Source organism: Melaminivora jejuensis (assembly GCF_017811175.1).
Taxonomy (GTDB): Bacteria; Pseudomonadota; Gammaproteobacteria; order Burkholderiales; family Burkholderiaceae_C; genus Melaminivora; species Melaminivora jejuensis.
In genome coordinates this window covers 3,340,172-3,396,008 of sequence record NZ_JACWIJ010000002.1, presented here as the reverse complement: position 1 = coordinate 3,396,008, position 55,837 = coordinate 3,340,172, and the positions used below count along the sequence as shown (strand labels likewise).

Genomic DNA, 55,837 nt, shown 5'->3' with positions numbered 1-55,837 from the left:
TGCATGATGCGGGCCTTTTCCTGGCGATGCTCGGGCGCCAGCTCCTGCTGGTTGGCCTGGAAGCGCAGCTGCTCGATCAGGATGGCGCAGGCGCCCTCGCAGCGCATCACCTCGTCCCAGTCCTTGAGCTTGGCCGCTTCGAGCATACGGTCGCTGCTTTGCTCGATGGCCTTGTAGTAGTCGATCAACATTTCTGGCATGGCTCAGGCCTCCGCGTAGCTGTGCCGCTGCATGTCGTTGGCAGCAGCGACGGGAGCGACTGGGGCCGGATGGTTCTTGATTTCGTTCCAGCTCTGGGCGATAGGCTCGAACAGGCGTGCCACCTGTCCCAGCAGGGCGTCATCGTTGCGCGCATTGGCCAGGATCAACTGCTGCAGCGCATAGTCATAGACCGCGCCCAGATTGGCCGCCAGCTCGCCGCCGGCCTCGCGGTCGAGCGCCGTCATCAGGCCTTCCTCCAGGATGCGCAGCGCCTTGGCCACGGCGGCGCACTTGGCCGCGATATCGCCGCGTGCCAGGGCACCGCGCGCGGTGGCGATGGACTGCAGGATTCCCTCGAACAGCAGGCTGACCAGCTGGTGCTGGTCGATCGTGTGCATGCTGGTCTCGACGTTGATCCGCTGGTAGGCGGATGCGGTGCGGGCGCTGAACGGAGTGAACATGGTGACTATCCTCGGCTGGCTGCTCTCTGTTGATTTATCGGCATGTCACCGAAAAACTGAAGGCCGGCGCGACGGTATTCAATTCTTGCTGTTGTTCCAGGTCGTGACCTGCTGCGCGATATAAGCGTTGAGCGCGTTCAGGCGGCTCATCTGGGTGTCCAGCGCCACATAGCGCGCGGTCAGCAGCGCCTCGGTGCTGTCGGCCCGTGCGTTGATGCGCTCGATCTCCTTGGCATTGCGCTTGAGGGCATCCTTGAACTGCGTGTCCTTGCTGGCGAAGAAGCCATCCGGGTCGAGCATCTTGGAGGTCGCCGCCTTGATCTTTTCCGCCACGCCATCCTGCGTCGTGGCCAGGCCATCGGCACCGATGAACAGCGCCTTGACGGCATCCGGGTTCTTCAAGGCCTCGCTGAGCTTGGTGCTGTCGATGGACAGATCGCCGCCCTGGATGTGGCCCAGCCCGATGTCGGACAGAGACTTGAAAGGCCCGGTGCTGCTCGACAGCGACTGCATCACGTTGCGCAGCTGGTTCTGCAGGCCCACGGTGGTCGAGTCGCCCTGCAGCAGGCCTGCCTCTTTTGTGGTTTTATCGTATTTGGTCACATCGCTGAGAGCCTGGTTGAGCGCGTTGTAGGCAACCACCAGGTCTTCGATGTTCTTCTGGATGGCCGAGTTGTCCTTGGCCACGGAGATGTTGACCGGGGCCGTGGTGACTTTTTCGGCCTTGAAGGTCACGCCGGCCACGGCGTTCTCGAACGTATTGGTGGCCGAGGTGATGTCATACATGCCGTTGATCTTGGCCTGGGCATTGGCTGCGGCATTGACCCCAGGATCGGAGGACAGGCCGTTGGCCAGGCGCGACAGACCCAGGTTGTCGCCCGTATCGCCATCGGCATCGGCCGTGACGGTCATCTGGAAGCCGAACTCCTCGCCCGTGTTCTTGCTGCGCAGCATCAGGCGCTGGCCCGAGGTGTCGGTCAGGATGGTGGCCGTGACGCCGGCATTGGCGCCGTTGATCTTGCCGGCCACGTCAGCCAGCGTGTCGGAGGCCGAAACTTCGATGTCGATCCCGGCGCCGGAGCCGGCGGTAAAGCTGCCAGCCTCCCACTTGCCCATCTCCAGGCGCAGCGTCCCCGCGCCCACACCAGTGCCGGTGGCAATGGCATCAGAGGTCGAGACCTGCGCCCGGGCCAGCTGCTGCACCTCGACGCTGAAGGTGGTTTCCACCGTGCCGCCGATGGCGGTGGCCGTGATGGCCTTGTCGTCCGAGGACGAGGCCTGCACGGCATTCCAGCCGGAAACGCTGCTCAGCCTGGACACCGCCGTCTGCAGCGTGGACACCAGCGACTTGAGCTGGCCGAAAGTGGAAATCTTGGCCTCGGTGAGCTTGGCCTGATAGTTCAGGCCGTTGGGACGCGAGATGGGCAGCTTCACGGCATCGACGGACGCCTTGATGAGCGCATTGACATCGACGTTGCCGCCCAATCCGACACCAATGGAAGAAAAGCTGGCCATGACCGTCTCCTATCAACAAAGCCCTGAAAGTACACCGGCCATTATCGGCGCAGGTCATCAAGCCATGCTGACGAAAAGCGCCCTGCATACCGGCCAGTTCCCGCCGCCGGGCAATCCTTGCCAGACGGCACAAACGCCAATGCGGCGAGGGTTGCCCCGCCGCATTCGAATCTGCCGAAACCGTAGAGACCGGGAGAGAGCGCCTCTTGTTCCATCAGGAAAGGCGCTCCTCCCTGCCCCTATCGATCAGCGCAGCAGAGCCAGCACGCCCTGCGGCAGCTGGTTGGCCTGCGCCACCATGGCGGTGCCGGCCTGCTGCAGGATTTGCGAGCGCGACAGGTTGGCGGTTTCTGCCGCAAAGTCAGCGTCCAGGATACGGCCACGCGAGGCTGACATGTTCTCGGACGTGACCTGCAGCGCAGCGATGCTGGTCTCGAAGCGCGACTGCAGGGCACCCAGCTTGGCGCGCTCGCCAGCGATGAAGGACAGTGCCGAGTCCACGGTCTTGAGCGAGTGCGTGGCCTTGCTGAAATTGGTCAGATCCAGTTCAGAGACCTTCTTCAGGGAAGAGTTCGCCGCTCCCGGAGTTCCTTGCAGGGCTGTCGTGCCTGTCGATACCACACTGAACGACTTGTCCGAATCCAGCGTGATGTAGCCGCTCACGGACACTGCAAGCTCAGAGCCTGCAGCAACCGATGCTGCAGCCAGAGTCTGTGCGCTACCCGACGTGGTGATTGCGCCCTTGCCATCACCCACCAGTTTCTGCACCGTGACGGCGCCGCCGTTTGCCGCAGTTGTCTTGCCGATGGCGATGGTGTTGCCAGCAGCGTTGGTCAGGATGATGCCGTCGGCTTTCTCGTTCAGCGATGCCACGACACCGGTCTTGGACGACTGCTCGTTGATGGCCGCAATGCCTTTGGCCAAAGCATCAGCTCCGGAGGTCGAAGTTCCTTCGATGGCGAAGCTGATGGTCTTGGCGTCACCTTCGTTGTTGGACTCAAGCGTCAGCGAGTAAGCGCCAGTGGCAGCGAATTTCAACTCCACTTCAGTGCGTGCCGTGGCGGTCACGCCGGTGTATTGGGTTTGCAAGTTGATGGACTCGGCCGTCTTCTTGCTGTGCTCGTTGGCAGCAACATTGATGGACTTGCTGCCCAGGGCGCCATTGATGGCGATGGCGCCAGATGCCACGCCGTTGCTCCCATACGCAGCCGCTGCGCTCGCTGGCGCCGCAGCTGCGGCACCGCCCGCTCCCGAACCTGACACCTGGTTGTTGCCATAGGTGTTGGTGCGCAGGTTGGCGGTGGCGGCCACGATGGTCTGGTTGGCGTTGGCGCCGACCTGGAACTGCTGCGTACCAAAGCTGCCGTCGAGCAGCTTGGCGCCGTTGAACTCGGTGGTCTGCGCCACGCGATCGAGTTCGGCCACCAGCTGGTTGACTTCCTGCTGCAGCGCTTGGCGGTCGGAGGCCGAGTTGGAGGCGTTGGCCGACTGCACGGCCAGTTCGCGCACACGCTGCAGGATGTCGCCGGCGGCCTTCATGGCGCCTTCCGCCGTCTGCGCCAGCGAGATGCCGTCGTTGGCGTTGCGCACGGCCTGGTTCAGGCCCCGGATCTGGCTGGTGAAGCGCTCGGAAATCGCCAAGCCGGCGGCGTCGTCCTTGGCGCTGTTGATGCGCAGGCCCGACGACAGGCGCTGGATGGAGGTGTTGAGCGAGCCCTGGCTGATGCCCAGGTTGCGCTGGGCGGTGAGCGAGGCGACGTTGGTATTGATGGTGGCGGCCATTGCAAATCTCCTGAAAGAAAAACGGCGGTTGCGCTGACGGGGCCGGAACCTCTCCGACCCCAGGGTTCACAGTGCCCGGCCCGGCCCTCTGTTGAACGGCGGATGGTCACTTGGCCTGAAGCCTTGGACAGCCCGTTGAACCTGTTTACGGAAGGTACGCGCAAAACTTTAGGGTGAGCACACACAAGTCCACACAGCTTTTTACCTTGGCCTGCGCGGCGACCGCCCTGACCGCACCGCTGCAAACGATGGGAAAGGCGGGTTTTTGCCGCTTTTATCGGCGCAACGGCGCCAGCCCGGCACTTTGACAATTGCCCCCATCGTTGCCGCCGAGGTCTCCACGGTCGTAACACCCGTCTGCCCCTTCACCCGGTTTTGCCGCCCCGCAGGAGTTTTTCAATGGCCTCCACGATCAATACCAACATCGCTTCGCTCACCGCCCAGCGCAACCTGGGCATCAGCCAGGGCTCGCTCAACACCTCCATCCAGCGCCTGTCGTCGGGCCTGCGCATCAACAGCGCCAAGGACGACGCCGCCGGCATGGCGATTTCCGAGCGCTTCACCAGCCAGATCCGGGGCCTGAACCAGGCCGCGCGCAACGCCAACGACGGCATCTCGCTGGCGCAGACGGCGGAAGGCGCCATGAAGGCCGCTGGCGACATCCTGCAGCGTGTGCGCGAACTGGCCGTGCAGGCAGCCAACGCCTCCAACAGCCCCTCGGATCGCCAAGCGCTGCAGCAGGAAGTGAGCCAACTGGTGGCCGAACTCGATCGCGTGGCGCAGACCACCGAGTTCAACGGCGCCAAGCTGCTCGACGGCACTTTCGGCACGCAGCAGTTCCAGGTCGGCGCCAACGCCAACCAGACCATCGTGGCCGCCACCGCCAACCTGCGCACCAACACCTATGGCAACAACCAGGTGTCAGGTTCGGGAGCGGCTGGGGCCGATGCAGCAACAGCAGGCAATCCTGCTGCCGGGTTCGCATCCAATGGCGTTTCAGGGCCTGGAAACATCGTCATCAATGGCGCCCTGGGCAGCCAGACGATAGCTGTGGATGCCAACGAGCACAGCAAGAAGACGGCCGAGTCCATCAACCTGCAAACCCAATACACCGGCGTGACCGCCACGGCACGCACCGAGGCTGTGCTGTCCTTTGCTTCTGCCGGCGCCTATGGCTTGACTTTGCAATCGGACAACAACCCGGATATCACGATCTCGTTTGCCATCTCCGCTACAGCTGGCTCGGAAGGTCTGTCCAATGCAGTGACCGCGATCAACGAGCAATCCGCCAAAACTGGTGTCGTGGCTTCATTGAACGAAAAAGCCGACGGCATCATCCTGACCAACACAACCGGCAATACCATCGCCGTCGGCAAGACCAACGCTGCCAATGCAGGTGACATCACCGTGCAAAAACTGGTGAGCGATGGCAAGGGCGGAGTGGCGACGGCAGGAACCGCCCAGTCCATTGCCGCAGCATCAGGCGCAACCCCCAACCTGGCGGTCAGCGGCTACGTCACGCTGGATTCGGACAAATCCTTCAGCGCGGTATCGTCAAACACCAATGCGCTGGGTGACCTCACGCTGAACTCCGAGCTGAAAAAAGTTTCCGACCTGGATGTGACGAGCTTTGCCCGGGCCACGCACACGCTCAAGACGGTGGACTCGGCCTTGTCTTACATCGCTGGCGAGCGCGCCAAGCTGGGCGCCCTGCAGTCGCGCTTCGAGACCAGCATCGCCAGCCTGAACATCACGGCAGAGAACATGTCGGCCTCGCGCTCGCGCATCCTGGATGCCGACTTTGCCCAGGAAACGGCCAACTTGGCACGCACCCAGATCCTGCAGCAGGCCGGCACCGCCATGGTGGCGCAGGCCAACCAGATTCCGCAGGGTGTGCTGGCCCTTTTGAAGGGCTGAGGCTTGGGCGCGCGTCAGCGCCCATTCTCGCCATATCGCCACAGAGATCAGAAGCGGGCTTGCCTGTACGCTGGGACGCTTCGGGCACCGCATCGCACAACCCGTGTGAGTCCAGCCCTCAGCCATTCATGAAGCCACCGACTACCTCCATCCAGCCCGAATATCTGTCACCCAAGCTGGAGGCTGCCCAAGCCGCCAGCAATTGGCCTTTGCTGGTGCGGCTGTGCCGCCAAGCCATACGCAAACATGGGCGACACCACAAGGCACATCGATTGCTGGGTTTCGCTCTGCGCCAGGATGGAAAGATCGAAGCAGCCCTGGTGGCCTATGCCAAGGCTGCAGCCCTGTGGCCGCAGGATGCCGAGCTGCTGATCAATTACTCCGATCTTCTGTTGATGCAAGGGCTGAATAACGAAGCTTTGCCGCTGCTGGAAAAAGTGGTCGCCTTGCGTCCCGAACATAGCATCTGCTGGGTAAAACTGTCCCAATGCTGCTATGCCTTGCTGCTGCATGAAAGGGGTTATGAGGCCAGTCAGCAAGCTCTTGCAACAGCCCAGGGGCGCTGCAAAGAGTTGATGCATTGACTCAATCCGCCATACACCGTCGTGAGCTCGGACAGGTGCGCGAGGCTGTGCAGGATTGCCGAGAGGCCATCTCCTTGGTGCCTGATGCAGCGCACCTGTACACCAACTGCCTGCTGTTCATGCTGGCTGATCCAAGCTGCACGGCAAATGATCTGGCGGAAATGGCCAGCAGCTTCAGCGAAAGATTCGAAAAGCCTTTGCAACCCCACTGGCCCAGCTTCGCCGCCAAGGATCGTTCTCCTTGGCGGCGTTTGCGCATTGGTGTGGTGTCGCCCGATTTTCGCAATCATGCCGTAATGTATTTCACCGAAGGGTTACTGGCACAACTCGATAGACAACAGTTTGAAGTCATCGCTTTTTATAACCATCCCGTGGATGATTTAGTCACGACGCGGGTGCAATGCCATGTGGATGAATTCATCCGTATTCATGGCATGTCGGCTGAAAAGCAAGCCCAAACCATCATGGATGCGGATATCGACATCGCCATTGATCTGGCCGGACACACAGGCGGCAATGCCTTATTAGCATTGATGCGAAAGCCTGCCCCGGTTCAAGTATCCACCATAGGATTTCCAGGAACCACCGGCATGAAATCCATGGATTGGTGGATCAGCGATGCCATCCTCGATCCTCATGATGCCCAGCAATGGTATTCCGAGCGCCTGTACAGGCTACCTATACGTGCAGCCTGCTATCGGCCCATGATCCGCAATCCACTCTGGCGCTACCAACCCGCCTATCAGGTGCGCCCCACCCCTGCCCTGGAAAACGGATATATTACTTTTGGCTCCTGCAATAATCTTGGCAAGCTCACCGACGATGTCCTTCGCCTGTGGGGCAGCCTGTTGCAAATCGTCCCTGGATCGCGCCTGCTGATCGAAGGAAAAAATCTAGAGAAAGAAGACATCAGGACGGCTTACACCCAGCGCTGCGCCCTGTTGGGAATTCCTGCTGACCGGCTTGATTTGGTCAACATGAATACCGCCAACCAGTACCTCACCTATCATCGGATAGATATTGCACTGGATCCCTTTCCACTCACAGGCGGAACATCATCCAATGACTTGCTTTGGATGGGAGTTCCGCTGGTGACGCTCAAGGGCGATGGACTGCGCGGTCGCATGAGTTCAAGCATATTAGCTTACATGGGAAGACATGAGTGGATAGCACGCAATCAAGAAGAATACCTCCACATCGCCTCCACCCTAGCAGCAGACATAACGGCATTAAATGATTTAAGACAAAATTTGCGCTTGGAAACCGAGGCCAGTTCGGTCATGCGCGAGGATCTCTACGCATATGAGATAGGTAAAGCCTTGCGTACCATGTGGCTGCACTGGCTGGAGCAGTCTGATCATCCCGAATGGACGCCAGCCCAAGTAGATGAGCGTGTTCTATACCTGATGAATAACATGCCTGCCGCACCGGACACACAGGAATTCCTGATTGGGGTCGCGCCAGGCTCACGCATCCCCTTGTCGCAGACTTATCAAAAGCTACAAAATTTTTTAGATTTGGCTAAAAACGGGCCACCGCCGCTGGCAACCCAGCAAGCTGGCAGTGACGTTCTTTCCAACAAATTTTGGATAAAAGCCACTGAACTAGCAGAAAGCATCCTGTGCGCCAAACCGCATGATCCGGTTGCACTGACAGTTCTCGCAGAAATCGAAAATGCCCACGGCCACCTAGATTTTGGCAGAGTCTACTTGCAAGAAGCTCTACAAGCACTCAATCAAGAAAAGGCACTTGAACCCGCAGTCGAGCAAGCTCAAAAATATGCTCAGGCCGCCTCTGCCTATTGGGGTGAAACTTTTTGCTCATCAGGCACAAAAAATTTCCACCCATCCACGTTTCATCAGGGGAATTAAGCCATCGGGCTCACGCGTCGCAGGAACCCCCAGGAGCAACAGTCACTTGCAAGCGTTGCTCCATCTCTGCATCGACCCGAAAATTAGGGTGATTCTTCAACCAGGCACGTACTGCCGTCTTTGGGTCATTCCCCACATCCCAGGGACGGTCGGCAAAGAAGCCTGCAGGCATATCATTCACAAAGGTATCGAATACTACGCAATAACTGCCTTCAGAGACCAGTGGAGCGTAGGCATTGAGTTCGGCCAGAACATGGTCATGGGTATGCATGGAATCCAGAAAGACCAGCACACTCTCATATCCACGGGCAGCCTCATGGACTTGATGAATCACATCGGGCGCAACTGAAGAGCCCTGAATCATCTGAATGCGGCTGGCCATCGGATGGGCCTCTATTGCCACACGATTGTGCTCTCGGATTTCGATATCCACACCCAGTACCTTGCGCCGTGATTGGCGTGGATCAAGCATCTGCCCACTCTCTACCGCGTCACACAAATCGAGAAGTGCCAGCATAGAAGCGCTGAGAATTAGCGAACCACCATGCGCTATTCCAGTTTCGATCACAAGATCAGGTCGCACACGCCAGACAAGATCCTGCACCGCCCATATATCTTGGGGATATTGAATAATGGGTCGGCCTAGCCAATCAAAATTATAAACATATCTACGGCGCATTGACTCCTGCAACCAATCTTGAGACAGTCCTTGAAAAAATTTATCCTGGGCGTAAGCCTGCAGATGGTCAGATCGCTCCTTGGCAAAAGCAACTTCAGGGTTTGTTGATTTTTTTGACACTTCCATCCTAAAATAAAATAAATTCAAGTTTTTTGCACATCATGCACATAAACAACACGGTCAATGCGACCACCGATTTGCGCCCCTTTATATAGCCCCTCATAAATAAAAGCCTCAAAACCAGCTGACTGCATTGCAAAAGCAGCCGCATCAATATCATAGGAAACACGTCTCAATTCGATGCAATCATCCTTGATAATGGCATAAGCCGCCCTACAATCGCCATCCCTGGGTTGCCCAACAGAACCCGGATTGCAATATATTTTCCCACTCGCCAGCTCCATCAGTACCTGAACATGAGTATGACCCGAGAATAGACGCCCTTTCGAATCAGGAACAGTCCGTTCATCAATCACATAAAGATACTGATCCAACGTATTTTTTGGCCCACCATGAACAAACAAAGAGTTGTCTCGATCAAGAAATGGCAAGGAACTCTCAAGCCAATCCAAATGCCCCCTGTGACAATATTTCTTTGATATTCAATAATCCCAGCAACCACCTTGGAACGAGAGCATTTTTGCCTGCCTATCAGGTAAGAATCGTGATTCCCCAATACATTCACAGCCCCACATTCCCTTAGCAGATCAATGCACTCACCAGGCTGCGCGCCGTAACCCACAACATCACCCAAAGAAATAAATTCATCACAGCCATTATCCTTAGCATCGGTGAGCACTGCCTGCAACGCCGGAAGATTGCTGTGAATATCAGACAGCAGCGCGATCATATACGTAAAAATCCTCACTATAACGCCAAGCCGTCCCTTTGTTTATCTTTGGCATTTGTGGTTTTTTATTGAGCAAAAAATAATCCAAGGACATCAATGATTCGTTATACCCAAAGCCAGTGCGCAAAGAATTGCTACTGGAAAACCTTGGGTTCACCTCCAGCAAATAGGTCGTTTCACCTTCCATGCGGAATTGATAATTTGTGGGCCCAACAGGCTTGAGCAAGAAGTTCAACTCCGCCACTCTCTGCCGAATCAATTCATTTTCAACCACAACGGCTTCCAGCGTGCTCCCCGCACTTGACAATCGCCTGCGCAAAATAATCGGATCCAAGGCAGATCCATCACCAAAGCCGAATACCCCCACAGTGTATTCCTCGTCGTCACTGCCAACAATTCGCTGCAAAATCCAAGGCTGCCTGGATTTCCTTGTCCAGTACTCAAAATCCTCAAGATCATAAAGACGCATTATTCCTCTGGAGCCGCTGCCTCGGCGCGGCTTGAGCAGGATAGGCGCACCTCCCAGGATAGATACCGCCGCATCCCACCCTGAATCAACCATTGTTGGAATCACAGGAAATCCGTGCGACTCCATATATTGATGCATCAGCCATTTATCTTCCGCCAAAGATATCAACCCATGTGAATTCAGAGCAAGGACACAATCACTCCCTTGCACAATGAAAAATCTATTTCTATCAAGGTAATTTACATCCACCTCCAATCCCGGCAGCACGATATTGATTTGATGTTCTTCAATCAAATCACACCAGAATTTCAAATATTGAAGATCGGCCTCGTCACATGCAGGCTTGGGAATAAAAATATCACACCACTCGACAGCAGGAGAGCGATCACTACGGTCAATGCCAACGATTTTTACATCGTATCCGCAAGATCTCAGACTGCGAATAATGCCTTGACCAATGATTGCCCCCACACCCGTCACCAACACATTTATCAGGCGATCCTTCCACTCTACCATTTCTTATTTTCCCTTGAGCCACAATCAATATCACGTCAAGCGGGGACAATCTCCATCAACAACGCCACGCAGAGATCAGGAAATTCAACACCGACCTTCAACATCGCCTCCAAATTTTCCTGCATATCGGGAAGGGTTTTCAAGACACTAAGCGGAAGAGGTTTTAGATAGATGCCTTCCTCGTAGGTCACGCTGTAGCCAGCCCGCTCTATCGCCGCACGCAAGGACTCTCGGCAATATTGGCGCTTATGCCCAAGAGCAAGGTCATTCTGATTCAGATCGTAAATATCCTCGATCAATCCAAGCTCCAGCCCCAACCGACGATTCATGGATTTCGCATTTGGAACAGCCACATATATCCTGCCGTTCCGGGCAAGATATTTTTGATATCGCCGTAAAATTACATCAGGATCGTCAACATGCTCCAAGACAAAGCCCATGACGATCACATCAAAAGCCGCATCGGGTGTGTAATCCTCGAAATATTCCTCCACAATGGATCCCTGAAAGTCCGGATGCTTGTCCAGGAATCTTCTTATGACAACAGAAGCGCCATCGATAATTACATGCTCTCGGCAGATGCCATTGAAAGTTTCGGCAGAAAATCCATGCCCCAAGCCCAGTTCAAGCAAGCGATCGACTTTTCCTGCACGTCGTATGATTCGCTTGGGGTACCACCGCAGCATGAGATCATTTTCAAGCTCCGTGGAGGCGTGCGGCCTGTATTCCGACGCCTCTGCATTCAAGTCCCTCTTCATTTCGAACTCACTCCCAGCTGATCATTTTGAATAAAATCTCGCCACGGGATTAGATATCCTGAAATAACATCCCTCCCTTTTACCCCACAATTAGCGACAAGATCAAGTGCAGACACATAGGGATTGAATCCTCCATGCAACTGTTGATATGGCAAACACTCATAGCCCGCGTAAAATACATCAATGTCGTCAGATTCAAATCCCGCATGATTCAAATAACCTCTCGCACCATGTCCCGTGAGGTAATTTACAGCCCCCAGCGATCGGCATATATCAAGAATTCTCTGACTACCAGAGCCGGATATTTTTAAATCTGATGACCTGCAGAATTTTCCCGCAGAATCAACACTAAAATAATCAACCAATGCACGAACACTGAATTCCGACAACTCAGCCAAATTTTTTGCATTCTTGGTGAAAACCTCATCCATCAAGCCAAGCGCGTCATTCAAAAATCGCGCTCCGCGATATGCTTGCCGGAAAATCTCCATGTGGCTGCGCCGCCAATCGGCACGATCATCAATCTGTATTTCGTTGATCAACTGACCCGAACGCCTGCCTTGCAAGGGCACTGTCATCCAACGACTTCCCTTCTCTACCTTGATTTGGACTCGGTTGAAAAAACCTCTTGCAAACTGAACGTCGTCATAAAAGATAAATTTATCAGCCAGCCTTACCTGCTCCAATTGACCCACCCATGGAAAATACATAGGCTGAGATACAACTACCGTTTTTCTGCCTGCGTCATTATTCTTCTGAAATTCAAGATCCAACATTTTCTTGCACCAAAACCGTTTTCAGGGTGAAATATTTTTGTTTAAAATCGTGCGCATTACAACATTGCATACCCTATCAATCTCAGCCTCTGTCATATCATGGAAGCTGGGTAGATTGACAGCTCTTCGGTACAAGTCTTGAGCCCAAGCTCCATGTGCGCTGCAAGCCATCCATGGCAGGGTGGATAGCGGAGCGAAAAAGGGACGTGCATCAATGTTTGCAAGCTTGAATGCTTGCAACATTTTTTCGGCCGACACCTCTGTTTGAGGCGCCATCACAATCGTGGGCATCCAGGCACCAATGGTGATGCCGGGCGGCTCAGGATTCATAGTCACGCCCTCAATATTGCCAAAGGCTTTCTGGTAACGATGGAAAATTTCGCGTTTGCGAGCCACTAATTCTCCTGTCCGTTGCAATTGCCCTACGCCTAGAGCCGCCTGCAGATTGGACATTTTGTATTTGAAGCCCAGCATTTCGGGCCAGAACTGGCGCTGCTGTCCTGCCACTCGTCCGTGGTTGGACAGGCTGAGCACATGCTTGTACAACGGTGTGTCATCAGTGACAAACATGCCGCCCTCTCCCGTGCTCAGAGTCTTGGAGCCGTGAAAGGAAAAGGCGCCAAACGTCCCCATAGCCCCGGCGCGCTGTCCATGGTAGATCGAACCGATGGCTTCGGCGGCATCCTCGATGAGTGCAATGCCTTTTTCCTCACACAGGCAAAGCAATTCATCCATGGCACACAGGTTGCCATACAAATGCACGGCCATGATGGCCTTGGTGCGCGGAGTCAGGGCAGCGCGCACGGCAGCGGGGTCTAGACACCAGGTGTCTGGCAGCACATCCACCAAGATGGGTTTCGCTCCCAGATACAGGATGGGCGCGACACTGGCCACCCAATTGGTGTCCGCCAATATCACTTCATCACCCGGCCCCACCCCCAGAGCTGCCAACCCCATGTGCAGTGCTCCGGTGCAACTGGACGTGGCGATGGCATGGCGAACCCCGATATGCTGGGCAAATGCCTGCTCGAACTGGTGGATGTAGTCATAGCAGCGCTCGCCCCAACCATGGCGCACGGCATCATTGACCAGAGCAATCTCGCTTTCCGTGATTGACGGGCGGGACAGGGGAATGCGTGCCGGAGCACTCATGAAAAGATCTCCATGTTGGGTACCGCCACCACCAACCGCCCACCCCACTGCCCGATATAGGCAAGCTGTCGCGCCACCTCGTCCTTTAGGTTCCACGGCAGGATCAGCACATAGTCGGGCCGCTCGCGGCGCAGATGCTCCTCATCGACGATGGGGATGCGGCTGCCCGGCAGGTACTGCCCCTGCTTGGCTGGGTTGGCATCGACCACCCAGGGCAGCAGATCCGGGCGCACACCGGCGAAGTTGAGCAAGGTGTTGCCCTTGGCCGCCGCGCCATAAGCTCCTACGCGCTGGCCCGTTGCCTGGCATTGCAGCAAAAAAGTGAGCAGCTCACGCTTGATACGCAAGGCTTCACGCTGAAAATCACGATAAAAATCGGTTTGCAACATGCCAGCCGCCTGCTCGCTCGCCAGCACATCGCGCACGCGCGCCACGCTCTCCTCCGCCGCCTGGAGGTAGTGAGCTGCATCCGTGCGGACAGCCCACACACGCAGGCTGCCGCCGTGCGTGGGCAGCTCCTGCACGTCGATGACCGACAGGCCATTGGCCGCACAAATGCGCGCCACTGCCGTCAGCGACAGGTACGAGTAATGCTCGTGGTAGGCGGTATCGAACTGGCAGCCCTGCACCATGCGCAGCAGATGCGGGAATTCAAACGTCGCCACACCGTGCGGCTTGAGCAAATGCGCAAAGCCGGCCACGAAGTCGTTGATGTCGGGCACGTGGGCCAGCACGTTGTTGGCCACGATCAGGTCGGCCTGGCGGCCCTGGGCGGCAAGCTCGTGCGCCAGGGAGACGCCAAAGAATTGCTCGATCACCTCAATGCCCTTGGCGCGCGCAGCGCGTGCCGTGCTGGCCGTGGGTTCGATGCCGTAGCAGGGGATGCCGGCTTGCTGCATGTACTGCAGCAGATAGCCATCGTTGGCGGCGACTTCGACCACCGTGCTGGCGGCGTTCAGTTGCAGACGCTTGCACGCTGCTCTCACATACTGGCGGGCGTGCTCCAGCCAAGAGGATGAAAACGAGCTGAAATACGCATAGTCCTGGGTGAACAGTGCTTCGCGCCCGGCATGGTCTTCGGTCTGCACCAGCCAGCAGCACGTACACACCAGCAGGCGCAGCGGATACCAGACCTCGGGCGCGCGCAGGGCGGCTTCGCCCAGGTAGGCATTGGACGGTGGCGCGCTGCCCAGGTCGAGAAAGGGCAGCGTCAGGGTGCTGGCACAGTGGCGGCACTTCACGGCACGATTCCTTGAAAAGAGGCGTCCAGCCATGCGTGCTGCATGTCACGCGCCGACATGTCGCTCACCGGCAGGGGCCAGGTGATGCCCAGGCGTGCATCGAGCGGATGCGCGCCGGCCTCCGCCGCCGGGGTGTAGGTGTGGGAGTGGCAGTACAGCAGCTCGGCATCCGCCGTCAGCGCCTGGAAGCCGTGGGCGAAGCCCTCGGGGATCAGCAGGGCGCGGCAGTTGTCCGCCGACAAGACTTCGGCGTGCCAGCGTAGGAAGGTGGGCGAGCCGGCGCGCAGATCGATAGCCACATCCCACACGGCGCCGCGCAGACAGGCGACCAGCTTCATCTCGGCGTGCGGGGGTTGCTGCCAGTGCAGGCCGCGCACGCTGCCCAGGCGGCGCGTGCAGCTGCGATTGATCTGCGCAATGGGCTGCGTCCAGCCGCAGGCGGCCAGTTCGCCAGCACAAAACAGACGCTCGAAGAAGCCGCGCGCATCGTCCAGGGGCTGGCGCTCGACCAGGTACAGGCCGGACAGCGGCAGCGGGGTGCAGCGCAGGCGGCTCATGCGCCAGCCTCCCAGGCGGCGATGTCGGCCAGGCACAGGGCGCGTGCATCAGCCCCCGCCTGCTGGGCGCGGTACCAGCCCAGGGCGCGCTCGACAGCCGCCTGCAGCCCCCAGCGCGGCGCCACCCCCAGAGCCTGGCGGGCATGTGCCGTCTCCAGCGCCAGCCAGCCAGCCTCATGCGGTGCGTGACTTTGATTTTGATAGCTGACAGCGCTTGCTGGATAAGCCTTTGAGGCCATTTTGAGTACATTTTCGACGGTAGCCGTCTCATGCGGCAGCGGCCCGAAGTTGTAGGCGCCGGCCTTGCCGGGGTCATGCCACAGCACTTCAGCCAGGCGCAGATAGGCAGCCAGCGGCTCCAGCACGTGCTGCCAGGGGCGGGTGGCCTGGGGATGGCGGACGAGCAGCTCCCGGGCAGCACTCCAGGCGCGCACGGCGTCGGGGATCAGGCGATCCTGCGCCCAGTCGCCGCCGCCGATGACGTTGCCGGCGCGCGCCGTGGCCACGGCCACGCCCTGCGCGGCCAAAAAGGCATCGCGGTAGCTGGCTGCAACCAGCTCGGCAGCCGCCTTGCTGGCGCTGTAGGGGTCGTGCCCGCCCAGGGCATCGTCCTCGCGGTAGGGGTAGGCCCACTCGCGGTTGCGATAGACCTTGTCGGTGGTGACGACGACGGCCACACGGGCATCGGGCTGGTCGCGCAGGGCGTCCAGCACATGGGCCGTGCCTTGCACATTGGTGGCCCAGGTGCCCAGCGGATCGGCATAGCCGGCGCGCACCAAGGCCTGTGCGGCCAGGTGCAGCACGATCTGCGGGCGTACCTGGCGCACGTACCCGGCAACAGCGGCAGCGCCCCGTATGTCGCACCAGATGCTGGCGTGCAGGCCATCCCCGACGCGAGCCAGGGTGAACAGGGCAGGATCGGTATCCGGCGCTAGTGCCAGACCGGTAACCTCGGCGCCCAGGCGCTGTAGCCACAACGCCAGCCAGGCGCCCTTGAAGCCGCTGTGGCCGGTCAGCAGCACGCGCTTGCCGCGCCAGAAGGCGCTTGCGGGAGCAGGGGTGCAGGCAGGCGCGTCCATGGCGTTCAGGCCTTGCATCACCAGCACTTCCAGGGCGCCCGGCCGCTGGCCCACAGTTCTTCGAGCTGGTTCTTGTCGCGCAGCGTGTCCATGGGCTGCCAAAAGCCCCGGTGCTCGAACGCCTGCAACTGTCCCTGGTGCGCCAGCTCCTCGATCGGCCCCTCCTCCCAGGAAGTGGCATCACCCGCGATCAGTTCGAGCACTTGCGGCTGCAGCACGAAAAAGCCCCCGTTGATCCAGCCGCCATCGCCGCGCGGCTTTTCCTCGAAGCCGCTGACCTGGTCGCCCTGGCGCAGCAGCGCGCCGTAGCGCCCCGGCGGCTGCACCGCCGTGACCGTCGCCAGCCGCCCATGCGCGCGGTGGAAAGCCAGTTGCGCCGTGATGTCCAGGTCGGCCACGCCGTCGCCGTAGGTGAAGCAAAAGGGTTCATCAGGCGCCAGGTACTCGCGCACGCGGCGCAGGCGCCCGCCGGTCAGCGTGTCGGCGCCGGTGTCAACCAGCGTCACGCGCCACGGCTCGGCATGGCGCTGGTGCACTTCCATGCGGTTTTCCACCATATCGAAGGTCACGTCCGACATGTGCAGGAAGTAGTTGGCGAAGTATTCCTTGATGACATAGCCGCGATAGCCCAGGCAGATGATGAAGTCGTTGATGCCGTGGGCGGCGTAGATCTTCATGATGTGCCACAGGATGGGCCGCCCGCCGATCTCGATCATGGGCTTGGGGCGCAGGTGCGACTCCTCGGAAATGCGGGTGCCCAGCCCGCCGGCAAGCAGTACGGCTTTCATGGCCGCCAGCATAGAGCGGTGGCAGTTGCGCCACAGGGCCGAATAAGCCGGTCAAGGCGCGGCTGATCTTCGGTTTGCCTGCGCGTGCGCTCTGACACAATCGCCCGCACCATGCTCGTCATCCTCGGCTACATCATCACCTTCGGCTGCGTGTTCGGCGTCTTCGTCGCCCACGGCGGCAACATGGACGTTCTGCTGGAGGCCCTGCCCTTCGAGATGATCACCATCGGCGGCGCCGCCGTGGGCTCGTTCATCGTGACCAACCAGCCCAAGGTGCTCAAGGCCACGCTGGCCACGCTGCCGCAGGTGCTCAAGGGCAACAAGTACACCAAGGCGCGCTACATGGAGCTGCTGGCCATGCTCTACGCCATCTTGCAAAAGGCGCGCAAGGAAGGCCTGATGGCCATCGAAGGCGACGTGGAGGAGCCGGAAAAGTCCGAGCTGTTCAAGAAATTCCCCACCGTGGGCAGCGACCACCACGTCGTCGAGTTCACCACCGACTACCTGCGCATGATGGTCTCGGGCAACCTGAACGCGCACGAGATCGAGTCGCTGATGGACGCCGAGATCGAGACCCACCACCAGGAGGCGCACGCCCCCGTCAATGCCCTGACGCGACTGGCCGGCGCGCTGCCGGCCTTCGGCATCGTGGCCGCTGTGCTGGGCGTGGTCAACACCATGGGCTCGGTCGGCCAGCCGCCCGCCGTGCTGGGCGGCATGATCGCCTCGGCCCTGGTGGGCACCTTCCTGGGCATCTTGCTGGCCTATGGCGCGGTGGAGCCGCTGGCCGGCCTGCTGGAGCAAAAGGCCGAGGACGCCGCCAAGGAGTTCGTCTGCATCAAGTCCACCCTGCTGGCGAGCATGCAGGGCTACAACCCGGCCACGGCCATCGAGTTCGGGCGCAAGGTGCTGTTTTCCACCGAAAGGCCCGGCTTCCTGGAACTCGAAGCCCACGTCAAGGGCAAGAAGTGACAGTGCCTGCAAGAGTGCCTGCCGCAACGCTGCGCCATGTCTGAGAAAAAGCTCCAACCCATCATCATCAAGCGCGTCAAGAAGGGCGGCCACGGCCACCATGGCGGCGCCTGGAAGATCGCCTATGCCGACTTCGTGACGGCCATGATGGCGTTCTTCCTGCTCATGTGGCTGCTGGGCTCGACGGCCAAGGGCGAGCTGCAGGGCATCGCCGCGTATTTCGCGTCGCCGCTGAAGGTGGCCATGCAGGGGGGCGACGGCTCGGGCAACAGCTCCAGCGTGATCCCGGGCGGCGGCAACGACCTGTCCAAGGTGCATGGCCAGGTGCGCCGCTCCGACTCCGACAACGCCACCAACCGCCGCACCAGCCTGGAGCAGGCCCGCGCCGAGCGCGCCCGGCTGGATGCACAGCGCATCCGCACGCTGCAGGCCAAGATCGACTCCATCATCACCGAGAACCCGCGCCTGAACGAGTACCGCTCGCAGATCCGCATCGACGTGACGCCCGACGGCCTGCAGATCCAGATCGTCGATGACCAGAACCGCCCCATGTTCGACAGCGGCAGCGCGCTGGTCAAACCCTACATGCGCGACATCCTGCGCGAGATCGGCGCGGCACTGGGCAATGTGGAAAACCGCATCAGCCTGGCCGGCCACACCGATGCCACGCCCTATGGCAATGGCGACCGCGGCTACAGCAACTGGGAGCTGTCGGCCGACCGGGCCAACGCCTCGCGCCGCGAGCTGGTGGCCGCCGGGATGCCCGATGGCAAGCTCGGGCGCGTGGTCGGGCTGGCCGCCAGCGACCTGCTGGAGCCGCAAGACCCACGCGCTGCCATCAACCGGCGCATCACCATCACCGTGCTCACGCACGAGGCCGAGGAGCGGCTGCTGGGCAGGCGCAACGTGCCCCTGCCGATCCTGCCCTTGCCGCAGCCGACTGCCGAAACACCCGACAATGCCGCCCCCGGGCCGGCCAGTTAGCCCTTGCTTGCCGCCTGCCTGCGCTATCGTGACAATCCGTGCGGGCAGCCTTGGCGCTGCGATTTTGTATTCAGCCCTGTAATTTCGACCGAAAGGGTCCTTCGTGTCCTCTGCCCTTCGTTTCCTGATCGTTGACGATTTCTCCACCATGCGCCGCATCGTGCGCAACCTGCTCAAGGAAAGCGGCTATGCCGATGCCGAAGAGGCCGAAGACGGCGTGGTTGCGCTCAACAAGCTGCGCAACATGAAGTTCGACTTCGTCATCACCGATATCAACATGCCCAACATGAACGGCTTTCAGTTGCTGGTCGAGATCAAGAAGGACGAAAAACTCAAGCACCTGCCGGTGCTGATGGTCACCGCCGAGGCGCGCAAGGAAGACATCGTGGCCGCCGCCCAGCAGGGCGCCGCCGGCTACATCGTCAAGCCCTTCACCAAGGCCACGCTGGAAGAGAAGATCACCCTGATCATCCAGAAGCTGGGGCTGTGACATGCAGGCGGCCAGCGAGGCAGGGACAGCCGGGGAAGGGACAAGCGTCCACCTGAAGATCGGCCAGCTCACGCGCCAGTTGCACAACGCCCTCAACGAACTGGGCTACGCCCAGCAATTGCGCGGCAGCATGGGCGAGCTGCCCGATGCGCAAAGCCGCCTGTCCTACATCGCCCGGCTGACCGGCGAGGCGGCCGAAAAAGTCCTCTCGCGCGTGGAGCTGGCCAAGGCGCAGCACGACCACATCGCCAGCGAGGCCCGCCGCGTGCGCGCCGCGCTGGTGGCCGACCCGGTGGCCGCCGTGGCCAAGGGCGAGGTCTATAACGCCCTGGGGGACATCGAGGGCGCGACGCAAGAGGCCGACACGCACCTGACCGAAATCATGATGGCGCAGGACTTCCACGACCTCACCGGCCAAGTCATCGCCCGCGTGGTGCGCCTGGCCTCGACACTGGAGGAGCAGCTGGTGCAGCTGCTGATCCAGACTGCGCCGCCGGGCAGCGCAGCGCCGGCCATGCCAGCCCCCGAGCCGCTGCAAGGCCCGGTCGTCAACCCGGAAGCGACGCCCGACGTGGTCACCAGCCAGTCGCAGGTGGACGATTTGCTGGCCAGCCTGGGCTTTTGACGAAAACAGCCGCAAACCCTTGCCCAGCAAGCGCTAATAGCTATCTTTTAAGTAGCGCAAAGAATGTCCTGACAAGCCCGAAATACGGCCTCGCAACCCGTCTATTCGGGCTTTAGCTTTACCGGCGGTTTCCGACAATGGCGTGACCCAGAAGTCACGCCACCATGAGCTCCCAGGACAAGAATCTCCCCGCAACCGAGCGCAAGCTGCAAAAGGCCCGCCAGGACGGCCAGGCCGCGCGCTCGCGCGACCTGTCGCACCTGGCCATCCTGGGCGTGGGCGCGGTGGCCCTGCTGGTGCTGCTGCCGTACTTTGTCGAGCACCTGCAGCGCGCCATGCGCCACAGCCTGGTGTTCGATGCCGTGGCCGTGCGCTCGCCCGGCGACATGGTGCTGCGCCTGAAAACCCTGGTGCTGCTGGGCGTGGCCGGCAGTGCCGGCTTTGCCGCGCTGACCAGCCTGGCCTCGGTACTGGCGGCGCTGGGCGCCGGCGGCCTGATCCTGAGCCTCAAGCCCATCAGCCCGCAGTTCAACCGGCTCAACCCGATCAAGGGTTTTGCCAACCTGTTTTCCAAGCAGCAGCTGGCCAACGTCTCCAAGATGGTCTTGATGACGGCCATCCTGGCCTTCGTGGCCTGGAAGTTCATGGCCAGCGACATCGAGCGCATGGCGCAACTGGTGCTGCAGCCCTCGCCGGTGGCGCTGCGCCAGGCCGGGCAGTGGATCGTCTCGGGCATGGCGCTGCTTCTGCTGGTGGTGTTCCTGTTCGCCGTGGTGGACGTGCCGCTGCAGGCCTTCTTCTTCAAGTCGCGCCTGAAGATGAGCCATGAGGAGGTCAAGCAGGAGCACAAGGACTCCGACGGCAACCCGCAGCTCAAGGGCCGGATGCGCCAGAAGGCGCGCGAGATCGCCGACGGCATGAGCATCGCCGCCGTGCCCAAGGCCGACTTCGTGCTCATGAACCCGACGCACTACGCCGTGGCGCTCAAGTACGACGAGGCCAGCATGGCCGCGCCGCAGGTCATCTCCCGAGGCACAGATCTGCTGGCCTTCAAGATTCGCGACCTGGCGCGCCAGCACGACGTGCCGGTGCTGCAGTCGCCGGTGCTGGCGCGCGCGCTGTACGCCCACGCCGAGCTCGATCAGCCCATCCCGACGCAGCTCTACACCGCCGTCGCTCAGGTGCTGGCTTACGTCTATCGCCTGAAGGCCGCCATGCGCAGCTCCAAGGCGCTGCTGGAGGCCCAGCCCGAGCCGCAGGTGCCGCCCGAGCTCGATCCGCATTCGCCGCAGGCACTGCGCCGCATTCCGACCGCCCGCCGCCAGGGCGCTGCATGACATCCGTTTGAAGCCAAGGCCATGACGTCACCTTCCCTCTCCCCGGCCCCTTCGATGCGCCAGTGGGCCGGCGCCCTGCCCGGGCTGTCGGCGCCGCTGCTGGTGGTTGCCATCCTGGCGCTGATGGTGCTGCCCATGCCGGCGTGGCTGCTGGACACCTTCTTCACGCTCAACATCGCCGTGGCGCTGATGGTCATGATGGTGGCGGCCTACATGCTGCGGCCGCTGGATTTCGCGGCGTTTCCGACCGTGCTGCTGCTCACCACGCTGATGCGCCTGTCGCTCAACGTCGCCTCCACCCGCGTGGTGCTGCTCGACGGCCATACCGGCCCGGGCGCTGCCGGCAAGGTGATTGAGGCCTTCGGGCATTTTTTGATCGGCGGCAACTTCGCCGTCGGCCTGATCGTGTTCGCCATCCTGGTGGTCATCAACTTCGTCGTGGTGACCAAGGGCGCCGAGCGCATCGCCGAGGTCTCGGCGCGCTTCACGCTGGATGCCATGCCGGGCAAGCAGATGGCGGTGGACGCCGACCTCAACGCCGGCCTGATCGATGAAAAGGAGGCCAAGCGCCGCCGCGCCGAGGTGCAGGAGGAGGCCAACTTCTTTGGCTCCATGGACGGCGCCAGCAAGTTCGTGCGCGGCGACGCCATCGCCGGCATCCTGATCCTGATCATCAACATCATCGGCGGCTTCGCCATCGGCATGTTGCAGCACGGCCTGTCCGCCGGCGCCGCCGCCGACAGCTACATCCTGCTGGCCGTGGGCGATGCGCTGGTGGCGCAGATTCCGGGCCTGCTCATTTCCGTGGCCGCCGCGATGGTCATCTCGCGCGTCGGCAAGGACAACGACATGGGCCAGCAGATCGTGCAGCAGCTGTTCATGTCGCCGCGCGTGCTGGGCGTGGCCGGCGCCATCCTGGTGCTGCTGGGGCTGATTCCGGGGATGCCGCACGCCGTGTTCCTGATCATGGGGGGCGCCCTGTGCTGGACCGCCTGGCTGCTGCACCAGCGCCAGAGCCGCCCGGCCCCGGTCGAGGAGGCACCTGCCGCCCCGGCGGGCGACGGCGAGGCCACCTGGGACGATCTGCAGCCCATCGACCTGCTCGGCCTGGAGCTGGGCTACCGCCTGATTGCACTGGTGGACAAGAGCCGCCAGGGCGACTTGCTCACGCGCATCAAGGGCGTGCGGCGCAAGTTCGCGCAGGAGGTGGGCTTTCTGCCGCCCGCCGTCCACGTGCGCGACAACCTGGAGCTCAAGCCCAGCGCCTACCGCATCACGCTGCGCGGCGTGGTGGTCGGCGAGGGCGAGGCACACCCGGGCATGTTCCTGGCCATCAACCCCGGCGGCATCACGACGCCGCTGATCGGCACCGCCACCACCGACCCGGCGTTTGGCCTGCCGGCGCACTGGATCGATGCCGGCCAGCGCGAAGCGGCGCAAATGGCGGGCTTTACCGTCGTTGATTCGGAAACCGTCATGGCGACCCATTTGTCACACTTGATGCAAGTGCAGGCGGCCAAGCTCTTGTCGCGTACCGAGACGCAGCAACTGGTCGAGCACGTCACACGCCTGGCGCCCAAACTGATCGAGGAGGTCGTGCCCAAGATGGTCTCCATCACCGTATTCCAGAAGGTGCTGCAGCTCTTGCTGGAAGAAGCTGTCCACATCCGCGACATCCGCACCATCATCGAAACCCTGGCCGAGCACGCCGCCAGCACGCAAGACCCGCAGGAGCTGGCGCGGCGTGTGCGCATCGCCCTGGCGCCGGCCATCGTGCAGCAGATCTACGGCCCGACGCACGAGCTGAACGTGATTGCCATCGAGCCCGGCCTGGAGCGCCTGCTGGTGCAGGCCCTGGGCAACGCCAGCGGCCCCTCGCTCGACCCGGGCGTGGCCGATCTGCTGACGCAAAAGGCTGCCGAAGTGGCCATCAAGCAAGAAGAGGTCGGCCTGCCCGCCTGCCTGCTGGTGCCCGACGCCATCCGCAGCGCGATCTCCCGCCTGGTACGCCGTGTGGCGCCGCGCCTGCAGGTGCTGGCCCACAGCGAAATCCCTGAAACCCACACCATCCGCATCGGCCCGATCCTGCAAGGGGCATCCGCATGAACATCAAACGCTTCACCGCACCCACGGCCCGCGAGGCGCTGGCCAAGGCCCGCATGGCTTTCGGCGACGACACGCTGATCCTGTCCAACCGGCAAATCCCCGGCGGCGTGGAAGTCATGGCCACGGCAGAGGAAACCCTGTCGTCGCTGCAGGAGACCACCAACGTGGAAACCGTCGGCGCCGCACCCAACCCAGCCGCAGCCGCAGCACCGGCGCGCGCCAGCCGCCTGCAAGAGCGCGCCGACGATCTGGCCGCCGGCATTGAGCGGACGCCGGTGGCAGCGCGGGCGCAGCCCTCCGCCGCGCCCGGCACCGTGGCGCGCGACGCCGAGCAGCTGGCCATGAGTACGCTGTCCTTCCAGGACTACGTGCGCGAGCGCATGTTGCGCCGCCGCCATGAGGCGCTGCACGGCAGCGCACCAGCCGACCGCCAGCCCGAATACGCCCAGCCGGCAAGCCCGGCGCGGTCGAGCGCCCGCCCGCCGGCACCGCAGCAGCAGCTGCCCGACACCTCGCTGGCGCGCCACAACCCGCTGCGCCCGCCCGTCATGCACGCCGCCCTAGGCGCGCAGCAAATCGGCAGCGCACCGCGCCGCACCCAGTCAGCGCCCGTGCTGCACACCGCCCCCGACCCGCAGCAGCAGGTCATGAAGGAGCTGCAGTCCATGAAGGAGCTGATCGAGGAGCGCTTCAACACCATGGCCTGGCTGGGCCAGGCGCGGCAAGACCCGCTGCAATCCAACCTGATCCTGAAACTGATCCGCGCCGGCTACTCGCCCGCCCTGTCGCGCGCCGTGCTGGAGCATCTGCCCGAGGGCCTGCCGCCCGCCGAGGCGGTGCGCTGGATGATCGAGGTGCTGGGGCGCAACCTGCGCACCGACGAGGACAGCCTGCCGCTGCACGAGGAAGGCGGCATCTGGGCGCTGGTCGGCCCCACCGGCGTGGGCAAGACCACGACCTGCGCCAAGCTGGCCGCCCTGTGCGCCCGCGAGCACGGCCCGGCCAGCGTCGGCCTGATCACGCTGGACACCTACCGCATGGGCGCGCACGAGCAACTGCGCTCGTATGGCCGCATGTTGGGCGTGGTGGCGCACCTGGCGCACGACCGCGCCGCACTGCAGGACTTGCTGGGCCTGCTGGCCAACAAGAAGTTGGTGCTGATCGACACCACCGGCGTGGCCCCGCGCGATCCGCGTCGCGGCGACCTGCTGGGGATGCTCGATCTGCCGGACGTGCAGCGCCTGCTGGTGCTCAACGCCGCCAGCCACGGCGACACGCTGGATGACGTGTTCACCGGCTTCAAGACCACCGGCACGCAGCAGGCCATCCTGTCCAAGGTGGACGAGGCGGTGAAGCTGGGGCCGGCCATGGACGCGCTGATCCGCCACCAGATGACGCTGCGCGGCACCACCAACGGCCAGCGCGTACCCGAGGACTGGGAGGCTGCCAGCGCCCAGCAGCTGGTGGCCGCCTCGATGCGCGCCAACGTGCGCTCGGCCTTCGATCCGCGCGAGATCGATCTGAATTTCATCTTCTCGCCGGCCACTGCGGCAATGGCGCACGAGACAGGACTCGACCATGTGGCTTGACACCGCCTTGCACCAGGCCGCCGGCCTGCACAGCTTCACACCCGAGCAGCAGCTGCGCGTGCTGCCCGTGGTCAGCCAGGCCGATGGCAACACCGGCAGCACCGAGCTGGAGACGCTGTGGCAGATCTGCTCCAGCCTGCAGCGCCTGTCGCACTCGGTGCTGGTGCTCGATGGCACCACGGCCGAGAGCGAGCGTGCGCCGGGCCTGCGCCAGCTGCTGGGCGGCATGGTCTGGCCCGAAGGCATGGCCCCGATCAGCTCCTCGCTGGCCGTGTTGCCCTCGACGCAGGGCCTGGCGCAGCTGGCGCGGCGCACCGGCCCGGCGGCGCTGGCGCAGCTGGGCGCGCTGTTTCGCAGCTACGCCGTGGCGGTGCTGTATGCGCCCGTGCCCTTGCTGACCCCGCTGGTGCAGGCCAGCACCGGCGTGCCGCTGATCATGACCGGCCCGGCGGCCCAGGGCCTGGTGGGCACCTACCGCCAACTCAAGCACCTGGCCCTGCACGCCGGCCCGCCGGCCTGCGTCGTGGCCTCGGTGCGTCCGCCCGGCGCACCCATGCAGTCCAGGCCGACCGCCGAGGCGCTGGCCACGCTGCAGGCCAGCGCCGCCGCCCAGCTCGGCCTGCGCGTACACACCACGACGGTGGCAGCCGGACATGCGCCGGACATCCAGCGCCTGGCCCTGCAGCTGCTGGAGAACGCTTGCACCATGGACGCCAGCGCCCCGCTGGGCCTGCGCGCCCCTTCGTATCAGGAACACTAGGCTCCACCATGTACACCGCGAAAGGCCAGCTTGATCGGGATGCGCTGCTCACCCAGCATCTGCCGCTGGTGCGCCGCATCGCCCATCACATGATTGCCAAGCTTCCCCCCAACGTCGAACTCGACGATCTGATCCAGGTCGGCATGATCGGCCTGACCGATGCCCTGTCGCGCTACGAGGTGGCGCAGGGCGTGCAGTTCGAGACTTTTGCCAGCCAGCGCATCCGCGGCGCCATGCTCGACGAGCTGCGCGGCGGCGACTGGATGAGCCGCAGCTCGCGCAAGAGCCAAAAGGACATCGAGCAGGCCCTGCACCGCGCCGAGCAGCGCCTGGGCCGCAGCCCGCTGGAGTCGGAAATCGCCGACGAGCTGGGCATCAGCCTGCAGGAATACCAGAGCCTGCTGGGCAAGGTGCGCGGCACGCAATTGGTCTATCTGGAGGACATGTACCAGGGCGACGACGACAGCGAGAGCTTCCTCGACCGCCACGTCAGCGACAGCGCCGCCGACCCCATGGCCCTCCTGCGCGACCAGCGCCTGCGCAGCTCGCTGGTGGCAGCCATCGGGCAGCTGCCCGAGCGCGAGCAGCACATCATGGGCATGTACTACGAGCACGACCTCAACCTCAAGGAGATCGCCGCCGTGCTCGGCGTGACCGAATCGCGCGTGTGCCAGCTGCACGGCCAGGCCATTGCGCGCTTGCGCACCAAGATGCGCGCGCATTGAACGGCAGGCGGCAGCACGGCTGCCGGCCTGCGCCTGTTCAAACCTGCAAGGTTTTGATCAAAAACGGCTGAAACCCTTGCCAGGCAAGCGCTTCCAGCTATGTTTCTTGAAGTGCAACGCGGGCGGCGCGCGCCGCGCCGGACTCACCCGGGTGCGCGGTAGATGCGTGCCGGCGTGGCCGATGCCGGCCCGTAGGTGAAAGATTCGGCGGGCGGCAGCAGCGCGACAGCCCGCTGCTGGGTGAGCGCCAGCACACGCGCGAGCTGGTCGCGCACCTGGCTCAGCTGCAGGGCCAGTGCCTGCAGGCGCTGCTGGGCGGCGCCGTCCAGCCCCTGGCCGCGCAGCTGCACCAGGGCGGCGGCGGCCTCGCGCAGCGTCTGCGCGCCCTGCTCCAGCGCCAGCGGGTCGGACGACAACAGCGCAGCCTGCAATTGCTGCAGCTGCGCTTCGATCAGGGGCAGGAGGTCGGAAGGCGTGGCCATGTGCCAGGGCTGGGGCGGGGCTGCGCCGCTCAACCGTGCGCGAAGCGCGACAGGGTTTCGTAGGCGTTACCGAGCAGCTTGTCGGCCACGGCTTCGGCGTTGACGCGGAAGGTGCCGTTTTCGATGGCCGCCTTGATGGCCTTGACCTTGGCGGCGTTGAAGTCGGAGGCGCTGCGGCTGGCGTCCGCCGTGCGCGCCGTATTGGACAGTGTGACCGGCACCCCGCCCGCAGCAGCGCCGCCGCTGGCAGCACGTTGGGTGCTTTGGGTGGCAGCTTCGGCGGCAGGAGCGGGCGCAGCCGTCTTGGCTTGCTGACGGGCAGCAGCGGCTTGCGCCGAACGCGCGTTCGCAAGTTCCGGATTGTTGCCTGTGATTTTCATCGCTCTCTCCACCGCCCCGAGGATGGGGCCAGTGGCCACATATTCGACCATTGCCGGGAGAACTTTAGGGCCAACGTGGCCAAAAAGACTCAAAGCTGGGCCTGGATTGTTCCATCCTCGGAAACAACCCCCCCAATCACCCGGCCATTGCCCATGCGGATGCGGATGGTCTGGCCGACCGATCCGGCGGTCATCGCCTGGCCGGAGGAGGTCACGGCGTAGCCCGGCCCTTGCACCACCACGCGCACCGGGCTGCCGGCCTTGAACAGCTCGGGCGCGCGCACCATGTTCTGGCGCAGCGCCTGGCCAGGGTTGAGCGCGCGCGTCGCCGTCTGGCCGATCCAGGCATCGCGGTTGGCGATGATGGCTGCCGGCTCGGCAGCCCAGTCCACCTCAGCCTCGATGGCGTCGGCCTCGGTCAGCACGCTGCCGGCGGTCACGTTGCCGGCCAGCACCCAGGCTGGGCCGAAGGCCTTGACGGTGATCGGCAGAAAGACATTCCAGCGCGTTTGCCCCTGCACGCAGCGCAGGCCCAGGCGGGAGCGGCCCCACAGGCGCGTGCCGGCGGGCAGATAAGGCTCGACCTGCTGGCACGGTGCCAGGCGCAGGCGCGCATCCAGCGCGCCGACCTCGACCTCCATGCGCAGCGGCAGGGCGCCGCCGGCCTGGGCCTGGGCCAGCGCGTCGTCCACCCAGCGCTGCGACAGCGCGCTCAGGTCTTCGCTGCCTTGCTGGGCGGGCGCGGCCAGTGCCGCGCACGCCAGGGACAGGCCCAGCCCGGCGCGGCGCAGGCGCGTGCGCAGCGTGGATTTGGGGGCAACGGTGGATGGCATGGGCAGCTCCTGGGCAGTCCGGCTCCGGCCAGGGGCCGGGCGGAGGGTCTTTTTCACGCCTGCCACTGTAGGCCGGCAGCGGCGCCGGAAAGCGGCGAACAGCCGGCCAAAGCCCGCCTTCTTCGCGCCTTCGGAAAACCGTCCGATCCCCACAATCGCTGCACGCCCCAAAGGCCCGGCACGCCTTTCGAGCCTTCCTCTTCCGTTTGCCACCCATCCCCGCGAGACCTCTCATGCTCGACAAGCTGACCCAGCGACTGGAACTGCATGGCAATGCACTGCTGCTGCGCTCCGAGCGCCAGCGCACCATTGCGAGCAACATCGCCAACGCCGACACGCCCGGCTACGTGGCGCGCGACTTCCGCTTTGCCGAAGCCATGCGCGCCGTGGCCGACCAGCAGGCCGCCGCCGCCAGCCCGCAGCGCGCCGCCAGCACTACGCACGCCCAGCACATGCCGCTGCCCGCCGCCATCGGCGAGCTGGGCAGCCGCACCAGCACCCTGGCCTACGCGCGCCAGTCCCAGCCCAGCCTGGACAACAACAGCGTGGACATGGATCGCGAGCGCGCCGCCTTCGTGGACAACGCCGTGCGCTACGAGGCCACGCTGCGCTTCATCAACGGCCAGTCGCGCACCATGCTCAGCGCCATCCAGGGCCAGTAAGCGGCCAGCCCGCTCCGTCATTCCCCCGTCATTCATCCGCCCCCAGCCGACACCCGACCAGGAGCCTCCCCACCATGTCGTTGTTCACCATCTTCAATGTCTCGGGCAGCGCCATCAGCGCCCAGTCGCAGCGCCTGAACGTGGTGGCCAGCAACCTGGCCAACGTGGACGCCGTGGCCGGCCCCGATGGCCAGGCCTACAAGTCGCGCCAGGTGGTGTTCCAGACCGCGCCCATGGGCGCCGAGGGCGCCGCCGGCGTGCGCGTGTCCGCCATCCAGGAGACCGAGACCCCGGGCCGGCGCGTACACGACCCGGACAACCCGCTGGCCGATGCCGACGGCTACGTCACGCACTCCAACGTCAACGCCGTGGAGGAGATGGTCAACATGATCTCCGCCTCGCGCTCCTACCAGAACAACGTCGAGGTCATGAACACCGCCAAGTCGCTGCTGCTCAAGACCTTGCAGATGGGCCAGTAAACGCCTGCGCCCGCCTGCTGACCGGAGACCCCCATGATCCTCACCCCCATAGGCGCCAGCGCCACCGTCCACGAAGGGCCGTCGGCCAATGCCGACACCAACCCGGCAGCGATGCAGGATCGCTTCCTCAAGCTGCTGGTCGCGCAGTTGAACAACCAGGATCCGATGAACCCCCTGGACAACGCGCAGATGACCACGCAGATGGCGCAGATCAACACCGTCACTGGCCTGCAGACGCTGAACCTGACCATGCAGACCATGGCCGAGCAGTTCAACACCATGCAGCAGATCCAGGGCATCTCCATGATCGGGCGCTCGGTGCTGACCGAGGGCGACCGCCTGTCCGTGAGCGATGACGGCCAGGCCCAGGGCCAGTTCGAGCTGTCGGGCAGCGCCGGCGCCGTCAAGGTCGAGGTGCTCACCCCCGGCGGGCTGGTGGTGGACACGCTGGAGCTGGGCGCACTGGAGCAGGGCCGGCACAGCTTCGACTGGGACGCCTCGGGCTACCAAGGCGACACCTCCAGCCTGCGCTTTCGCATCACCGCCAGCAACCAGGAAGGGGCCGTCGCGGCCACGCCCTTCATGCAGTCGCAGGTGGTGGCCACCGGCTCGGCCAACGGCGCGCTCACGCTGACCCTGTCGGGCGGCGAAGTCGTCAACTACGCCAACGTGCGCGGCGTGGTCTGAGGCCGCCGCTCCCTCCCTTCCCTTTTTCACCGCACAGCACAGCAGCAGGAGCACACCATGGGTTTCCAGCAAGGCCTCTCGGGCCTGAACGCCTCGGCCAAGAACCTTGACGTCATCGGCCACAACATCGCCAACTCCAACACCACGGGCTTCAAGTCCTCGCGCGCCGAGTTCTCGGCCATGGTCAACTCGGCCATGGGCCTGGCTGGCGGCGGGCGCAACGGCATCGGCGTAGAGACTGCCGCCGTGGCCCAGCAGTTCAACCAGGGCGGCATCACCATGACCGGCAACAGCCTGGACGTGGCCGTCAACGGCAACGGTTTCTTCACCGTGCAGATGCCCGACGGCTCGCGCGCCTATACCCGCGATGGCGCCTTCAAGCTGGACACGCAAGGCAACATCATCACCAACGGCGGCGCCAATGTCATGGGCGTGCCCGTCGATCCGATCACCGGCCAGGTCATGCAGGGCGCCCAGCCCGGCCCGCTGCGCCTGCCCACCGGCGAGCCCATCGAGGCCAAGGCCACGCGCGTCATCACCGCCGCGCTGAACCTGGATGCCCGCGCCAAGGATGCCGCTGGCGATCCGGCGGCCACGCCGCCCATCCCGGCCACGCCGCGCGCCACCTATGGCACTTCGGTCAACGTCTATGACAGCCAGGGCGTGGCGACGCCGGTGAACCTTTATTTCCAAAAGACCGGCACGGCCAACGAATGGGAGATCTTCGATTCCCTCGACCCGGCGGCAACCTCCCTGGGCACTGTTGTCTTCGATGACAACGGCAAGATCACTGGCCCCACAGCCACCCACCCCTACAGCGCTGTCACCGGGCCAGGCCTTTACCTGGCTAACGTTCTTTCGCTCAACAACCCCAACCTGTCAGGCCCCATCGACAACCAGGACGACCCGCTGAACAACAGCACGGTGACCGACGCCGGCATCTTCCTGGACTTGTCCGCCGTGACCCAGTTCGGCACCAAGTTCGCCGTGACCGACCTGACGCAAAGCGGCTACACCTCGGGCGCGCTCACCGGCATCAGCATTGCCGACGACGGCAAGATCATGGCGCGCTACTCCAACGGCCTGACGCGCGCCGAAGGCCAGCTCACGCTGGCGTCGTTTCGCAACACGCAAGGCCTGGAGCCGGTGGGCGGCAACAACTGGATCGAGTCCGCCGCCTCCGGCCCGGCCACCACGGGCGTGCCCGGCAGCGGCAACTTCGGCGCCCTGCGCTCGGGCGCGCTGGAGGACTCCAACGTCGATCTCACCGCCGAGCTGGTCAACATGATGACCGCCCAGCGCGCCTACCAGGCCAACGCCCAGACCATCAAGACGCAGGATCAGGTGCTGTCCACCATCGTCAACCTGCGCTGATCCTGACCGACTGAAACCCCACCCGCGAGAGACCCGCCATGGATCGCATCATCTACACCTCCATGACCGGCGCCAGCGCTGCCGCCAACCGGCAGGCGGTGCTGGCCAACAATCTGGCCAATGCCTCCACTGCGGGCTTTCGCGCCGAGATGTACAACTTCCGCTCGGTGCCGCTGTCAGGCACCGGCGCCACCACGCGGGTGTTCTCGCTGGAGGCGACATCCGGCCACGTGGAGACCTCCGGCCCGGCCATGACCACTGGTCGCCCCCTGGACGCCATGGCCGAGGGCAACGCCTGGTTTGCCGTGCAGGGCCTGGACGGCACCGAAACCTATACCCGCGCCGGACAGTTCGAGATCTCCAACACCGGCCAGCTGGTCACCCCGCTGGGAATGCCGGTGCTGTCCGACGGCGGCGCGCCCATCGACGTGCCGCAGGGCGCCGAGGTGGTGCTGGGCCACGACGGCACCGTGAGCGCCGTACAGGACGGCCAGCCGCCGCAGCCTCTGGGCCGGCTCAAGCTCATCACCCCGGGCGCGGACGACCCGCTCAGGCGCGGCGACGACGGCGCCTTCCGCAGCGCCAGCGGCGAGCCATTGCCCGCCGACCCCAATGCCCGGATGCGCTCGGGCGTGCTGGAAGGCTCCAACGTCAACCCGGTCGAGGCCATGGTCGGGATGATCGCCGCCGCACGCCAGTTTGAGCAGCAGATGCGCCTGCTGTCCACCGCCGAGAGCGACGACAAGGCTGCCGGCCAGCTGCTGAGCCTCAACGGCTGAACCCCCAAAAGGACTACCGCCATGATGAATTCCCTGTGGATTGCCAAGACCGGCATGACCGCCCAGCAGACCCAGCTGGACGTGATCTCGCACAACCTGTCCAACGTCTCCACCACCGGCTACAAGCGCAACAGCGCCATGTTCCAGGATCTGATCTACCAAAACCTGCGCCAGGTGGGCGCGCAGACCACGGAAGACAACCAGCTGCCCACCGGGCTGCACCTGGGCCTGGGCGTGAACGTGGTGGCCACCAGCCGCAACTTCACCCAGGGCAGCCTGCAGCAGTCGGGCAACAGCCTGGACGTGGCCATCGACGGCAACGGTTTTTTTGAAGTCACCATGCCCGACGGCACGACCAGCTACACGCGCGACGGCTCGTTCAAGCTGGACTCGCAAGGCCGCCTGGTGACCAACGGCGGCCTGCCCATCGCCCCCGGCATCACCGTGCCGCCCAACACCAAGAGCATCAGCATCGGCCAGGACGGCACGGTGAGCGCCGTGCTCGACGGCGACCCGACGCCGCAGCAGATCGGCCAGCTGGCCATGTCCAGCTTCGTCAACTCCGCCGGCCTGGAGCCGGTGGGCCAGAACCTGTACCGCGAGTCCGCCGCCTCCGGCGCGCCGCAGCAGGGCCAGCCCGGCACCAACGGCCTGGGCATCATCAAGCAGGGCTTTCTGGAGAACTCCAACGTCAACGTGGTCGAGGAGCTGGTCAGCATGATCCAGACCCAGCGCGCCTACGAGATGAACTCCAAGGCCATCCAGACCAGCGACCAGATGCTGGCCAAGCTGTCGCAACTGTGAGCGCACCACAAGGAGCCGCGCCATGAATGCCACCCTGCGCCTGATCGGCTGCACCGCCCTGGCCGCGCTGGCCACCGGCTGCGCCACCGTCAACCCGCCGCCGCCCGTGGACGTGCTGCCCACGCAACTGCCCGTGATCGAGTCGCCGCCGCCCCTGGTGCGCGCGCCCGTCACCGGCAGCCTGTTCCATGCCGCCAGCTACCGCCCTGGCTTCGAGGATGCGCGCGCGCGCTACGTGGGCGACCTGGTGACCATCGAGATCATGGAAAAGATCGACGCCAAGCAGGGCAGCAAGTCCAACATCGACCGCCAGTCCGGCGCCGAGGGCGGCATCACCGGCCTGCCGCTGCTGCCCAACAAGCTCATGGGCAAGGTGGCCGAGCGCTCCAGGCTGGGCGCCGAGTACGGCAGCAACTTCAAGGGCAGCGGCGACACCTCCAGCAGCAACGAATTCCGCAGCTTCATCACCGCCGTGGTCACCGAGGTGCTGCCCAATGGCCACCTGGTCATCACCGGCGAAAAACAAGTCGGCGTCAACCGCAGCGTGGACGTGCTGCGCTTTTCCGGCATCGTCGATCCGCGCAACATGCGCCGCGGCGCAGGTGGGCACGCCGGCAGCGTGATCGACTCGCGCTATGTGGCCAATGTGCGCGTGGTCTCGCGCGGCCTGGGCGAGCAGGCCGAGGCCCAGGCCGTGGGCTGGCTGGCGCGCGCCTTCAATGCCGTGACGCCATTTTGAAAATACCCAATCACCGAGAGCGAGGAGAAAGACCCATGCGAGGAGTCTTCCTGCGCCGCACCGCCGCCGCGCTGGCGCTGCTGGGCACGGCAGCGCTGGCTGCAGCGCAGGACTTTCGCGACCCGGCCAGCCAGACCTTCACCGTCTGGCCCAACATCCCGGTCATCCGCGCCGCCGACCTGGCCGAGTACGAGGCCGACCGGCGCATCTTTGACGACCTGCACGCCGACAAGGCCGATCCGGAAAAGATCACCGCCGCGCTGCGCGCCATCGACGCGCTGCAGGCCCACCACGAGCGCCGCGCCATGGCCCAGCTCGGGCGCAGCGTGAACGCGCAGCTCATCGCCGAGCTCGACCGCCTGGCGCGCGCCGCCCGGCTGGCCCAGCCCAAGCTGCGCTTCGACTACTCCGACCTCACGCCCGAAGACCTGCAAATCCCCACGCCGCCGCAGGAGCTGAAGGCGCGCGCCGGGCGCATCACCCTGGCCGCCTACATCACCTACACCCGGCTGGAGGGCACGCTGGTGCAGGCCAGCGCCACCTTGGTCAAGCTCAGGAACGGCGCCTCGCAGAGCTTCACCGTGACGGCGCCGGCGCCGGTGCTGGCCGATGCGCTGGCGCGCGAGCTGTTCGACTACTTCCAGGGCACGCGCTTTGCCGCCAACCGCGTGCCGCCCGGTGGCCTGCAGTGGCTGCCGGCAGCGCCGGGCCACGCCGACCAGCTGGTCTCGCGCGACGTGGCGCAGGGCTGGTGCCAGACCCAGGACGCCCAGTTGCCCAGCGCCGACGAGCTGCAGGCCGCGCAGGCGGCGGGCTTTCACGGCGGCGGCGTGGCCCTGCGCGCCGCCGGTGCCTACCACGTCCAGGGCGGCCTGTACGACACCGCCAGCGCCCAGGCCGGCGCCGGCGCCCTGCGCGCCAACCACCTGGCCGACGTGCCCAACGGCTACTACTACTGCGTGCGCCAGCCCCAGCCCGCTGCCCCGGTGCGCACGGCACGCAAGCGCAAGTGAGCCGCCCGGGCGTGTGAGCGTGTGAGCCACACCGGGCCGCCGTGGTGAATCTTCAAAAATCATAGCTGCCAGCGCTTACCTGGCAAGGGTTTGCAGCGGTTTTGATGGTTTTTTCAACTCCCTCCCCCTCTGGGGGAGGGTTGGGGTGAGGGCCAGCGACGGCGGCCTCGCCACACGGCCCGCCAGAACCAGCCGGCCCCCATCCCCACCTTCCCCCAGCGAGGGAAGGAGCACCCGCCTCAAAACACCCGATAAGGCCCCCATCCCCCGCCTTATCCGCGCTTTGCCTGCCGGGGTCGGCCAAGACAATTGCAGGCATGAACCCCCTGCCTACCTCCCGCATGTTCAAGGTCATGACGCTGGCGCTGGCCGCCCTGGCCTGCAGCGTGCCGGCGCAGGCCCTGCGCATCAAGGAAATTGCCGCCGTGCAGGGCGTGCGCAGCAACCAGCTGTCGGGCTACGGCCTGGTGGTCGGCCTGGACGGCACGGGCGACCAGTCCACGCAAATGCCCATCACCGCGCAGGCCATGAGCAACTACCTGCAGCAAATGGGCATCTCGCTGCCGCCGGGCACCAGCGTGCCGCAGCTCAAGAACGTCGCCACCGTGGTCGTCACCGCCGAGCTGCCGGCCTTTGCCCAGCCGGGGCAGCACATCGACGTGTCGGTGTCCTCGATCGGCAACGCCAAATCGCTCAAGGGCGGCACGCTGATCGCCACGCCGCTGCGCGGCGCCGACGGCGAGATCTACGCCCTGGCGCAGGGCAACCTGGTAGTCGGCGGCGCAGGCGCGTCCGCCGGCGGCTCCAAGGTGCAGGTCAACCACCTCAGCGCCGGGCGCATCCCCGACGGCGCGCAGGTCGAGCGCAGCGTGCCCACGCCGCTGCACGGCAGCGAGACCATCACCCTGGGCCTGAACGCCTCGGACTTCCAGACCGCGCGCAAGGTGGCCTTGGCCATCAACGCCCGCTCCGGCCCGGATACCGCCACCGCCCTGGATGGCCGCACCGTGCAGGTGCGCGCCCCCCTCGACCCCGGCGCGCGCGTGAACTTCATCGCCGAGCTCGAAGAGCTGCAATTGCCCGAGTCCACGCCCGCCGCCAAGGTGGTCATCAACGCGCGCACCGGCTCCATCGTGCTCAACCAGGCGGTCACCCTGGGGCCGTCGGCCATCGCCCACGGCAACCTGTCCATCGTCATCAGCAGCACGCCCGTCATCAGCCAGCCCAACCCGCTGTCGCGCGGCCAGACAGTGGTGGCGCAAAAGAGCGACATCTCCATCCAGGCCGATGCCGGCAAGGTCATGCAGGTGCCGGCCTCGCCGCAGCTGGCCGATGTGGTGCGCGCACTCAACACCCTGGGCGCCACGCCGCAGGACTTGCTGGCCATCCTGCAGGCCCTGAAAGCCGCCGGCGCGCTCAACGCCGAACTGGAGGTCATCTGATGAGCCTGTCATCGCCTTCCACCAGCCTGCCCCTGGCTGGCAGCACCGCCGCCCTGGCCACGCGCCAGGCCCTGGCCATCGATGGCCGCTCGCTGAACAACCTCAAGGCCCAGGCCGCGCAAGGCGCCGAAGGCCAGCGCGAAGCCACGCGCGAGGCCGCCCGCCAGCTCGAATCGCTGTTCATGCGCGAGCTCATCAAAAGTATGCGCGAGGCCACCATGAAGTCCGGCCTGCTCGACGGCGCCGAGGGCAACCTGGCCAGCGACATGATGGATCAGCAGCTGTCGGTGCAGATGGCCGGACGCTCCGGCGGCCTGGCCGAAGCCATCCAGCGCCAGCTGGCGCGCCAGCTCGGCGGCGACGCCGACGCGCCGGCGCTCGCCCCTGGCGCCACGCTGCGCCTGGACACGCTGCAGCGGCGCGCTGCGCCCAGCCGGCCCGACAACCCCCATGCGCCCTCGCCCCAGGGCAAGGATGAGTTCGTGCAAGGCCACCGCGCCGCCGCCGAGACCGTGGCGCGCGAGAGCGGCATCCCGGCCAGCTTCATGCTCGGCCAGGCCGGGCACGAAACCGGCTGGGGCAGGAGCGAGATCCGCCACAAGGACGGCAGCAACTCCTTCAACCTGTTCGGCATCAAGGCCGGCGGCAGCTGGAAGGGCAAGGTGGCCGAGATCACCACCACCGAATACATCGACGGCCGGGCGCAGAAAGTCACCGCCAAGTTCCGCGCCTACGACTCGTATGCCGACTCCTTCCGCGACTACGCGCGCCTGATCACCGAGAGCCCGCGCTACGAGAAAGCCCTGGCCAAGACGCACTCGGCCCAGGCCTGGGCGGCCGAGCTGCAAAAGGCCGGCTACGCCACCGACCCGCAATACGCCAGCAAATTGAGCCGTGCCATCCAGAGCACGCTCAGCGTGGCGCGCACACCAGCCAGCGCCGCCAGCGCCCAGGCCTGAGCGGGCCGCCTGCACCACCACACCACTGCCGCGCCCACCCGCGCCGCCAGCCCACCTTCCGAGGTCACCCCATGAGCCTTCTCAACGTCGGCGCCCGCGCCCTTCTTGCCAACCAGGTGGCCCTGCAGACCACCGGCCACAACATCGCCAACGTCAACACGCCGGGCTACTCGCGCCAGAGCGTGGTGCTGCAGACCGTGCCCGGCCAGTACACCGGCTCGGGCTATATCGGCAAAGGCGTGGAGGTGGCGACCATCCTGCGCAACCACAACGAGCTGCTGACGCGCCAGGCCGCCGCCGCGCAGGCCATGAGCGCCGGCGACAGCGCCCGCGCCGAGCGCGTGTCGCAACTGCAGGACGTGTTCCAGGGCGGCAAGGCCGGCCTGGGCGCGGCCATCAGCGACATGCTCAACGCCCTGGGCGACGTCATCACCGCGCCCACCGACATCACCGCGCGCACCGTCAGCCTGACGCGCATGGACGAGATGGCCGCGCGGATGCGCTCCTCGGCCGAGTTGCTGCGCGAGATCGACTACTCGGTCACCGAGCAGCTCAAGACCGACACGCTGCGCATCAACCAGCTGGCGGTGAACATCGCCGAGATGAACCAGCAGATCAGCCGCGTCATGGGCAACGGCCAGACGCCCAACGACCTGCTGGATCGGCGCGACCAGCTGATCCGCGAGCTCAACCAGTACATCCAGACCACGCAGATCCCGGCCAGCGACGGCACCATCAGTGTCTTCGTGGCCGGCAGCCAGGCGCTGGTGCTGGGCCAGGACGCGGCGCAGCTGGCCGTGGCCGAGTCCAAGGAATTCCCCGGCAGCCAGCGCCAGGCGCTGTACTTCCAGCGCCCCGGCGCGCCCGACGTGGAGCTGCGCGACACCCTGCTGGGCGGCGGCCAGACCGCCGGCCTGCTGCGCTTTGCCAACAACGACCTGATCGAGGGGCGCAACCTGCTCGGGCGCATGGCGCTGGCCATCGGAGCCGAACTGAACTACCAGCAAAGCCTGGGCCTGACGCTGGACGGCACGCGGGGCAAGCCGCTGTTCAGCGCCCCGGCTGAAGTGGTCGGGCGCACCAATGGAGCTGCCGTGGGCAGCATCGATCTGGGCGACCCGGCGAAGTTCGACGCCACGAAATTCGCCGCGTCGGACTATGAGGTGGTCTTCAACGCCAACGGCACCGACGCCCACATCATCCGGCTGTCCGACAACACCGTCAAAACCGTTGCCGCAACCGATCTGACCAATCCCGGCGGTGTGCAGATGGACGGCTTGACCTTCGAGTTCACCAACTCGGGCAACCCTGGCGAGCGCGTGCTGTTCCAGCCCTTTGCCGGCGTGGCCGACCAGCTGCAGATGCTGATCCACTCGCCGCGCGACCTGGCTGTGGCCAGCCCGGTCAACGCAGCCATGGGCACACAGAACACCGGCACGCTGCAGCTGGCTGGCTTGCAGGCCGACGGGCTGCGCTGGAGTGCCGGCCCTCCGGCTGGGATCGAAAAGGCGGGCGCCATCAATCCGCCGCCCAGCCCAGTCCCCCCAGCCACCAGTGGCGGCGGCGTGACCTTGACTTTTGGCCCCAATGGCACTTTCAGCGTCGCCGGCGCTACTTCCTCCGATGTGCTGAACCTGGATGCCAATCCACCCGGCCCCCAGACTCCTGGTGCACCACCCTATGAGTACCAGTACGTCCCCGGCCAGACCATCCACATCGACGGCTGGGCCATCACCCTGCAAGGCACGCCCAAGGAGGGCGACACCGTCGTCATCGGCAACGCCACCGACCCGCAATACGGCGACCAGTACACCCGCAACGCCGGCAACGCCCGCGCCATGCAGGCGCTGCGCGACGTGAAGATGTTCGACAACGCCAGCATGGTCGATGGCTACGCCGGCCTGATGGCCCAGGTCGGCACGCGCACCCAGAGTGCGCTGTACGCCGCGCAAATGTCCGAGGCCATCGCCAGCGACTTGGAGGCCAACCGCACGGCGATCTCCGGCACCAATCTGGACGAGGAGGCCGCGCGGCTGATCCAGTACCAGCAGTCCTACCAGGCCTCGGCCAAGATGCTGCAGGTGGCGCAGGCCATCTTCGACAACCTGCTGCAGAGCGTGGGCCGCTGACGCGCGCCCCCAGCCCCGCAACCACAGACCCCGCCCCTGCGCCCCCGCAATTCCAGGAGCCCCCGATGAGCACCCTGAACCGTGTCGGCACCGCCAACCTCTACGACAACACCCTGCGCAACCTGGCCATGCGCCAGAAGAACCTGACCGACCTGCAGGAAAGCCTGACCGCCGGCAAGCGCGTGGTGCGCGCCAGCGACGACCCGGTGGCCGCCGCCCAGGCCGAGCGCGCCCTTACGCGCATCAGCCGCATCCAGGCCGAGCAGCGCCAGCTGGACGTGCAGCGCGGCGCCATGGCGCTGGCCGAGTCCACGCTGGGCGACGCCGTGGGCCTGGTGCAGGAGATGCGCCAGCTCATCATTGCCGCCGGCAGCGGCACGCTCAAGCCCGAGGACAGGCGCACCTACGCCAACCAGATCGCCAGCCTGCGCGAGCAACTCAGCGAAACCATCAACCGCAAGGACGCCAACGGCGTGCCGCTGCTGGGCGCGCTGGGCAGCGACCTGCGCGCCTTCGCCGGGCCGCTGCTCAGTGGCAGCGCCGACTACGTCTTTGCCGGCCTGCCGGGCCAGCAAGCCAGCAGCGGCACCAGCATCGCCACCACCGTGGACGGGCATGGGGCGCTGATGTTCGACGTGCAGCGCGACGGGGTATTTCATGCCGCTGTCTCCAATGGGGGCGCGCCTGTGGCCGGGCGCCACTTCGGCACCGATGCCGTGCGCGTGACCAACCCGGAGCTACTGCAGCAGCCCGCGCCGCCGGCCAGCCCCTATACCTACTCCATCAAGTTCACCGGCGCCACCAACCCGCCGAACCCGGACGGCAGCTACGACATCGGATACGAGATCTTCAGCACCAATTCGGCCTACGTCTCGCCCGGCCTGCAGCCCCTCAACAACATCAAGCCGGGCCAGCTCCAACAAATCCCCATCAGCATCACCGACCCGGGCGGGGCCACGCTCGAATTCACCATCAGCGCCACGTCCGTGCGCCAGCTCGACGGCTCGCTGGTCTATTCGCCCGCCGATGGCGACACCGTGACCCTGAGCGCCAGCCCCAGCCTGATGAGCACCATCGACCGCGCCGTGCGCGAACTGACCGATGCACCCGACACCGGCGCCGCCGCCCAGGCCGTGGGTCAGGCACTGGCGCAGCTCGACAAAGGCATGGAGCGGCTGCACAACATGCGCAGCTATGCCGGCGAGTTGCTCAACCGCGCCGACCGCATCGGCAGCGACCAGGAAAACCGTGCCATCCAGCACGAGGCCGACCGCTCGCGCGCCGAAGACCTGGACATGGTCAAGGGCATCTCGGACTTCCAGAACGCCCACGTGGGCTACCAGGCGGCGCTGCAGTCCTACGCCCAGGTGCAGCGCATGTCGCTGCTGGACTTCATGCGCTGAAGGGGCGCGTTGTGCGTTTCGCGTCCGGCGTTTCGCGCACAACGGCACCCGCCCCACGCACAGCCTCCTCCGAGCGCCCACAATGGGCGCTTTCGCGCATCTGACACACCCCCGACCCCATGGCTCAATCCGTCCTCGGCAGTTTGGTGATGGGCTACCGCCCCCTGTGGAACGCCGCCCGGCGCCTGGCCGGCGTGCAATTGCACCTGCAGGCCGCCGGCTCGGTGCAGGTGGACGCAGCCCACCTGCTGCGCACGCTGCAGGAGATCTGGAGCGCCAGCTCGCCGCCGCTGCTGCTCACGCCGCGCACCCCCGAGCTGCTGGCCGAGCTGCTGGCGCACGCGCCGCGCGGCACGCCCTGGCTGGCCGTGCCCGGGCGCTGGCTGATCGACCCGCAGCTGCTGCAGCTGGCGCAGGCAGCCCACGCACGCGGCCTGCGTCTGGTCTGGCTGGGCGAGCTCGACCACCTGCCCGACCCGGACGTGGCGCGACTGTTCGACAACAGCCTGCTGCACCTGTCGCCGGGCAACGCCGTGCAGGCGCTGCAGGCAGCGCGCCAGGCGCAGACCCAGCGGCGCGACCCGGTGATCCGGGGCCAGATGTACGAAGGCGTGGCCAGCCGCGCCCTGCTGGGCCACTGCCTGGACACCAGCGGCGCGCTGGCCATTGCCGGCTGGCCGTCGGACGACGTGCTGCACGACCTGCGCCACCAGCCCCTGCGCCCCTCGCGCGAGGTCGTGCATCGGCTGCTCAAGGCCATTGACGCCGAGCAGTCTATGGACACTTTCGAGGACATCCTGGGCGAAGACCCGCTGCTGGCCTACCGCTTTCTCACACACATCAACTCCGCCGCCGTGGGCCTGCGCACCGGCGTGGACTCGCTGCGCCGGGGCCTGCTGGTCATGGGCTACGGCAACCTCTCGCGCTGGCTGGCCGAGCAGCTGCCGCACGCCGCCACCGAGCCTGACCTAGAGCCGATCCGCCAATCCATGGTGCTGCGCGCACGCCTGACCGAGCACCTGATCAACGCCGGCGAGGGCAAGGAGCTGCGCCGCGAGGTCTATCTGTGCGGCCTGTTCTCGCAACTCGACGAGCTGCTGCGCGAGCCGCTGAGCAACATCCTGCGCCGCGTGCCGCTGTCCGAACGCCTGTACGAAGCCGCCGTGCTGCACACCGGCCCCTACACCCCCAGCCTGGAGCTGGCCTGCGCGCTGGAAACCAGCGACAGCGCCGCCATCGTGCAGGTGTGCGAGGCCAACGAGCTGTCGCTGGAGCACATCAACCGCATGTTGCTGCGCGTGCTGTCGGAGCTGGTGGTGCTGCGCGAGGGGCGGGGGTGAAGAGTCAGCCCTTGCCAGTCAAGCGCTGCAGGCTGTGTAAACAATAGCAAAAAAGCTCACCACAACGCTCCTTGCGCCTGACTGTCGTCCAGCGCCCGCAGCCGGGCGAAGTCCAGTAGCTGCGCCAGATGCGCCCCCTGGCTGCGCCACTGCTGGACGATCTCCTCGCCCAGCAGCACGTAATGCCACGGCAGCCCCTGGCGGTGCTGCGGCTGCAGGGCATTGATGCGTTCGCACCAGGCCAGCGCGGCGCGGCGCTTGCGCTGCACGTCGGGATGGATGGTCTGCTGCTGCGCCTTGGTCTCGACCAGGTGGATGGCGCCCTCGGTGCGCACCAGGAAATCCGGGCTGTAGAAGGCCGCCAGGCCGTCATGCCTGACGTAGCGCAGCCGCACGAACGGATGGCGCGTCTCGCTGACCTTGCAAAACGCCAGCACCTGGGCATCGGCCTGCGCCCACGCGATGAAAGTACGCTCCAGCCCACCACCCTGTGCCGGCCAGCCCAGCCGGGTGTAGATGCACTTGGACACGGGCATGGAGTGCGCCTGGCGCAGCAGCAGGCGTGGGGTTTCGCTCAGGCGGCGGGCGTGAACTTCGGTGCAGCCCGTGGTCTGCGTCTGCTGCGCCTCGCGCAGGGCCAGCGCAAAGACCCGCGTGATGTGCTCGACCACCGGCTGCAGCAGCAGCAGGCGCCAGTGCTGCGCGCCGCGGCTCTCGCCCAGCGGATCGAAGTCCTGCGCGAAAAGCTGCGTCCAGATGTAGTCATCCAGCCAGCCGGTCAACTGCGCCGTATCCACCTGCAGATACGGCAGGGCCAGGTGGCTGGCCACCCGGTTGCCCCGGGGCAGCGGCTCGGACAGCGCCTGGCTGATGCGCCGCGTCAGGCGCGCCAGATAGTCGTTGTAGCCCGCCACCTGCATGACGGCGCCATCGACGCGGTAGTCGCCAAACAGCGTGGCGCTTTGCAGATCGTGCGACACGAAGGTGTCGCCCTTGCCCAGCAGCGCCGCCAGTTGCGCCAGCGCCATGGCGGAAAACGGCGGCAGCGCCGCGATGTCAAGCGCCCTGTGGCGGCTCTCCTCCTCGGCCTCGCGCACGATGCAGGGAATGGCAAAGTCGAACGCCTGGTAGCCCTCGCGCAGCTCGGCGGCCAGCACATCGCCGGTGCTGGATGTGCTGTCCATGCCCTCGCCCGTGGTGCCGGCCAGCCCGGCGCGCAGCAGATCGGCATAAAAAGACTCGAACGCCGGGTGCTCGATGATGGACAGCACATCCAGCAGGCTGCCCGGCTCCAGCCCGGCCTGGATGCGCTCGCGGTTCTCGCGCTTGGTGTCGGCATATTCGGCGCCGCGCCACATCAGCCGCAGACCCCGGCCAATGGTCTGCTCCAGCAAGATGGGCGCCTGCGACGAGCGCAGCGGCACGATGACGCAGATGTTGTTCACATCGAAGCCCTCGCGCAGCATCAGCACGCTGACGATGACACGCGGCGTGGCGTGGCGATCGACGGCAAACAGCCGCTCGCGCACCGGCGCCCATTCCTTCTCGCCCAGCTCGGCCTTGCGGCCCGAGTCGATGGTCATGACCTCGTCGTCCTGCAGCCCCTCCTGCTCGATCAGGAACTGCGCCACCAGCGGCGAGACCGCCGTGTCCTCGCACACCACCAGCATCTTGGGGTGGCGCTGCGGGTCGATGGCGGCAAAGTCACGCTCCAGCTTGCGCAGCTTGTGCAGGCCGGCGCGCAGCATGACGCGCTGGCCCTCGCTCAGGGCGGGATTGCCGGCCTCGTCGCGCTCGGCCTTGAAGTCCAGCGGCAGCGCTCCGACCTCCTTGCGTCTATCGAGCACCAGCGACTTGACCAGCCCGGCGCGCATGGCGCTGTGCAGGTCGAAATCCACCACGATGTGCGCAAAGAACAGCTTGCTGCGCTTCTTGCCGCTGCCCACGGTGTTGTAGGGCGTGGCAGAAAAATCCACCTGCACGAAGCGCCGCCCCTTGGGTGCAGCGATGCGTGAGAGGCTCTTTTGCCATTCGACCTCGGCCGCCTCGCCCGCGCGCCTGAGCTCGTGGATGTGGTGCGCCTCGTCGTTGAAGACCAGCAGCTCGGGCAGGTCGGCCAGAAACTCCAGCACATTGCCCCGGGCATAGCGCCGATCCAGCACCTCCAGGCTGTTGCCCGTGGCCCGGCCCGGAGCCAGCGGCAGCACGGCAGCCGCCACCACATGCGCCGGCACCAGCGCGCCAGGGGCCGCCACACTGGCCACATCGGCTGCGGTCTCCTGCGCCTCCTCGAAGGCGGCATCGCCCTCGGCCAGCAGATGCCAGTTGGTGATGGCAATCATGCCGTTGCCCGTGGCCTTGAGACCGATCTCGTGCTTGGCGCAGACGTTGCCGCGCACAAAGGCAAAAACCGCCTCGCGCTGCCCCTCGGGCACGAACAGATCGGCAAACTGCATCAGGTCGGATTGCCCGAAATCCCTTGCCCCACCTGCGCTGCCTGCTATCAATTTCCCGCAAAAGGCATCGAGCAGCCGCTCATACACGATCAGCCCCGGCGCCACCACCATGAAATGTCGCGTGAAGCGCGCATCCTCGCGCCCCTGTGCCAGCGCCGCGTTCTTGTTGAGCAACTGCCGGATCAGCAGCGCCTGCAGCACCCAGGTCTTGCCCGTGCCGGTGGCAATCTTGAAGCAGTACTTGGGATGCGCGTGCTTGGGCGCCGACACCTCGGCCAGCAGCGTACCCGCCAGCAGCGCCTGCGGCGCCGCCTTCTCGTACAAATCCTGCAGACTGACCGCGCCCAGCACCTCATGCGCCACGATGGCGTTGAGGATGGCCTGGCGCTGGCCGACGTGGAAGTTCAGCGCGCCGCGCTCGTCCACCTTGTCCTGACCGAACCACCACAGCAGCAACTCGGCAGTGACCGGTGTGACCAGCTCCAGCAACTCGGCAGCGCCATGCTCCAGGCCCAGCGCCAGCTGGCGGGTGCGCGAGGTGAGGGCGGCGGCAAGCGCCAGGGGATCGGTGGCAGATGGAGCAGCAGTCATTTGATAAACATTTTGTTTACAATTGCACCATGATCGAAAGCTTTGCCGACCCGCAGACCGAGCGCCTGTTTGGCACCGGCAAATCCCGGCGGCTGCCGCCGCAGATCCTGCGCCGGGCAATGCTGCGGCTGACCCAGCTCGACGCCGCCACCGATGTGAACGACTTGCGCCAGCCGCCTTCCAACCGGCTGGAGGCATTGAGCGGCGATCGCGCCGGCTGCTGGAGCATCCGCATCAACGACCAATGGCGCGTGTGCTTTCGCTTCGAGCGCGGCCACGCCCAGGATGTCGAAATCGTCGATTACCACTGAGGAGTTCCCGCCATGACTGCCCCCCACAACGGCCTGCCCGCCATCCACCCCGGCGAATTCCTGCGTGAAGTGCTGGACGACCTGGGCCTGACCCAGGCTGCCTTTGCCCAGGCGCTGGGCATCTCGCCCATGCGCGTGTCGCACCTGCTGCGCGGCGAGCGCCCGGTGACCGCCGAAATCGCCCTGCGCCTGGGCCGTGCGCTGGGCCAATCGCCGCAGTACTGGCTGAATCTGCAGGCCAGCTACGACCTCAAGACGACCGAAGCCGCGATGGGCGAGAGCCTGGCGCAGATTCACGAGCTGGCCTGCGCCTGAGCCGTATCGGATGCCGTGCGTCATGGCGCAGCATCCACCACCTGCACCACCTCGGCCTCGAAGCCGAAGACATCGACCACGCGCACGCAGACCCGGCGCAGCCCGCGCAGCACCGGCACGGTCAGCACCGCCTGCGTCACCGCGCGCAGCGCATCGCCGTCATTGGCGGTATTGCCACGATAATCCTGCCAGACCGAGCGAAATATCTGCCCGTCATAATCTGGATCGACAGCCCAGTATTCGACCAAGGCCAATGGCTCGGCATTGGCCACGGCCTGCAGCCGGGCGCGATTGGCATCGTCCAGATTGATAGCCTCGGGCGAGAGCAGCACATAATTCTTCAGCCGCACGGTCAGCCGCTCCTGGCCCGCGCGATCTCCCTGGCTGGTGCCTGAAGGCAGCAACTCCCGCTCGATGGGATACAGCGTCAGATATTGCAGACTGGAAAATCGCACCTGCCCGCGCAATTTTTCCACTCCGCCTTTCTTACGCAGCCGGTCAAGCAGATCGGGTGGAATCACCAGCACCTCCAGCCGGTTGTCGCGCAGTGCGGCAATGGTCTCGCCAATGGCCGGGTCAAAATTCCAGCCCAGCACCACCACGCGATCCCAGCCACCCAGCAGATTGTCGCGCTGGGCAATGGCCTTGCGCAGCGTGGCCGCGCCGGTGAGTTTGTTGGGTGAATCGGCCAGCACCAGGGTTTTGCTGCCACGCCGTCCCCCGATCTCGACGCCGGCAATCTGGCCCAGATTGCGCAGCGGATTGACCTCGGGCGGCAGAGGCAGGGCGCCGTAGAGCGACAGCACGATCTGCGACAGATCGCCGATGCGGAAGTCACGCTTGCCGAAGTGTGATTTGGCGGCCTCGACCTGGTAGTCGCCAATGGCCTGGTACAGAAAAGGCCGGGCTTCCTGATCGATCAGGCGCTTGCGCATGATCATGCAGGCAGGCTTGCCGATGTCGGTGGTAATCCAGCGCCGGCCCAGTTTCTCGGCGACAGCGGCGGTGGTGCCGGAGCCGCCATTGAAATCTGCTATTAACCCATTTCTTGGAGAACTTGCTTTGATGATTCTTTCTAATAATACAGTAGGCTTTTGAGTCGCGTACCCTACTCGATCCCGGGACATTGAATTTTCGTAGGGAATATCCCACACATCATTGGGAATCATCCCCTCATCAGGGTAATAAATACGCCATTTTCCCGCATCAAATCGCTTTCGACATCTTCGACCTTCATCATCAACATCTCTAAAGTGAGAGGCAACATATTCATCCGTATATGGAATTTTGGCATTTTTCTCATCAAAGAAAGTTATTCCAGTTTTACCATAACAAAATATCACATCATGTTTTTGAGCAAATCTATCATTGGGTCGCCCAAGGGTTGAATAATGCCAAATAATTTCATTTCTGAAATTTTTTCTACCCAATACCTCATCCATCACCAGCTTGACATAATGCCCCACATGCCAATCCAGATGCACATAGATCGAGCCGGTTTCCGCCAATAACTCCCGCATCAGAATCAAGCGCGGCGTGATCATGGCCAAATAGGAGGCCGTGCCGTCGCTCCAGGTATCGGAGTACGCAAACTGCTCGATGACCGTGGGCCGCTGCTCCAGCTCCACCCCAGGCAGCGCGACCTTGGTGCGGTAGTCGGCCTTGCTGTCAAACGGCGGGTCGATATAGATCAGATCGACCTGGCCGCGCAGGCTGGGCATGTCCTCGTCGCCGGCCAGCAGCGCCGCCATGGCCAGCAGGTTGTCGCCATAGATCAGGCGGTTCATCCAGGGAGCGTCCTGTGCTGGCGCGTCGGGGGTGGCAATGCCCCTGGGCGCCAAGGCTTCCTGTCGGGCGACGCGGCGCTGCTGCTGCGTGATCCAGTCCTGCGCGGCGCTGTCACGCGCCGGCAGCACAACCTCGCGCGTTTGCAGCCGCACGCGCTGGCGGCTCTCCAGACTCTCCAGAATGCGTTCGGCTTGCTTGCGCCCGTTGGCGACGATCTCGGGCAGTTGTTCGAGCAGGGATTTGGGCATGGACAGACAGGCGATCTCAACCAGCGGTCGAAACACACAATCAACTGATATTTGATTCAAATATCAATCAAATATTGATTGATATTTCTTGTCCTCCATAGCTTGCGTGGCATGGACGAGAAGAAAGATTTCAGCCATCGCCTGCGTCAAGCCATGACGGATGCGGGCTACACGCCCAGCCCCTCGGTGCTGGAACATGAATTCAACTTGCGTTGGTATGGCCGCTCCATCAGCAACCAGGCAGCCTGGAGCTGGCTCAACAGCAAGGCGATCCCCACCCAGGACAAAGTGCAGTTGCTTGCCGAGTGGCTCAACATCGAGCCGGAAGTCCTGCGTTTCGGTTCTGCTGTGCGCCAGTCGGTGCAGGCGCGCCGCCAGCGCTGGGATGAGGGCATCGGCTATCTGGAACGCGAGACCTTTGACGCTTTTTTGCAACTGCCCGCCCCGCAGCGCAAGCTGATCCGCGAGGTCATCCTGACTTTCGCCCAGGTACACGGCCCCGGTGCACCCGAGGCATCTGCTGCCGCCCCAGCCTTGGGAAAATATCAAAAATCATAGCTGCCAGCGCTTTCCAGACGGGTCTTTCAGGCTGATTTGATTGTCAAAATGGGGTTGAAATCGGCTGCTTCGGACGGTTTTGGGCGGTTTGGGGTCTGGAGGCGGGGTTTTGCGGCGATTTTTTGCTGGTTTTTCAGGTCAAATCGGCTGCAAATCCTTGCTGGGCAAGCGCTGACAGCTATCAAAACAGGAGTTCCCTGGGACTGATGCAGGCGGTGTGCTGCCGTGCGCCGCGCCAGCGCCCAGCGGCTGGCCTGGCCGCGCACTCCCTCTCCCCCTCGGGGGAGAGGGTGGGGGTGAGGGGGTGGTTCGGGCGCTGCGTCCATTGCAGGCCCCCTCACCCCACCCTCTCCCGCACGCGGGAGAGGGAGTCGGAAAGGTCAGCGTATCGAACGCCACGATGTTGCGGCTCTCGCGGCTGAACTCCACGCCCACCAGGTGCACCGGCCCGCTGGCGCGGTATTTGTCGGCATAGTTTTTCTGTTGCAGCTGCTCGATGGCCCGCCCTTCAGGCACCAGCTCGACCACCTTGAACTCGAACAACCAGGTCTGCCCCAGCCAGCGCAGCGCCATGTCGATGCGGCCTTGGTTGGTGGCGTCCTCCAGCACCATGTCCAGCCCCAGCGCAGCAAAGTAGCTGTAGAAGACGCTGGCCCAGTAGCCTTCGTATTGGGCGATAGGACTGTTGCGATGCCAGTCGTGCGGGATGCTGGCCAGAAAGCTGTGCAGCAGCTGGTGGATGCCCGCCAGGTCGCCCGCCTGCAGCAGCCGGTACATCTGCAAGACGCTGCGCGCCGGCCCGTCCTGGTCGCCGCACAGCACGGCCAGCAGGCTGGTGTTCAGGCTGGTCTTGACCTCCAGGTTGGGGTAGCGCAGGTGCAGCCCGATGCGCCCGGGCAGCTGCTCGGCCCGATCCACCGTCAGATAGCCCGACTGGAACAGCAGCGCTTCGGTGGAGATGTTGTCCACCTCGAAGGACGACAGCAGCGAGGAGAACTCGAAGACGCTCTCCAGCGCCGGCGTGAACTGGCGCCGCCGCGTGAGCAGCTTGACCAAAAAGGTGGGCGTGCCGCTTTCAAACCAGTAGGGCCGAAACTCCCGGTGGCTGAACAGCAGCAGCACATCGAAGGGGTTGTAGACCGACTCGCCGCGCCAGTTGTAGCCGTTGTACCAGCGGCGGATCTCGCCCCGATCCAGCCCGGGCAGCTCGGGCGCGAACACGGTATCCACATCGTGGTCGGTGTAGCCGCAGATGGCCGAGTAGCGCGGATCGAGTGTGATGTCCTGCAGGTTGTTCAGGCCCGAGAAGATGCTCACCTTGCTGAACTTGGACACGCCCGTCAGCAAGGCAAAGCGGATGTGCGCGTCGCTGTCCTTGATGACGGAATAAAAGTCCTTGAGCACCTCGCGCAGCTGCAGCGCCACGTCCTGGTCTTCGATGCGGTCGAGGATGGGCTTGTCGTATTCGTCGATCAGCACCACCACGCGCTGGCCGGTCTGCTCGGCCAGATGGTGGATCAGGCTGCGAAAGCGCTCGGCGTGGCTGCTGTCGGTGCGCGGGCAGCCGGTTTCGTCCTCATAGCGCTTGAGGTGCGAGTCCAGGCGTGATTGCAGGTCGGCAGCATCCTGCACCATGCCACCGCCAAAGCTGAAGCGCAGCACCGGGTACTTGACTGACCAATCCCAGTGCTGCTCGGCGTGCAACCCCTCGAACAGCGCCCGGTTGCCCTCGAACAGCTCCTTGAGCGTGTCCAGGAACAGGCTCTTGCCGAAGCGCCTCGGACGCGAGAGGAAAAAGTACGAGCCTTGCGCTATCAGCCGCAGCGCAATCGGCGTCTTGTCCACGTAGTAACAGTCCTTGGCACGGATCTTGGCCAGGGTCTGGATGCCGATGGGGAGTTGCTTGCGGGCCATCGGGGCATTGTAGAAAGCTCGGTGCCAGCTCTGCCCTCAATGGCAACACCAGTCAAAACCAGTCCAAATCCTTGCCCAACAAGCGCGGACAGCTATTTTTTCAATAGCAATACTGCCATCCCGAGCATTGGCCTGCACCGCCCCGCCTGCCTATAGTGCCCCGGTCATCGTTACAAGGAGCCGCCATGCCTGCCTCCCTGCCCCGCACCGACCTATGCGCACTGCTCGGCTGCCGCCTGCCCATCATGGCTGCCGGCATGGGCGGCGTGGCGCGTTCGCAGCTGGTGGCGGCGGTGACGCAGGCCGGCGCCTTCGGTTTTCTGGGCATGGTGCGCGAGCCTTTGCAGCTCATCGAGCGCGAGGTCGCCGCCGTGCGCACCGCCGGCCACACGCGCTTTGGCGTGAATCTGATCCCCGCCGGCACCGATCCGGCCCTGCTGGCGTCGCAGATCGACCTGTGCATCGGCCTGCAGGTGCCGGTGGTCGGCCTGTTTTGGGAGGTGAACACGGCAGTGGTCGAGCGGCTGCGCGCCGCCGGCATCGTCGTGGTGCATCAGGTGGGCACGGCGCAGGCGGCTCTGGCGGCGCAGCACGCCGGCGCACACGCGTTGATGGTGCAGGGCGTGGAGGCTGGCGGCCACGTCCACGCCACCCAGCCCCTGGCCGAGGTGCTGGCCGAAGTGCTGGCCCTGGCCGAGGTGCCGGTGGCCGCCGGCGGCGGCCTGGCCGATGGGCGCGATGTGGCGCGCGTGCTGGCCGCCGGCGCGCAGGCCGGCGTGCTGGGCACGGCCTTCATCGCCACGCCGGAATCCTTCGCCCACGACGTGCACAAGCAGGCGCTGCTGGCCGCGCAGGGCAGCGACACGGTGCTGACCGAGGACTTCCACATCAACTGGCCGCCGCACTCGCCGGTGCGCGTGCTGCAAAGCGCCGTGACGCGTGGCGAGCGCGGCAACCCGCATGACCCGAATGCCCCGCGCACGGTGATCGGCGAGGAAGAGGGCCGGCCCATCTACCTGTTTTCCACGGACTCGCCGCTGCGCTCCATGAGCGGCGACTTCGCCGCCATGGCGCTGTACGCCGGCTGCGGCGTGGGCCGGGTGCAGGCCATCGTGCCGGCGGCTGAGCTGGTGGCCACGCTGGCGCGCGAGGCGGCCGCCCACCTGCGGCTGCTGCAGGAGCCGGCGCCCGAGTATTCGTCGCCCGTGTGCTATGCGCCCGAGTTCCAGCGCCAGCGCGACGAGGCGCTGGCCGCGCAGCTCAACGAGCTGCTGGAGGCCGAGCGCGCCGGCGCCCGCGTGACGCTGGAGACGGCGCGCGCCGTGCCTGCCGACCAGCCCGCGCTGCAGGCGCTGGTGCAGGCCATCCAGCGCGACGAGGTGCATTGGTGCGGCATGTTGCTGCGCGCGCTGCGCCGCCTGGGCGCGCAGCCGGGCACGCGCACCGGGGATTTCTACGGCAAGGCCATGGCGGTGGCGGACTTGCGCGAGCGCCTGGCCTTTCTGAACCGGGGCCAGGGCTGGGTGGCACGCCGGGTGCGCGAGTTGCTGCAGGGGCTGGATCCCGAGCACGAAGACCTGCGCGCCGACCTGCAGGCCATGCTGGATGGCCATGTGGCCCAGCTGGCGAAGGTCAACGCCGCGCTGGGCATCGAGCGCCGGGCCGATACTGCACCCGCCGCACCCGCCTCGCAAAATTCATAGCTGCCAGCGCTTGCCCAGCTTGGCTTTCAGCCGTTTTTGACCATTTTTTTCCAGGTGTGCCAAAAGCCCGGCTCCTGCGTCGTGCCGAAGTTGATGCGCATTAGCGTGCGCGGCTCGCGCGTGGCGTGGAACAGCGAGCCGGGGGCGATCAGATAGCCCTCATCCAGCATCCGCTGGGCCAGCGCGTCGGTGTCCACGCCGGTGTCCACCCAGCCGAACATGCCGGCTGGCTCGGCGGCGAAGCGGCAGCCCGCCTCCAGCGCCAGCTGCACGCTGCGCGCGCGCGCCTGCGCCAGCTGCTGGCGGATGCGCTCGCCGTGGCGGCGCAGCTGGCCTTGTGCGATGCACAGCGCCAGCGCCTTTTCCAGCAGCGCCGGCGTGGTCAGCGTGGACAGCAGCTTGGTGTCCAGCAGCCGCTCGACCAGGTGCGCCGGCGCGGCCAGGTAGCCGATGCGCCAGTTGGGCGCCAGGATCTTGGCAAAGCCGCTGACGTACAGGGTGCGCTGCAGACCATCGAGCGCCGCCAGCCGCGTGGCGTGCGCCGGCGCGATGTGGCCGTAGGTGTCGTCCTCGGCGATGTAGAAGTCGTGCTGCTGCGCCAGTTGCAGGATGCGGTGCGCGCTGGCCGGCGACAGGCTGTGGCCGGTGGGGTTGTGCAGCACGCTCACGCTCACGAACAGCTTGGGCGCGTGCAATTCGCACAGCCGCGCCATGACGGCCAGGTCTGGCCCATCGGGGCCGCGCGGCACGGGCAGCACGCGCATCCCCAGCGCGTCCAGGCGGGCGAATTCCACGCTCCAGCCGGGTTCCTCCACCAGCACCGGATCGCCCGCACGCAGCAGGGCGCGGCTGATGATGTCCAGCGCCTGCGTCGCGCCCAGGGTGGTGATGATTTGCTCGGCTGCGGCGGGGATTTGCAGGTCGCCCAGGCGCTGCGCCAGTACCTGGCGCAGACCGGCGTCGCCCATGGGCTCGCCATAGCTGAACGAGCCTTCCTGCAGCGCGTCGCTGGCCGCCACCTTGCGCACCGCCGCCGGCAGAAAGCGCGCCTCCTGCAGCCACGCCAGCGGCAGCACGCCGGCACCGGGCTGTGGCCGCGCCGAGGGATGGTGGAACATGCCGCGGATCAGCGCCGTGGCGTTGATGCGCGAGCCGCAGGCGCGCCCGGCCTGCACGGCGCTCTGCAAGGTGTTGCCGGCAGCATCATTTTTGATAGCTGTCAGCGCTTGCCCTGCAAGGCTTGAAGGCGTTTTTTGCCCTAAATCTCGGACGTAGAAGCCGCGCTGCGGCTGGGCCAGCACCAGGCCCTGCGCCAGCAGCTTGTCGTAGGCGGTGACCACCGTATGGGCGCTCACGCCCTGCTGGCGCGCGCACTCGCGCACCGAGGGCAGCCGGGCGCCGGCGGGCAGCAGGCGCGCGTGGATGCGCTCGGCAAAGCGCTCGGCGAGTTGGTCGGCCAGGGTGCGGTCGGGGCTGCGGGTCAGCATGGGGCGCTCATGTATCGGTGGCATGTGTGGGCAGCATGTGTCGGCGGGTGGGCGATACAGTTGCTGCGTGTGTGGGGCTGCACTGTATTGGTACTGTAATGGCGCCAGGCTCTACAGTCGTTGTACGCCGTGCGTTTTGCGGCGTGCGGCTGTTCACGCACAACGCCCGACGCCCAACCTCCCCAGACACGAGCAAGCGGCGATCCGCAGCGCTCCAGAAGAAACCGTCCCCTCCCATGCCCCTGGTTGAATTCACTGCCCTGCTGGTGCTGGCCACCGCCATGAGCTTCACGCCCGGCCCCAACACCACGCTGTCCACCGCCCTGGCGGCCAACCGGGGCCTGCCGGCGGCGCTGCGCTTCGTGGTCGCCGTGCCGGTGGGCTGGAGCTTGCTGCTGCTGCTGTGCGCCGGCGGCCTGGGCGCGGCGGTGGTGGCGGTGCCGGCGCTGCGCTGGGCCATCAAGGCGCTGGGCATTGGTTATCTGCTGTGGCTGGCGTTCAAGCTGGCGCAGTCGGCCCGGCTGTCCGAGGCCGACGCCAGCCGGCTGTCGGTGGGCTTTTGGCAGGGCGTGGCCCTGCAGTTCGTCAACATCAAGGCCTGGCTGCTGGCGCTGACCATCGTCGCCGGCTGGGTCATCGGGCACGACGATGGCGCCACGCGCCTGGGCATCGTGCTGCCGGTGATGCTGTTCTTCGCCTTCACCAGCAACCTAACCTATGCCGCCGTGGGCGCGCTGCTGCGCCACTGGCTGGCGCACGGCCAGCGCCTGCTGTGGTTCAACCGCGCCATGGCGGCCATCCTGGTGGCCACGGCGCTGTGGATGGTGGCGGCATGAGGCCGGCCCGTGCCGCAATGCCAGGCCGCCAGGGTCTGGCCAGCCCGTGGGCTGGCGCCAGCGCGCAGACCCGGGGCCTGCTGCTGGGCCTGTTGGGCGTGGCCATCTTCGCGCTCACGCTGCCCATGACGCGGCTGGCCGTGGGCACGCCCGAGGCGCCGCTGATGAGCGGCCTGTTCATCGCCATGGGCCGCGCCGCCGTGGCCGGGCTGCTGTCGGCGCTGCTGCTGCTGGCGCAGCACGCGCCGCTGCCCGCGCGCGCCGATCGCTGGCCGCTGGCGCTCACCGCGCTGGGCGTGGTCTTCGGCTTTCCGCTGCTGACCTCCTGGGCCATGCGCCATGTGGGCGCGGTACACGCGGCGGTCATCATCGGGCTGCTGCCGCTGGCCACGGCAGCGGCGGCAGCGCTGTTGCACCGCCAGCGGCCTTCGGGCGCTTTCTGGGCCTGCGCGCTGCTGGGCTCAGGCCTGGCGGTGGCCTACGCGCTGCTGCGCTCGGGCCAGCCGGGCCTGGCGCTGCACCCGGCCGATTTGCTGCTGATGGCCGCCGTGGCCTGCGCCGCCGTGGGCTACGCCTGGGGCGGGCGGCTGTCGCAGCACATGCGCGCCGACGCGGTGATCTGCTGGGCGCTGGTGCTGGCGCTGCCCATCACGCTGCCGCTGGCGCTGTGGTCGTGGCCGCGCGCGCAGCTGCCGGCCTCGGCCTGGGGCGGCTTTGCCTACGTCGCGGTGTTTTCCATGTGGCTGGGCTTTTTTGCCTGGTACCGGGGCCTGGCCCTGGGCGGCACGGTGCGCGTCAGCCAGGTGCAGCTGGCCCAGCCCTTCCTGAGCATGGTGTTTGCCGTGCCGCTGCTGGGCGAGTCGCTGGACGCGGCCAGCCTGGGCTTTGGCCTGGCCGTGCTGGCCACCGTGGCCGTGGGCCGGCGTATGCCCGTGGCACGCTGAGCCTGCCTGCCCTTCCCCCACCCCCTTGTCCCCTGCCCCTGTTGGAGATGACGCAATGACGAACTGGACGCTGGCGCAGCGCGCCGCCCGGATGAACCCTTCCGTGATCCGCGAGATCCTGAAGGTGACCGAGCGGCCCGGCATCATCAGCCTGGCCGGCGGCCTGCCGGCGCCGCAGACCTTCCCCATCGAGGCCTTTGCCGATGCCGCTGCGCAGGTGCTGGGCCGCGATGGCGCGGCCGCCCTGCAATACGCCGCCAGCGAGGGCTACGCGCCGCTGCGCCAGGCGGTGGCCGACTCCCTGCCCTGGGAGGTGCATCCGGATCAGGTGCTGATCACCACCGGCAGCCAGCAGGCGCTGGATCTGGTGGCCAAGGTGCTGATCGACGAAGGCAGC

54 protein-coding genes (2 of these 54 cut by a window edge) are annotated in these 55,837 nt (G+C 65.0%); 32 read left to right on the top strand and 22 right to left on the bottom strand.

The window, feature by feature from the left end:
* From IDM45_RS15920 to IDM45_RS15905, 4 genes are all read right to left on the bottom strand, one after another.
* Positions 1-200, bottom strand: the 5' portion of a protein-coding gene (locus IDM45_RS15920; RefSeq protein WP_209423702.1) for a flagellar protein FliT. It extends 100 nt beyond the left edge of the window; the window shows 200 of its 300 coding nt (coding positions 1-200); its start codon is at positions 198-200; the stop codon falls past the left edge of the window.
* Positions 201-203: 3 nt separating this feature from the next.
* On the bottom strand, positions 204-662 hold the full coding sequence (gene fliS / locus IDM45_RS15915; protein ID WP_209423701.1) for a flagellar export chaperone FliS: 459 nt from the start codon (positions 660-662) through the stop codon (positions 204-206).
* 78 nt (positions 663-740) lie between these two features.
* Positions 741-2,177 (bottom strand): flagellar filament capping protein FliD, encoded by a 1,437-nt coding sequence (fliD, locus tag IDM45_RS15910; protein WP_209423700.1) that lies wholly within the window; start codon positions 2,175-2,177, stop codon positions 741-743.
* A gap of 246 nt (positions 2,178-2,423) precedes the next feature.
* Positions 2,424-3,959 (bottom strand): flagellin N-terminal helical domain-containing protein, encoded by a 1,536-nt coding sequence (locus IDM45_RS15905; RefSeq protein ID WP_209423699.1) that lies wholly within the window; start codon positions 3,957-3,959, stop codon positions 2,424-2,426.
* Between the two features lie 399 nt (positions 3,960-4,358).
* On the opposite strand from IDM45_RS15905, the gene IDM45_RS15900 reads away from it, so the two are divergent.
* From IDM45_RS15900 to IDM45_RS15895, 3 genes are all read left to right on the top strand, one after another.
* On the top strand, positions 4,359-5,876 hold the full coding sequence (locus IDM45_RS15900) for a flagellin N-terminal helical domain-containing protein (protein ID WP_209423698.1): 1,518 nt from the start codon (positions 4,359-4,361) through the stop codon (positions 5,874-5,876).
* A gap of 128 nt (positions 5,877-6,004) precedes the next feature.
* Positions 6,005-6,460: a tetratricopeptide repeat protein gene (locus tag IDM45_RS17805; protein WP_233457515.1), complete on the top strand. Its 456-nt coding sequence runs from the start codon at positions 6,005-6,007 to the stop codon at positions 6,458-6,460.
* Entirely contained in the window at positions 6,457-8,331 is a 1,875-nt protein-coding gene (locus tag IDM45_RS15895) for an O-linked N-acetylglucosamine transferase, SPINDLY family protein (RefSeq protein WP_233457514.1), read from the top strand. Before IDM45_RS17805 ends, IDM45_RS15895 begins: the two co-directional genes overlap by 4 nt.
* A gap of 10 nt (positions 8,332-8,341) precedes the next feature.
* Here the strand turns inward: IDM45_RS15895 and IDM45_RS15890 are convergent, their stop codons facing one another.
* From IDM45_RS15890 to rfbF, 11 genes are read right to left on the bottom strand one after another with little or no spacing between them, the layout of a single operon-like run.
* Entirely contained in the window at positions 8,342-9,157 is an 816-nt protein-coding gene (locus IDM45_RS15890) for a cephalosporin hydroxylase family protein (protein ID WP_411828430.1), read from the bottom strand.
* Positions 9,154-9,504 (bottom strand): metallophosphoesterase family protein, encoded by a 351-nt coding sequence (locus IDM45_RS18000; RefSeq protein WP_267912139.1) that lies wholly within the window; start codon positions 9,502-9,504, stop codon positions 9,154-9,156. Before IDM45_RS18000 ends, IDM45_RS15890 begins: the two co-directional genes overlap by 4 nt.
* Positions 9,483-9,860 (bottom strand): metallophosphoesterase family protein, encoded by a 378-nt coding sequence (locus IDM45_RS17995; protein WP_209423696.1) that lies wholly within the window; start codon positions 9,858-9,860, stop codon positions 9,483-9,485. Before IDM45_RS17995 ends, IDM45_RS18000 begins: the two co-directional genes overlap by 22 nt.
* Entirely contained in the window at positions 9,841-10,845 is a 1,005-nt protein-coding gene (locus IDM45_RS15875) for an ATP-grasp domain-containing protein (protein WP_209423695.1), read from the bottom strand. The genes IDM45_RS17995 and IDM45_RS15875 overlap by 20 nt, the downstream gene beginning before the upstream one ends.
* Before the next feature lie 35 nt (positions 10,846-10,880).
* Entirely contained in the window at positions 10,881-11,603 is a 723-nt protein-coding gene (locus tag IDM45_RS15870) for a class I SAM-dependent methyltransferase (RefSeq protein WP_209423694.1), read from the bottom strand.
* Entirely contained in the window at positions 11,600-12,379 is a 780-nt protein-coding gene (locus IDM45_RS15865; protein WP_232653755.1) for a WbqC family protein, read from the bottom strand. Before IDM45_RS15865 ends, IDM45_RS15870 begins: the two co-directional genes overlap by 4 nt.
* Before the next feature lie 21 nt (positions 12,380-12,400).
* Positions 12,401-13,531, bottom strand: coding sequence for a DegT/DnrJ/EryC1/StrS family aminotransferase (locus IDM45_RS15860; protein WP_209423693.1), 1,131 nt, complete (start codon positions 13,529-13,531; stop codon positions 12,401-12,403).
* Complete coding sequence (locus tag IDM45_RS15855) at positions 13,528-14,772, bottom strand: class I SAM-dependent methyltransferase (protein ID WP_209423692.1); 1,245 nt, start codon at positions 14,770-14,772, stop codon at positions 13,528-13,530. Before IDM45_RS15855 ends, IDM45_RS15860 begins: the two co-directional genes overlap by 4 nt.
* A complete protein-coding gene (locus IDM45_RS15850) occupies positions 14,769-15,329 on the bottom strand; it encodes a dTDP-4-dehydrorhamnose 3,5-epimerase family protein (RefSeq protein WP_209423691.1) in 561 nt (186 codons plus the stop codon). The genes IDM45_RS15855 and IDM45_RS15850 overlap by 4 nt, the downstream gene beginning before the upstream one ends.
* Positions 15,326-16,408 (bottom strand): CDP-glucose 4,6-dehydratase, encoded by a 1,083-nt coding sequence (gene rfbG, locus IDM45_RS15845; protein WP_209423690.1) that lies wholly within the window; start codon positions 16,406-16,408, stop codon positions 15,326-15,328. Before rfbG ends, IDM45_RS15850 begins: the two co-directional genes overlap by 4 nt.
* A gap of 17 nt (positions 16,409-16,425) precedes the next feature.
* Entirely contained in the window at positions 16,426-17,196 is a 771-nt protein-coding gene (rfbF, locus tag IDM45_RS15840; protein ID WP_209423689.1) for a glucose-1-phosphate cytidylyltransferase, read from the bottom strand.
* Positions 17,197-17,307: 111 nt separating this feature from the next.
* Between rfbF and motA the strand changes: the two genes are divergently transcribed.
* The 9 genes from motA (at position 17,308) to IDM45_RS15795 (ending at position 26,784) form a co-directional block, all read left to right on the top strand.
* A complete protein-coding gene (gene motA / locus IDM45_RS15835) occupies positions 17,308-18,168 on the top strand; it encodes a flagellar motor stator protein MotA (RefSeq protein ID WP_209423688.1) in 861 nt (286 codons plus the stop codon).
* 36 nt (positions 18,169-18,204) lie between these two features.
* Entirely contained in the window at positions 18,205-19,152 is a 948-nt protein-coding gene (motB, locus tag IDM45_RS15830; RefSeq protein ID WP_209423687.1) for a flagellar motor protein MotB, read from the top strand.
* A gap of 103 nt (positions 19,153-19,255) precedes the next feature.
* Positions 19,256-19,642 (top strand): chemotaxis response regulator CheY, encoded by a 387-nt coding sequence (gene cheY, locus IDM45_RS15825; protein WP_209423686.1) that lies wholly within the window; start codon positions 19,256-19,258, stop codon positions 19,640-19,642.
* A gap of 1 nt (position 19,643) precedes the next feature.
* Positions 19,644-20,267 carry a protein phosphatase CheZ gene (locus IDM45_RS15820; RefSeq protein ID WP_209423685.1) on the top strand — a complete coding sequence of 208 codons (624 nt, stop codon included), beginning with the start codon at positions 19,644-19,646 and terminating at the stop codon, positions 20,265-20,267.
* Between the two features lie 164 nt (positions 20,268-20,431).
* The gene (locus IDM45_RS15815; protein ID WP_209423684.1) at positions 20,432-21,604 is read left to right on the top strand and encodes an EscU/YscU/HrcU family type III secretion system export apparatus switch protein; all 1,173 of its coding nucleotides are present in this window, start codon (positions 20,432-20,434) and stop codon (positions 21,602-21,604) included.
* Positions 21,605-21,625: 21 nt separating this feature from the next.
* Positions 21,626-23,710 (top strand): flagellar biosynthesis protein FlhA, encoded by a 2,085-nt coding sequence (gene flhA / locus IDM45_RS15810; protein ID WP_209423683.1) that lies wholly within the window; start codon positions 21,626-21,628, stop codon positions 23,708-23,710.
* Positions 23,707-25,299, top strand: a complete 1,593-nt coding sequence (gene flhF / locus IDM45_RS15805) for a flagellar biosynthesis protein FlhF (protein WP_209423682.1) — start codon at positions 23,707-23,709, stop codon at positions 25,297-25,299. Before flhA ends, flhF begins: the two co-directional genes overlap by 4 nt.
* Positions 25,289-26,059 (top strand): hypothetical protein, encoded by a 771-nt coding sequence (locus tag IDM45_RS15800; RefSeq protein ID WP_209423681.1) that lies wholly within the window; start codon positions 25,289-25,291, stop codon positions 26,057-26,059. Before flhF ends, IDM45_RS15800 begins: the two co-directional genes overlap by 11 nt.
* An 8-nt stretch (positions 26,060-26,067) precedes the next feature.
* Positions 26,068-26,784 (top strand): RNA polymerase sigma factor FliA, encoded by a 717-nt coding sequence (locus IDM45_RS15795; protein WP_209423680.1) that lies wholly within the window; start codon positions 26,068-26,070, stop codon positions 26,782-26,784.
* Positions 26,785-26,927: 143 nt separating this feature from the next.
* Here IDM45_RS15795 and IDM45_RS15790 read toward each other — a convergent pair whose 3' ends face one another.
* The 3 genes from IDM45_RS15790 to flgA form a co-directional block, all read right to left on the bottom strand.
* On the bottom strand, positions 26,928-27,266 hold the full coding sequence (locus tag IDM45_RS15790; RefSeq protein WP_209423679.1) for a hypothetical protein: 339 nt from the start codon (positions 27,264-27,266) through the stop codon (positions 26,928-26,930).
* Between the two features lie 29 nt (positions 27,267-27,295).
* Positions 27,296-27,646, bottom strand: coding sequence for a flagellar biosynthesis anti-sigma factor FlgM (gene flgM, locus IDM45_RS15785; RefSeq protein ID WP_209424171.1), 351 nt, complete (start codon positions 27,644-27,646; stop codon positions 27,296-27,298).
* Positions 27,647-27,735: 89 nt separating this feature from the next.
* A complete protein-coding gene (flgA, locus tag IDM45_RS15780) occupies positions 27,736-28,479 on the bottom strand; it encodes a flagellar basal body P-ring formation chaperone FlgA (protein ID WP_209423678.1) in 744 nt (247 codons plus the stop codon).
* Positions 28,480-28,712: 233 nt separating this feature from the next.
* Between flgA and flgB the strand changes: the two genes are divergently transcribed.
* From flgB to IDM45_RS15715, 13 genes are all read left to right on the top strand, one after another.
* Positions 28,713-29,141 carry a flagellar basal body rod protein FlgB gene (gene flgB, locus IDM45_RS15775; protein WP_209423677.1) on the top strand — a complete coding sequence of 143 codons (429 nt, stop codon included), beginning with the start codon at positions 28,713-28,715 and terminating at the stop codon, positions 29,139-29,141.
* A gap of 74 nt (positions 29,142-29,215) precedes the next feature.
* Positions 29,216-29,620, top strand: coding sequence for a flagellar basal body rod protein FlgC (flgC, locus tag IDM45_RS15770; protein WP_209423676.1), 405 nt, complete (start codon positions 29,216-29,218; stop codon positions 29,618-29,620).
* Positions 29,621-29,653: 33 nt separating this feature from the next.
* Positions 29,654-30,307: a flagellar hook assembly protein FlgD gene (locus IDM45_RS15765; RefSeq protein ID WP_209423675.1), complete on the top strand. Its 654-nt coding sequence runs from the start codon at positions 29,654-29,656 to the stop codon at positions 30,305-30,307.
* Positions 30,308-30,364: 57 nt separating this feature from the next.
* Positions 30,365-31,681, top strand: a complete 1,317-nt coding sequence (gene flgE / locus IDM45_RS15760) for a flagellar hook protein FlgE (protein ID WP_209423674.1) — start codon at positions 30,365-30,367, stop codon at positions 31,679-31,681.
* A gap of 38 nt (positions 31,682-31,719) precedes the next feature.
* The gene (locus tag IDM45_RS15755) at positions 31,720-32,460 is read left to right on the top strand and encodes a flagellar basal body rod protein FlgF (protein ID WP_209423673.1); all 741 of its coding nucleotides are present in this window, start codon (positions 31,720-31,722) and stop codon (positions 32,458-32,460) included.
* 21 nt (positions 32,461-32,481) lie between these two features.
* A complete protein-coding gene (gene flgG, locus IDM45_RS15750) occupies positions 32,482-33,264 on the top strand; it encodes a flagellar basal-body rod protein FlgG (protein ID WP_209423672.1) in 783 nt (260 codons plus the stop codon).
* Positions 33,265-33,286: 22 nt separating this feature from the next.
* Positions 33,287-34,003: a flagellar basal body L-ring protein FlgH gene (locus IDM45_RS15745; protein WP_209423671.1), complete on the top strand. Its 717-nt coding sequence runs from the start codon at positions 33,287-33,289 to the stop codon at positions 34,001-34,003.
* A gap of 35 nt (positions 34,004-34,038) precedes the next feature.
* Positions 34,039-35,016 carry a hypothetical protein gene (locus tag IDM45_RS15740; protein ID WP_209423670.1) on the top strand — a complete coding sequence of 326 codons (978 nt, stop codon included), beginning with the start codon at positions 34,039-34,041 and terminating at the stop codon, positions 35,014-35,016.
* 317 nt (positions 35,017-35,333) lie between these two features.
* Positions 35,334-36,458 (top strand): flagellar basal body P-ring protein FlgI, encoded by a 1,125-nt coding sequence (locus IDM45_RS15735; protein ID WP_408631657.1) that lies wholly within the window; start codon positions 35,334-35,336, stop codon positions 36,456-36,458.
* Positions 36,458-37,417, top strand: a complete 960-nt coding sequence (gene flgJ, locus IDM45_RS15730; RefSeq protein ID WP_209423669.1) for a flagellar assembly peptidoglycan hydrolase FlgJ — start codon at positions 36,458-36,460, stop codon at positions 37,415-37,417. Before IDM45_RS15735 ends, flgJ begins: the two co-directional genes overlap by 1 nt.
* 71 nt (positions 37,418-37,488) lie before the next feature.
* On the top strand, positions 37,489-39,546 hold the full coding sequence (flgK, locus tag IDM45_RS15725; protein WP_209423668.1) for a flagellar hook-associated protein FlgK: 2,058 nt from the start codon (positions 37,489-37,491) through the stop codon (positions 39,544-39,546).
* 65 nt (positions 39,547-39,611) lie between these two features.
* On the top strand, positions 39,612-40,949 hold the full coding sequence (locus tag IDM45_RS15720) for a flagellin N-terminal helical domain-containing protein (RefSeq protein ID WP_209423667.1): 1,338 nt from the start codon (positions 39,612-39,614) through the stop codon (positions 40,947-40,949).
* A 119-nt stretch (positions 40,950-41,068) separates the two neighbouring features.
* On the top strand, positions 41,069-42,289 hold the full coding sequence (locus IDM45_RS15715) for an HDOD domain-containing protein (RefSeq protein ID WP_209423666.1): 1,221 nt from the start codon (positions 41,069-41,071) through the stop codon (positions 42,287-42,289).
* A 56-nt stretch (positions 42,290-42,345) separates the two neighbouring features.
* On the opposite strand, the gene IDM45_RS15710 is transcribed toward IDM45_RS15715, so the two are convergent.
* On the bottom strand, positions 42,346-45,336 hold the full coding sequence (locus IDM45_RS15710) for a DEAD/DEAH box helicase family protein (protein WP_209423665.1): 2,991 nt from the start codon (positions 45,334-45,336) through the stop codon (positions 42,346-42,348).
* Between the two features lie 29 nt (positions 45,337-45,365).
* Here IDM45_RS15710 and IDM45_RS15705 point away from each other — a divergent pair, with 29 nt between their 5' ends.
* Complete coding sequence (locus IDM45_RS15705) at positions 45,366-45,647, top strand: type II toxin-antitoxin system RelE/ParE family toxin (protein WP_209423664.1); 282 nt, start codon at positions 45,366-45,368, stop codon at positions 45,645-45,647.
* A 12-nt stretch (positions 45,648-45,659) separates the two neighbouring features.
* On the top strand, positions 45,660-45,962 hold the full coding sequence (locus tag IDM45_RS15700) for a HigA family addiction module antitoxin (protein WP_209423663.1): 303 nt from the start codon (positions 45,660-45,662) through the stop codon (positions 45,960-45,962).
* A 20-nt stretch (positions 45,963-45,982) separates the two neighbouring features.
* Here IDM45_RS15700 and IDM45_RS15695 read toward each other — a convergent pair whose 3' ends face one another.
* Positions 45,983-47,998, bottom strand: coding sequence for a site-specific DNA-methyltransferase (locus IDM45_RS15695; RefSeq protein ID WP_209423662.1), 2,016 nt, complete (start codon positions 47,996-47,998; stop codon positions 45,983-45,985).
* A 111-nt stretch (positions 47,999-48,109) separates the two neighbouring features.
* Here IDM45_RS15695 and IDM45_RS15690 point away from each other — a divergent pair, with 111 nt between their 5' ends.
* Positions 48,110-48,556, top strand: a complete 447-nt coding sequence (locus IDM45_RS15690; protein WP_209423661.1) for a transcriptional regulator — start codon at positions 48,110-48,112, stop codon at positions 48,554-48,556.
* 138 nt (positions 48,557-48,694) lie between these two features.
* Here the strand turns inward: IDM45_RS15690 and IDM45_RS15685 are convergent, their stop codons facing one another.
* A complete protein-coding gene (locus tag IDM45_RS15685; protein WP_209423660.1) occupies positions 48,695-50,470 on the bottom strand; it encodes an ATP-binding protein in 1,776 nt (591 codons plus the stop codon).
* A 185-nt stretch (positions 50,471-50,655) separates the two neighbouring features.
* Here IDM45_RS15685 and IDM45_RS15680 point away from each other — a divergent pair, with 185 nt between their 5' ends.
* Positions 50,656-52,173, top strand: coding sequence for a nitronate monooxygenase (locus IDM45_RS15680; RefSeq protein ID WP_209423659.1), 1,518 nt, complete (start codon positions 50,656-50,658; stop codon positions 52,171-52,173).
* Between the two features lie 26 nt (positions 52,174-52,199).
* Here IDM45_RS15680 and IDM45_RS15675 read toward each other — a convergent pair whose 3' ends face one another.
* Positions 52,200-53,660 carry an aminotransferase-like domain-containing protein gene (locus IDM45_RS15675; RefSeq protein ID WP_209423658.1) on the bottom strand — a complete coding sequence of 487 codons (1,461 nt, stop codon included), beginning with the start codon at positions 53,658-53,660 and terminating at the stop codon, positions 52,200-52,202.
* A gap of 236 nt (positions 53,661-53,896) precedes the next feature.
* Between IDM45_RS15675 and IDM45_RS15670 the strand changes: the two genes are divergently transcribed.
* The 3 genes in view from IDM45_RS15670 to IDM45_RS15660 are tightly spaced (at most 55 nt apart) and all read left to right on the top strand, a layout consistent with a single transcriptional unit that may run on beyond the window.
* The gene (locus tag IDM45_RS15670; RefSeq protein WP_209423657.1) at positions 53,897-54,496 is read left to right on the top strand and encodes a LysE family translocator; all 600 of its coding nucleotides are present in this window, start codon (positions 53,897-53,899) and stop codon (positions 54,494-54,496) included.
* Positions 54,497-54,513: 17 nt separating this feature from the next.
* Positions 54,514-55,440, top strand: a complete 927-nt coding sequence (locus IDM45_RS15665) for a DMT family transporter (protein WP_209423656.1) — start codon at positions 54,514-54,516, stop codon at positions 55,438-55,440.
* Between the two features lie 55 nt (positions 55,441-55,495).
* On the top strand, positions 55,496-55,837 hold the start of the coding sequence (locus tag IDM45_RS15660; RefSeq protein ID WP_209423655.1) for an aminotransferase-like domain-containing protein. Its footprint extends 840 nt past the window's final position; only the first 342 of its 1,182 coding nucleotides appear in the window; its start codon is at positions 55,496-55,498; its stop codon lies beyond the right edge, outside the window.

What these genes read in the sequence shown, in the direction of transcription:
- fliS (WP_209423701.1), bottom strand. Translation starts at nt 662, where the DNA reads ATGTTCACTCCGTTCAGCGCCCGCACCGCATCCGCCTACCAGCGGATC.
- fliD (WP_209423700.1), bottom strand. Translation starts at nt 2,177, where the DNA reads ATGGCCAGCTTTTCTTCCATTGGTGTCGGATTGGGCGGCAACGTCGAT.
- IDM45_RS15905 (WP_209423699.1), bottom strand. Translation starts at nt 3,959, where the DNA reads ATGGCCGCCACCATCAATACCAACGTCGCCTCGCTCACCGCCCAGCGC.
- IDM45_RS15900 (WP_209423698.1), top strand. Translation starts at nt 4,359, where the DNA reads ATGGCCTCCACGATCAATACCAACATCGCTTCGCTCACCGCCCAGCGC.
- IDM45_RS17805 (WP_233457515.1), top strand. Translation starts at nt 6,005, where the DNA reads ATGAAGCCACCGACTACCTCCATCCAGCCCGAATATCTGTCACCCAAG.
- IDM45_RS17995 (WP_209423696.1), bottom strand. Translation starts at nt 9,860, where the DNA reads ATGATCGCGCTGCTGTCTGATATTCACAGCAATCTTCCGGCGTTGCAG.
- IDM45_RS15875 (WP_209423695.1), bottom strand. Translation starts at nt 10,845, where the DNA reads ATGGTAGAGTGGAAGGATCGCCTGATAAATGTGTTGGTGACGGGTGTG.
- IDM45_RS15870 (WP_209423694.1), bottom strand. Translation starts at nt 11,603, where the DNA reads ATGAAGAGGGACTTGAATGCAGAGGCGTCGGAATACAGGCCGCACGCC.
- IDM45_RS15865 (WP_232653755.1), bottom strand. Translation starts at nt 12,379, where the DNA reads ATGTTGGATCTTGAATTTCAGAAGAATAATGACGCAGGCAGAAAAACG.
- IDM45_RS15860 (WP_209423693.1), bottom strand. Translation starts at nt 13,531, where the DNA reads ATGAGTGCTCCGGCACGCATTCCCCTGTCCCGCCCGTCAATCACGGAA.
- IDM45_RS15850 (WP_209423691.1), bottom strand. Translation starts at nt 15,329, where the DNA reads ATGAGCCGCCTGCGCTGCACCCCGCTGCCGCTGTCCGGCCTGTACCTG.
- rfbG (WP_209423690.1), bottom strand. Translation starts at nt 16,408, where the DNA reads ATGGACGCGCCTGCCTGCACCCCTGCTCCCGCAAGCGCCTTCTGGCGC.
- rfbF (WP_209423689.1), bottom strand. Translation starts at nt 17,196, where the DNA reads ATGAAAGCCGTACTGCTTGCCGGCGGGCTGGGCACCCGCATTTCCGAG.
- motA (WP_209423688.1), top strand. Translation starts at nt 17,308, where the DNA reads ATGCTCGTCATCCTCGGCTACATCATCACCTTCGGCTGCGTGTTCGGC.
- motB (WP_209423687.1), top strand. Translation starts at nt 18,205, where the DNA reads ATGTCTGAGAAAAAGCTCCAACCCATCATCATCAAGCGCGTCAAGAAG.
- IDM45_RS15820 (WP_209423685.1), top strand. Translation starts at nt 19,644, where the DNA reads ATGCAGGCGGCCAGCGAGGCAGGGACAGCCGGGGAAGGGACAAGCGTC.
- IDM45_RS15815 (WP_209423684.1), top strand. Translation starts at nt 20,432, where the DNA reads ATGAGCTCCCAGGACAAGAATCTCCCCGCAACCGAGCGCAAGCTGCAA.
- flhA (WP_209423683.1), top strand. Translation starts at nt 21,626, where the DNA reads ATGACGTCACCTTCCCTCTCCCCGGCCCCTTCGATGCGCCAGTGGGCC.
- flhF (WP_209423682.1), top strand. Translation starts at nt 23,707, where the DNA reads ATGAACATCAAACGCTTCACCGCACCCACGGCCCGCGAGGCGCTGGCC.
- IDM45_RS15800 (WP_209423681.1), top strand. Translation starts at nt 25,289, where the DNA reads ATGTGGCTTGACACCGCCTTGCACCAGGCCGCCGGCCTGCACAGCTTC.
- IDM45_RS15795 (WP_209423680.1), top strand. Translation starts at nt 26,068, where the DNA reads ATGTACACCGCGAAAGGCCAGCTTGATCGGGATGCGCTGCTCACCCAG.
- IDM45_RS15790 (WP_209423679.1), bottom strand. Translation starts at nt 27,266, where the DNA reads ATGGCCACGCCTTCCGACCTCCTGCCCCTGATCGAAGCGCAGCTGCAG.
- flgM (WP_209424171.1), bottom strand. Translation starts at nt 27,646, where the DNA reads ATGAAAATCACAGGCAACAATCCGGAACTTGCGAACGCGCGTTCGGCG.
- flgA (WP_209423678.1), bottom strand. Translation starts at nt 28,479, where the DNA reads ATGCCATCCACCGTTGCCCCCAAATCCACGCTGCGCACGCGCCTGCGC.
- flgB (WP_209423677.1), top strand. Translation starts at nt 28,713, where the DNA reads ATGCTCGACAAGCTGACCCAGCGACTGGAACTGCATGGCAATGCACTG.
- flgC (WP_209423676.1), top strand. Translation starts at nt 29,216, where the DNA reads ATGTCGTTGTTCACCATCTTCAATGTCTCGGGCAGCGCCATCAGCGCC.
- IDM45_RS15765 (WP_209423675.1), top strand. Translation starts at nt 29,654, where the DNA reads ATGATCCTCACCCCCATAGGCGCCAGCGCCACCGTCCACGAAGGGCCG.
- flgE (WP_209423674.1), top strand. Translation starts at nt 30,365, where the DNA reads ATGGGTTTCCAGCAAGGCCTCTCGGGCCTGAACGCCTCGGCCAAGAAC.
- IDM45_RS15755 (WP_209423673.1), top strand. Translation starts at nt 31,720, where the DNA reads ATGGATCGCATCATCTACACCTCCATGACCGGCGCCAGCGCTGCCGCC.
- flgG (WP_209423672.1), top strand. Translation starts at nt 32,482, where the DNA reads ATGATGAATTCCCTGTGGATTGCCAAGACCGGCATGACCGCCCAGCAG.
- IDM45_RS15745 (WP_209423671.1), top strand. Translation starts at nt 33,287, where the DNA reads ATGAATGCCACCCTGCGCCTGATCGGCTGCACCGCCCTGGCCGCGCTG.
- IDM45_RS15740 (WP_209423670.1), top strand. Translation starts at nt 34,039, where the DNA reads ATGCGAGGAGTCTTCCTGCGCCGCACCGCCGCCGCGCTGGCGCTGCTG.
- IDM45_RS15735 (WP_408631657.1), top strand. Translation starts at nt 35,334, where the DNA reads ATGAACCCCCTGCCTACCTCCCGCATGTTCAAGGTCATGACGCTGGCG.
- flgJ (WP_209423669.1), top strand. Translation starts at nt 36,458, where the DNA reads ATGAGCCTGTCATCGCCTTCCACCAGCCTGCCCCTGGCTGGCAGCACC.
- flgK (WP_209423668.1), top strand. Translation starts at nt 37,489, where the DNA reads ATGAGCCTTCTCAACGTCGGCGCCCGCGCCCTTCTTGCCAACCAGGTG.
- IDM45_RS15720 (WP_209423667.1), top strand. Translation starts at nt 39,612, where the DNA reads ATGAGCACCCTGAACCGTGTCGGCACCGCCAACCTCTACGACAACACC.
- IDM45_RS15715 (WP_209423666.1), top strand. Translation starts at nt 41,069, where the DNA reads ATGGCTCAATCCGTCCTCGGCAGTTTGGTGATGGGCTACCGCCCCCTG.
- IDM45_RS15710 (WP_209423665.1), bottom strand. Translation starts at nt 45,336, where the DNA reads ATGACTGCTGCTCCATCTGCCACCGATCCCCTGGCGCTTGCCGCCGCC.
- IDM45_RS15705 (WP_209423664.1), top strand. Translation starts at nt 45,366, where the DNA reads ATGATCGAAAGCTTTGCCGACCCGCAGACCGAGCGCCTGTTTGGCACC.
- IDM45_RS15700 (WP_209423663.1), top strand. Translation starts at nt 45,660, where the DNA reads ATGACTGCCCCCCACAACGGCCTGCCCGCCATCCACCCCGGCGAATTC.
- IDM45_RS15695 (WP_209423662.1), bottom strand. Translation starts at nt 47,998, where the DNA reads ATGCCCAAATCCCTGCTCGAACAACTGCCCGAGATCGTCGCCAACGGG.
- IDM45_RS15690 (WP_209423661.1), top strand. Translation starts at nt 48,110, where the DNA reads ATGGACGAGAAGAAAGATTTCAGCCATCGCCTGCGTCAAGCCATGACG.
- IDM45_RS15685 (WP_209423660.1), bottom strand. Translation starts at nt 50,470, where the DNA reads ATGGCCCGCAAGCAACTCCCCATCGGCATCCAGACCCTGGCCAAGATC.
- IDM45_RS15680 (WP_209423659.1), top strand. Translation starts at nt 50,656, where the DNA reads ATGCCTGCCTCCCTGCCCCGCACCGACCTATGCGCACTGCTCGGCTGC.
- IDM45_RS15675 (WP_209423658.1), bottom strand. Translation starts at nt 53,660, where the DNA reads ATGCTGACCCGCAGCCCCGACCGCACCCTGGCCGACCAACTCGCCGAG.
- IDM45_RS15670 (WP_209423657.1), top strand. Translation starts at nt 53,897, where the DNA reads ATGCCCCTGGTTGAATTCACTGCCCTGCTGGTGCTGGCCACCGCCATG.
- IDM45_RS15665 (WP_209423656.1), top strand. Translation starts at nt 54,514, where the DNA reads ATGCCAGGCCGCCAGGGTCTGGCCAGCCCGTGGGCTGGCGCCAGCGCG.